We start from the raw sequence: 57,671 nt of genomic DNA, 5'->3' as shown, positions 1-57,671 counted from the left end.
GTATCTGGTTTTTCACCATGTAACCGCGCTGGCAATACACGTGTATTGTTCAAAACGAGTGCATCGCCTTCTTCCAATTCATCCATGATAGATGGAAAATGGCGGTCTTCAATTTCTCCGGACAAAGCATCTAAAATCAATAAACGCGACGCCGAACGATCTGCCAAAGGTACTTGGGCAATCAACTCTTCTGGTAATTCAAAATCAAAATCGCTTGTTTTCATATTACTTCCTCAATTCATTTATATGTCTCGCTTCAATTAATGGGTAATTCATATCCCAGATGTTGATAGGCAACCGGTGTCACGATGCGTCCTCGTTGGGTTCGTTTGAGAAAACCGATTTGCAATAAGTACGGTTCATACATATCTTCAATCGTATCGCGATCTTCGCCAATTGTCGCTGCAATCGATCCGATACCAACTGGTCCCCCATGGTAATAGTCAATCATGGTAGTCAAAATTTGCCGATCAATCGCATCCAAACCTTCTTTATCGACCCGGAGCAAGGTCAAGGCCTTATCAGCAAGTGGACTTGATATGATTCCATCCGAATAAACTTGTGTATAATCCCTGACTCGACGCAAGAGTCGGTTGGCAATACGTGGGGTTCCTCTGGAACGACGCGCAATTTCGATAGACCCTTCTTCTTCAATCTCACTATTTAAAACACCCGCTGTCCTGGAAACTATTTTTGTTAAATCCGAAACATCATAGAATTCCATTCGCAAGACGATTCCGAAACGGGCACGTAAAGGAGCAGATAGACTACCGGCTTTCGTTGTCGCCCCTATCAATGTGAAGGGAGGTAGTGAAAAATGAACTGGGCGCGCATTTGAATCTTGACCAATAATAATATCGACAAAATAATCTTCCATCGCCGAGTACAATACTTCTTCAACGATGCGAGGCAAACGGTGGATTTCATCAATAAATAATACATCCCCTGGTTCAAGCTCATTCAAAAGAACCATTAAATCACCCGGTTTTTCAATGGCAGGTCCACTTGTCGTATGGATATTAACATTCATCTCATTAGCAATAACCCGCGCCAGCGTTGTCTTGCCTAGCCCAGGAGGGCCATACAATAAAACATGGTCCAAGGCTTCATTACGCATTTTTGCTGCTTCGATATAAATCTGCAATTCACTCGTTACCTTGGTTTGCCCGATATACTCTTTTAGTGTTTGCGGACGCAAGGACTGCTCAATCGTTTCTTCATTATCTCCAACAACATCACTTGATAGTATGCGAAAGTCGTCCATTATACACCCCTCCTACCCTTTCAATAACAACTTGAATGCCATACGCAGAACTTCTTCTGTGCTTGTAAATGATTGTTCTTTTAGTTTTGGTATGACTTTATTTATTTCCCGAACGGAATAGCCAAGCCCTTGCAAGGCCTCTTCAGCTTCGGAAAGATGAATATTTCCATCTTCCTCTACAACAGTTGGCTGATCTATTTCTGCACCATCCAGTAATTCAGTTAGCTTCCCTTTCAAATCCAGCACAATTTGTGAAGCTGTTTTCTTGCCAACTCCCGGAAACTTCGTCAAATACGTGCTGTTTTCTGCCTCGATTGCATGAATCAAACCATCATGATCCCCATTCGCCAAAATGGATAAACCACTTTTTGGTCCTATTCCAGAAACACTAATAAGTTTAAGATAAAGCTGCTTTTCCCTAAAATCTTTGAAACCATATAATGTAATGCTGTCTTCACGGACTGCTTGATGGATATATATTTGGGTCTCTTCTTTCTGTAAAGAAGAATATCGAAAAGGGTTCGCTACGAGAATTTGGTACCCGATTCCATTCACATCCAGCACAATATAAGTGGGATGAACGCCTACTATGATTCCTCGTAAATATTCATACATGAGCCTTTCCCCTTTCAATTTTTCTAACGTCTATCATATCACAGGTACGGTTATGATGGGGAAAATATCTTGAAAAACAAAAAGAAAGGACCTCCGCATCAAATCACTCAGAGGTCCTTTCCGGAAGGTAATTTAATTGAATAGCGAACGATATTCGCCATATCCTTCTTTTTCTAAATCTTCGTAGGCAACAAATCGCATCGCAGCTGAATTGATACAGTAACGTAAGCCACCCATTTCTTCCGGACCGTCTTCAAAAACGTGTCCTAGGTGTGAATCCGCTTGACTGCTACGGACTTCAGTTCTTTCCCGAGCCAATTTGGTATCTACTTTTTCTGTCAATTGTGCAATTGGCTTGGAAAATGAAGGCCATCCACACCCAGCATCATATTTATCTGTAGAGCTAAATAAAGGTTCTCCGCTAACAACGTCAACAAAAATCCCCTTTTCATAGAAATCATCGTATTCTCCGGAGAATGGCCGCTCAGTCGCTTCATTCTGGGTTACTTCATATTGAAGTGGGGTAAGTTTTTGACGCAATTGTTCTTTATCAGTCATATCTTTCATTCCTTTGTCTCTCAATTTGTTATTACTTATTTTAACTCATAAAAATTCTTTTTCAAAACAATCAGGCTTAATGTGCATCCTGAATACGTTTGAACATTTTTTCCATATCGGTATTTGAAAAATGGATTAATACAGGGCGTCCATGCGGACAGTTATAGGGATTTTTAGTCTTGGCTAAGTCCGCCAATAACTGCCTTGCTTCATAATCAGGCAAATGATGATTGGCTTTGATCGATCGTTTACAACTCATCATAATTGCGGTAGCTTCGCGAAGTTTTTTGACGGATAAGCCTTCATCAGATAATACCATTTGGATGATGTCATTCACTATCCCTTCTTCTTGCCCCGGTTTGAACCAGGTTGGATGTTGTGATAGCAAAAAGGTATGTTTCCCAAATGGCTCGAGATAAATCCCGATTTCTTCTAATTTATCATGGTTATCGTTTATTTTTAAGAATTCATCCGAGGTTAAATCGATGGTTATCGGTACCAACAGGCTTTGTAATGTATTAGCCACTCTGGCGATTTCGTCACGGTAGAATTCGTATTTAATACGTTCTTGAGCTGCATGTTGATCGATCATATAAAGCCCTTTATCATTTTGTGCAAATAAATAAGTACCATGCATCTGACCAAAATAATATAACTCCGGAAAACTTTGGATGGTCTCTTCCTCATTTTCCACGTTCTTCACAGCGTCCAATACAGACGCGTCATGCGTAGTAGGTGGTGTGTAATCTTCTTCATCCACTACCACTTCACCAAACGCTTCCTGAATCTGTTCCCCGGGGATTTGTGTTTCCACTTTAGGTGATTCATAGTTAAACTTTGGAGATTCTAACTCAACTTGAATTTGTTCATGTTGTTCAACTTGAACCGGGTTTCTTTTGAATGATAAATTTTCTAACCCGCTTGGTATGGAGACAACTTCTTTCATTGCGGCTTGAACAGCTTTTATAATCAGAGCTGACAGTTCGGTTTCTTTACTGATCCTGATTTCTTTTTTAGAGGGATGAACATTCACATCCAGTAGCAACGGATCTGTATCGACTGTAATGACCGCAACTGGAAAACGACCAATCATTAAACGTGATCCGAAACCTTCAACTAAAGCTTTTTGGAGATTATAGTTACGGATATAGCGGCCATTTAATATGAAAGTCATATAATTTCGGCTTGCTCGCGTCAATTCAGGTTTGCTCACATACCCGCTTAACTTGAAATCCAGATCTTCAGCTTCAATATGCAGCATCTTACGAGCAACGGCCGTTCCATAGACCCCCGCAATCGCTTGTTTCAGATCACCATTACCACTTGTTCGTAACATTTGATTTCCTTCATTTACAAGACGGAAGGCTATTTTGGGGTGGCTTAGCGCTAGCCTATTGACAATATCAGAGATACTGGCCAATTCCGTTTGTAAGGTACGGATGTATTTCAAACGTGCAGGTGTATTGTAAAATAAACTCTCAACTGTCAAGGTTGTCCCTTTTCTTGCACCATGAATTTTCTCCTCGACAATGTTGCCGCCTTCGATACGAATATACTTCCCAGGTAAATCAATCGTTGCACTCTCGAGGGTTAACTTTGATACAGAAGCAATACTTGGTAGAGCTTCGCCACGAAAACCCAGTGAATGAATACGAAATAAATCTTGGGTTGTATAAATTTTACTGGTCGCATGGCGTTCAAACGCTAGAACGACCTCATCGGGATGAATACCGCCACCATTATCACTGACCATGATTTTCTTTAATCCAGCTTCTTCAATTAAAATATCAATCTGGCTACTACCAGCATCAATCGCATTTTCCACCAGCTCTTTCACAACCGAGGATGGTCTCTCGATCACTTCTCCGGCAGCAATTTGGTTGGATAGTTGTTCAGATAATGTCTTTATTGTTGCCAAGGCAAATCACCATCATTTCTTTTTCAGTAATTGCTTCCATTCGTTCAACTGATTCATGGCTTGTAGAGGTGAATGATTTTCCAAAGAGAACTCACTCATCTCGTTGACGACTTGTTTCTCGTTCATGTCTAATTGATTTTCAGTAAACAATGATAACTGTTGGGTTGAATCAACAGGAACGGATACTTTCTCGGTATTTTCCAATCGTTCAAGTATCTGTTTTGCTTCTACCAGTAGGTCTTCAGGCATTCCCGCCAATTTCGCTACGTGTAATCCATAACTTTTATCCGCTGGCCCAGTCATTATTTTATGAAGGAAAACCAACTCACCATTTTGCTCGATGGCACCAACATGGACATTTCTTAAAGCCGATAGTTCTTGGTCCAATACCGTCAACTCATGGTAATGAGTGGAAAACAGCATCTTACCTTTATTTGATCCATGCAAATAGCGAATAATCGCTTCGGCCAGAGCCATTCCATCAAAAGTAGCGGTCCCTCTTCCAATCTCATCGAATAAAATCAAGCTGCGTTCAGTCGCATATTGTAATGCTTGGTTTGTTTCCACCATTTCTACCATAAAAGTACTTTGGCCTGAATACAAATCATCTGCTGCACCAATTCGCGTAAAAATTTGATCAAATATAGGCAATTCGGCTACATCTGCCGGCACATAACACCCAATTTGGGCCATGATGACAATCAAAGCTAGTTGACGCATATAAGTACTCTTACCAGACATATTGGGTCCCGTAATGAGTAGAATCTCGTTCTTGTCTTCCATGATTAAGTTGTTGGCAATGTATTTTTCTTTGCCTAACACTTCTTCAACGACTGGATGACGCCCGTTAATAATATTAATGGTTTTCGATTGTGCTGAAATCATCGGTTGCGTGTAATGTTTTTCTTCAGCTATTTCTGCAAACCCTTGATATACATCCAGTTCCGAAATATATTTCGCTAAAACCTGTAATTTTTTGCTGTATTTTTTAACGTGTTCCCGAATTTCAAGGAATAGTTCATACTCAAGCGTCGCTGATTTTTCTTCTGCTTCAAGAATAATTCGTTCTTTTTCTTTTAATTCCGGTGTAATAAAACGTTCTGCATTTGCCAATGTTTGTTTTCGATCGTAAAGCCCTTCTGGCAAATTAGATACATTCGCCTTGGAAACCTCGATGTAATAACCAAAAACGCGATTAAAGCCTATTTTTAGCGTTTTAATGCCGGTTTTTTCCCTTTCGGACTGTTGCAAAGCGGCAATCCATTTTTTTCCATTTGTCATGGCATCCCGATACTTATCTAACGTTTCATTGAAACCATCTTTGATGATATTTCCATCCGTTATTAAAATTGGGGGGTCGTCGACAATCGCTTTTTCAATCAATGCAACGATTTCGGGCATGTCCTCTATTTTAGTGAGCGTATCAGACCAAATGGCATCTTGCGTCGCTTCCAGTATTTGCCTTAAAACAGGTAGCTGTTCCAAGGACCGCTTTAATTGAATCAAATCACGCCCGTTTACGCTACCGAACGAGATTTTTGCCACGAGTCTTTCTAAATCGTAAACAGAGGTCAACGCTTGGCTAATATCCATTCGCTCAAAATAATGGGCTAATAACGATTGCACCTTCAATTGGCGGTTGCGTATATCTTGTTCGTTAATAAGAGGTTTTTCTAGCCACTGTTTCAGCTTCCGCCCGCCCATAGCTGTTTTCGTGCGGTCAATGAGCCACAATAAACTCCCTGTCTTTTGTTGATCTCGGATCGAGGTTGTCAATTCCAGATTTCGACGGGCATACGTATCCATCTTTAAGTACTGATCGGATTGATAGCGAATCGCTTTTTGAATATGGGATAAGCTCCGTTTTTGGGTATGCGACAAGTAACTAATCAAAAGTGTCAATACATCCCGGCAAGGCTGTTCAGCGATGTCTTCCAAAACGGATTCAAGAATTGAATCTGCTACTTTCTCATCATGTCGGGAGATAATGACCCCGAATCGTTCCTGCAACGTTTCAATAAAAGGAAAAGTAGCAACCGCCTGTACAACGATTTCTTTCGCTTGTACCGATTGCACTTCGTTCATTACTGCATCTTCATTTTCTAATACGGTGACTCGTGTCTCTCCCGTACCAATGTCCGTATAGGCAAAAGCATAACCAGTCTCATGCTTTTCTATCGCGACAAGGTAATTATTTTTTTTACCATCACCATTTGTTTCGTCCATATACGTTCCTGGCGTCAGTACTTGGACAACTTCGCGTCTAACCATGCCCTTCGTTGCCTTTGGGTCCTCCATTTGCTCGCAGACGGCAACTTTATGGCCACCGTCAATTAATTTCCGTATATAATCTTTGGCAGCATGGTATGGTACCCCGCACATCGGAATTGGGTTATCGGCATTTTTGTTACGACTTGTCAGTGTTATCTCAAGAATTTTTGCTGCTTTTATAGCATCTTCATTGAACAACTCGTAAAAATCGCCTAAACGATAAAATAAAAATGAATCAGGGTATTGTTTTTTTATTGCCGTATATTGTTCCATCATTGGCGTTTGTTTCGTTTTTTGTGGCATGCTTTCACCTCAATCAGTTATTGAATCTACTTCGGTTTGTATTTGTTTAAAAAGGAATTGGACAACTTCATTTGCTTCTACCAATGACGCACGATATTGTTGTACCGTAATGTTTTCATCTATTGCTTTATTTAAAGCATTCAATTCATCCAGTGTTTTTTTATAGGCTTCTGGTTTCTCATAATATTCGAAATTGACTAAGTCACGTTGTTTATTTTTTATTTGTTCAATCGTATCTTGAACCCATTTACTCTCTTCCACTTTACTCTCAGCTTTTTGAAATGCAATGATTTCCTCTTTCTGTAACAATAAAGCAATTAATTTGTCTAATTCTTTATTTATGTCAGATTCAATATGGTACTCGTTTACGTTCATTAATAACCACTCCCAAAAGGTCGATCATCATTAATCATGATCGTTTCAATTTTCGTGGCCTTTCCCGAACGATCGTCAATTTCGACATAACAACCACTGAGTAGTTTTCTTCCTTCTTCAGGAATTTCGTGGCGAACTGGAAGTTGTTTTAAGAATTTGTCAAGGATGATATGCGTTTCTACTCCAAGAACACTATCATATGAACCGGTCATTCCAGCATCCGTTAAATAGGCAGTGCCCTTAGGTAGAATACGCGCATCATTCGTTTGGATATGGGTATGGGTACCAACAACAGCTGATACGCGACCATCCAAATACCAACCCATGGCTTGTTTTTCACTTGTTGCCTCAGCGTGGAAATCCACGAATATACACTGTGTTTCTTCACCAATCTCCGCCAGGATTTTATCCATCTTTCGAAAAGGGTCATCCAAATCATTTAAAAAGACACGCCCTTGCATATTGATAACGGCTATTTTAGTCTGATTAATCTGGATGATTTTATATCCTATGCCAGGCGTTCCTTCTGGAAAGTTAGCCGGTCTTATCATTTTTATTTTATCATTTCCGATAAATTCGAAAATATCTCGATTATCCCAAGTATGGTTTCCCATTGTAATTAAGTCGACACCCGCTTGTAAAAATTCTTTATAAATTTTTTCGGTAATCCCACGGCCTCCTGCTGCATTTTCTCCATTAACAATAGTAAATTGTGGGCGGTATTTAGCTTTTAATAAGGGTAAGGATTCAATCAACATTTTTCTTCCTATTGAACCCACTACATCTCCAACGAATAACACTTTCATTTATATATTTGCCTCTTCTCTATTCTTCATTCATTATATTAGTTTAACATAAAAGCGAATAAAATTGGTTCTTGGTTATTTGGTGTTGGTGAAGGAAATGCCCTTCGGCCTACGTGGTTGCTTGTGTGCTGCCGTGGGACCCGCCCGGAGCCTGGAGTCTCCGGGCTTGCAAGCCTCAAAGGGATCGTAGACGCTGAAGCGCCAACGATCCCTACTTTCGCATTGCATCCTTGACACGGCCACAAGCAACCACTCCATCCTGCGGGATTTCCAAGAGGAGTACCTACCAACACCATAAAATTTGAGTGAACAAACAGAAAAGACAGGGTTTGCACCCTGCCTCGTTATTTTGCATATTCAATTGCTCTTGTTTCGCGTATAACCGTAACTTTAATGTGTCCCGGATAGTCTAATTCTTCTTCGATTTTTGATTTGATGTCGCGTGCCATCAAAATTGCATGAGCATCATCTACAGATTCAGGTTTCACCATAATTCTGATTTCACGACCCGCTTGAATAGCGAAACTATAATCAACGCCTTCAAATTCGTTCGCAATACTTTCCAATCGTTCCAATCTCCGAATATAATTTTCCAAAGATTCACTTCGTGCCCCTGGACGCGCTGCTGATAGAGCATCAGACGCCGCAACCAAGACAGAAATAACATTGTTTGCTTCTACATCACCATGGTGGGATGCAATTGCATTGACAACAACACCATTTTCTTTGTATCTATGAGCAATTTCTGCACCGATTTCAACGTGAGAACCTTCAATCTCATGATCGAGAGCTTTTCCAATATCATGAAGCAATCCTGCGCGTTTCGCAAGTGTGATATCTTCACCTAACTCGCCTGCCATAATACCGGCCAATTTAGCAACTTCGATACTGTGGTTCAAAACATTTTGACCATAACTTGTTCTGAAATGCATACGACCAAGAATCTTAATTAAATCAGGGTGAATTGAGTGAATACCTACTTCAAAGGTAGCTTGTTCACCAATTTCGCGGATTCGTTCATCCATTTCTTTGCGAGCTTTATCAACAGCTTCCTCAATACGTGCCGGATGAATCCGACCATCTTGAATCAACTTCTCTAATGCCATTTTTGCAATTTCACGTCGGATTGGATCAAAACCACTCAAGACTACTGCTTCCGGGGTATCATCGATAATTAAATCGATTCCCGTTAGCGATTCAAGAGTTCTGATATTACGACCTTCACGTCCGATAATGCGACCTTTCATGTCATCGTTAGGTAAAATTACCACCGATACCGTTGTTTCTGAAACCATGTCAGCAGAGCTACGTTGAATCGCTTGAAGAATAATATTCTTCGCTTTTCTTTCTGCTTCATCCTTGGCTTGTTGTTCAGATTCTCTCACCATGATAGCGCGTTCGTTCGTTAATTGGTCTTCCGTTTCTTTCATGATAATTGCCTTAGCATCTTCTCTTGATAGCGTTGCTACTCGTTCCAGTTCCCTCTGTTGTGATTCGATAATTTCCTGGATTCGATCTTCTTCAGTCACCAATGCTTGCGTGCGTTTAACAAGATTTTCTTCTTTTTGCTCGATAGTTTTTTCACGCTTGGAGAAATTATTATCTTTTCTATCCAAATTCTCTTCTTTTTGGATAAGCCGATTTTCTTGTTTGGTTAGCTCGTTTCTTCTATCGCGCAATTCTGCTTCGATAGCGGAACGATATTTTTGGCCCTCTTCCTTCGCTTCTAACATAGCTTCCTTTTTCTTGTTTTCCGCTTCTCTTTCAGCATTCTCCAAGATTGCCGTAGCTGTGTTATTCGCGCCAGCGATTTCCTTTTCATGACTCGATTTCCGATATGTATACCCGATAACGACACCTAAAATTAAGGCTATGATAGCAGCGAAGGCAACGTACATCCATTCCATCGTTTCACCTCCGTATCTATTCAATTTGTCGTTAAAAATTAAAAATATTTTTTAATATATGCATCCTATTTAAAGAAACATATAATTCAATTCTAAACTTTGTAACCGCTACTGTCAATAAAATTATCCCTCTGCAGCTAGTTTATGAACGAAAAAGACCCCTACTATTAAAAGTAGGAGCCCATATCATACATGTCAGGAAGGAAATTTTTATTAATCTTCCAGGAGTTCTGTTACTTCTTTAGTTTCAGCATCTTCAGGAAGGGCATCTCCAATACCATAGATGGCACGAACCTTGCGATCGATTTCCTCTAACATTTGAGGGTTTTCAATCAAGAAATTCTTGGCATTTTCACGGCCTTGCCCAATTCGTTCATCTTTATAAGAGTACCAAGAACCACTCTTATTGATGATATCATGCTCAGAAGCAATATCGACTACTTCCCCAACACTGGAGATACCTTGTCCGTACATAATATCGACTTCTGCGACCTTAAATGGTGGCGCAACCTTATTCTTAACCACTTTTATTTTGGTACGGTTCCCAATGACATCCGTACCCGATTTAATTTGCTCAGCACGACGAACTTCTAAACGGATAGTGGAGTAGAATTTCAGGGCACGACCACCCGGTGTTGTTTCAGGGTTTCCAAACATAATACCGATTTTTTCACGGATTTGGTTGATAAAAATAGCAATTGTTTTTGTCTTGTTGATTGAACCCGATAATTTACGTAATGCTTGGGACATTAAACGCGCTTGTAGCCCCATATGGGAATCTCCCATCTCGCCTTCGATTTCAGCTCGTGGAACTAACGCAGCAACCGAGTCAATAACCACAATATCGATTGCTCCAGAAGAAATTAATGCATCGGCAATTTCCAAACCTTGTTCCCCTGTGTCAGGTTGTGACAAGAGCAACTCATCCACGTTAACGCCAATTGCACGAGCGTATTTTGGATCTAATGCGTGCTCAGCATCGATAAATGCAGCAACGCCACCTTTTTTTTGTGCTTCAGCAATGGCATGGAGGGCTACAGTTGTTTTACCTGAAGACTCTGGTCCGTAAATCTCAATGATTCGTCCACGAGGGTAACCGCCAACCCCTAATGCAATATCCAAAGCTACAGAACCACTTGGAACTGTGGAGATTTCTGTTTCTACTTTGTCACCCATTTTCATGATAGAGCCTTTACCATATGTACGTTCTATTTTTTTCATTGCTTCATCTAAAGCTTTTTGTCTATTTTCATTGTTATTTGCCATTATATAGCCTCCAAAAGGTTTATTTCGTTTAACTTCATTAGCATAGTAATTTTATAACACTTACCTTAAAAAAGCAAGATAAAAGTGAACAAACGTTCGCTTTTGTTATTCGAGTAGCGAACGTCTTATTAAATCCAGACCCTGCATGACGCTCCGTTCGCGGTTCCCGGTGCGGTTATGCATAAAGCGATATTTTAGCGCTTTTGTATTTTTACCTTTTTGGCTTAACCCGATCCAAACAGTACCAGCAGGTTCTCCTTCTAAAGCTTCCGGACCGGCCACTCCGGTAAAAGAAATAGCAATATCCGTTTGAAATATTTCGCGACAACGATCAGCCATCGCCATTGCACAAGCCTCACTGACAACACCATGTTCTTGAACGATTGCTGCTGGCACACCCAGGACTTCCCTTTTAACGGACTCGTGATATGTCACCATGCCACCCATAAAATAATCACTCGAATTGGGTATCGACACTAAAGTCGATTGGAATAATCCCCCAGTTAAGCTTTCAGCAGCACTAATCGTTTTGTGTTGCTCTTTCAGTAAATTCCCTACCGTTTTGACCAGACTGTTATTATGACCCTCACCATAATAGTAATCGCCTACTATCTCCAAAATTTCTTTTGTTTTTTCAGATAATAAAGCCACACATGAATTTTCATCTGTTCCACTAGCCGTTAAACGCAACGTTACCTCATAATCGCCAGCATAGGGAGCTACCGTTGGGTTGGTTTGACTTTTTATATGATAATCAAGTTTAGTCACCAATTCCGACTCACCAATGCCGTAAAATCTTAAGGTTTTGGATACAAGCGATTGTCTGCTTCCGCCTAAATACTTTTCAAGAAAAGGGAGTATTTCATTGTCAAACATCAAGGTTAATTCCTTCGGCGGTCCAGGCACCAGGAGATATAAATGCTTCCCCTTCTCTATGAACGTCCCTAGTGCGTGTCCATTGCGATTAGGGAAACCAATTCCATTTTCAAAATAAAGCGCCTGTTTTCGATTATTTTCTGTCATCTTACGACCTGAAAGTTCGAAATAGGATTTGATATTTGCGAGTGCCGTGTCATCCAAAATGAGATTTTCTTGCAGATGGTATGCTACCGTTTCTTTCGTCACATCATCCTGGGTCGGTCCTAAGCCACCCGTAAAAATAAGGAGTTCACTCCTTCCTTCCGCAATTGTGATTGCCTCTTTAAGGCGATTGACGTTATCCCCTACAACCGTTTGAAAATAAGCATTAATTCCTAAATCCGCTAAATTTTTCGCTAAATAAGCAGCATCGGTATTGACGATCTGTCCTAATAGTAATTCAGTTCCCACAGAAATGATTTCTGCAATCATAGTACCCCTCCTATACATATATAAGCAAAAAAATTGAATTTCAATTTAAAAAAAGAAAACAATTTTATAAATTGTTTTCTTTTGATAACTTGATTAATTTTTGAATGAGTCGGCAAATATTTCTTTGTTTTTGATGAAGTAATCGACACCAGAGTAAATCGTGAACAGGAGGCATAGGTATAACATAATTGAAGCAAAAGGAATACCTAACCCTTCAAATGGAAGATTATCCAGAAAAAGTAAAATTATCGCCAACATTTGTGTCGCGGTTTTAATTTTCCCTGGCCACGCTGCTGCCATAACTTCTCCTCCGGTTACCAACAACAAACGTAATCCTGTTACTGCTAGTTCTCTACAGATGATAATAGCCACAACCCAGGCTGGTGCCAATCCTTTTTCCACTAAAACAATAAATGCAGTGGCTACCAGCATTTTATCTGCTAATGGATCTGCAAATTTACCAAAGTTAGTGACAATGTTGTCTCTGCGTGCAATATAACCATCCAACCAGTCCGTGAAACTGGCAACTGCAAAAACGATGGTCCCAATTAATTCTGCAGTCGTGAAAGTTGATCCCCAGATTGAAATCATTCCCCAATCCAGGGGAGCTACCATCAATACGATAAATAATGGAATCATAAATATTCGTAAGACGGTTAGTTTGTTTGGTAAATTCAAAATAAAAATCTCCTTACTACTTAACTACTCAAGATTAAAAATGAGTGTTTGTGTTTGATTTGTTTGGTAATCATCCGGCAACGTAACAGAAGTATCTCCGAATTTAATCGTAGTAGAAGGTAAGTAACCTACTCGGATAATAATTTGATTTACTCCCTCTGCTAATTCTTCCGTTTGAGTCGTTCCACCAGGAATTGTTCCTTCGAAAATAGAATTATTTCCATCAGTAGTGACAGATACCCAAGAGCTTCCAGTGTTATTAACTTCGATTGCGAGCGTATTTGGTAAGTCCAATCCTGTTATTATATAGGTCGGTGAATCTGCTTCTTCGGTGGATGCTGTAATAACCGTTCCCGCTTGAGGAACTTCCACTTCTTCGCTACTCTCAACGCTTTCTGAACTTTCAGCAGAAGATTGAGCCACTTGCTGAGATTGGGATGAAGGCACATCATTAGAATCAGCCCCATTCCCTTTCATATAAAAGGTATAAAACCAAATAGAACCTAAAATAAATAAGAACATCAGTACTAATAAAAAGGTTGGCAAACTATTTTTGGCATCATTACTATAAATGAATTTTTTTTCGCGTGAAGAGCGTTTCAGTTCCGAACGCGTAGGAAGGGACCTTTCTTTTGGTTCCTGCAAATCCTGATAGGAATATCCCCTGCCTATTTCGTCATTCAAAGTTATACCTACAACATCAGCATATTGGCGAATAAAATTGCTGACAAAGAATTCACCTGGAAGATCTTCCAATCTGTTTTCTTCAATAGCAATTAAATAGCGTTTTTGGATCTTAGTCAGCTGTTGCATATCGTCTAAAGTATAACCCTTTTTTTTCCGTGCTTGCTTCAAGCGATTTCCGACATGAGTTGGTTCATCCATTCCCGACACCACCTATTCTCACTTTGAAGTAATTATATCATAATTACTTTCAGGGAAAAATATCTTGCTATTTTAGCCAGCCACCACTAACCGTAAGGGTTTGACCAGTCATATAAGCACTCTCTGGTTTGAGTAACTGTTGCACCCAAAAACTTATTTCCGATGCTTCTCCAAGCCGCCCCATAGGAATTTCACTCTTCAAGTCTAAAAGCTCATCCCCAGAATAGTGACTATTCATCTGGGTATTAATGGCACCGGCGCTTACTGCATTTACTGTAAGCCCCCAGCTCGCAACTTCTTTGCTGTACGCTTTAACAAAAGCAATTTGGGCGCCTTTCACTGTGCTATAAAAAACCTCATTGCTGCTACCCATTTCCCCATAGATGGAACTTATAAAGACAATCCGCCCGTTTTCAGTTCTATGAATTTTTTCTTGGACCGCTTGCGCAATTAAAATAGGAACCTTAACATGCATGTTCCACAAATAATCCATGCTTTCCGGCGTCAAGTCACGCAGTAAGCCAAATTCTGTTGTGCCATGTGCAAAAACAAGTGCATTCAAGGAAAACAATTGATTCTTTAATGCTGACACAGCAGTAGCGTCACTCAAATCTGCTTGAACAAGAAAAAACTCTTGCTTTGGAAAAGATTGCTCCAATTCTTTTAATAACTGGATAACTTTTTGTTTATTGGAGTGATAATGTAAGTACAAAGACCAACCATCTGCTGCCAATGACTGACATATACTGAAGCCAATATCGCCAGAGGCTCCAGTAACTAGTGCAATCTTCATGCTTATTTCCCTTTCTTCGGCTTAATGATAAAGGTACTCATAACTTGGTCTTTAATATAATGTTCAGCAAAATTGGATAAATCAGCTAAAGTTAGAGCTTCAAGACGTTCGATACGGTTGAACATCTCGATTCCATTGAAATATAAATAGCCATACTGGTTCGAAATATACTCCAATGAATTAAATGCCTGTAACTGTTCGCCTATGAAAGCACGTTTTAATAGTTCAAAATTTTCAACGTTAAAACCAGAATCTTTTTTCCAGTTCAACAAAATGTCTTTCCAGGCTTTTAAAACTTTTTCTGGTTCATTTGTGTCAACTTCCATAGCCATAAAATTGAAACTACGATCAATATTAAAATTATAGCCAAAACTATCATCCAGAATACCTTCATCATAAAGAAGATTAAAATTGTCAGATCCTCTACCAAAAAGTAATTCCATTAATAAGGAACCTTTCAAATAATAGTTATCTGCTTCATTCCCGCTGACTTGATTATTCAATCCCTTGACACCCAATATCACTTTTGGTCGTTTAACATCCATTTCCATTTCGCCATGCGGCTTAATATCAGCGACTGTCTCAGAGGGCATAAAGCGGATAATATGTTCTTCATCCGGAAACTTTTTCATGTCTTGATTGGATTTAATAACCGCCATCGTTTCCTCAACCGGGAAATTACCAATAATAACAAGATTCATATTTGACGGATGGTAGAAAGTATCATAACAAGATTGTAAAATCTCAGGTGTAATAGCCTGGATACTATCCGTTGTTCCAGCAATATCAATAGAAAGAGGATGTTTGGGATACATATTTTTTAATAGTCCATAAAACAAACGCCAGTCCGGATTGTCTTCGTACATCTGGATTTCTTGTGCAATAATCCCCTTTTCTTTTTCTGTTCCTTCTACAGTAAAATGGGGATCCTGAACAAAATCCAATAAAGTTTCCACATTTTCTTTTACCATGCTTGTGGCCGAAAATAAATAACTTGTCCGTGTGAATGATGTGAATGCATTGGCGGATGAACCTAATTTAGCGAAATCATCAAATGCATCATGATCATCGCCTTCAAAAAGCTTGTGTTCCAGAAAATGAGCAACGCCATCTGGCACTAACAATTCTGAATCGGATTGCAAGGGTACAAAGTGATTATCAATGGAACCAAAATTCGTCGTCATGATGCCGTAAGTTTTGGCAAATCCGGATTTTGGAATAAGGATGACTTGTAACCCATTCGCTAGTTTTTCTTGATAAACAGTTTCATCTAAAAGAGGATATTTAACTTTATACATTTTCCTGTTCCTCCCCTTTCAAAAAGAATATGGCTTGTAATTTCATTTGTTTTGCAATATTAACAATGTCTTCATGCGTTACCTCATTTACCGCTTGTAACCATTCATCATCAGAAATGTTTTTTCCAGTGAGAAGTTGGTTGGAGTATATTTTGCTTAATGCTGCCGCTTGACTGTCGTCGTTTTGTTTGTATTGATTGATAAGCATATTTTTAGTCTGGTTTATCAAATCATCAGAAAAATCACCAGCTTGCATATCTTCAAGCTGTGCCAATACAATTTTTTCTACCTGGTCTTTTTTCTCAAAAGCGATACCTGTTGAAACGACCATTGTACCTCGAATATAGTCCAAATAACTTGAAGCAGAATAAGCCAAACTTTCTTTTTCTCTCACATTTTGGAATAGCTTAGAATGTGGGAAACCACCGAAAAGGCCGTTAAATACCATGCCTGCGTAATATTCAGCATTACCATAGTGAGCGGGCGACTTGAAACCAAAAAGCAGTTTTCCTTGAGTGACATCAGAATAATGTTCTACTTTAGCAATTTCCGGACGCAGGTCTAAATCGAAGAATGGTCCAATCGGCAAGGGATCCCGGTCGGTTAGCGTTTGATTGTTAATTGCTTTGACAATTCTTTCGTTATCGACATCACCGGACACATAAATATCAACTGAATCATTTTTCAACATATTTTGGTAAGTTTGGTAAATGGACTCGCTTGTATTCATTTCCAAGAATTCTTCTGAACCCATCCCAAGGTAGGCTTGGTCAGTACCTTCAAATAACGTTTCATTTAGTTTGATATTAGCAAACTTGCCTTTGTCATCTTCCAGTGAGTTGAAATAATGTGCTAAATTAATTTTTTCTCGGTTAAAGGTCGGTTCATGAAAAGTAGCGTTTTCAACATTTGGGTTGAAAATAATTTCTTGTAAAAAAGCAACGCCTTCTTCCAGTAAAGTTTCATCTCCACCAATATAACGATCATTAACAATTTTAAGTCGGAATGAAAGAACATGCTGGGTGCCATAACGTTGCGAAGAAGAGCTTAATGAAGCCCCATATAACCACGACATCTGATTATCCAGCGCTTTTTGTGATGGGTATTTCTTTGAATTTGTAACCAGTACATTTTTTAAGAGCGTGCGGGCCGTTGCTGTTGCTGGGTTATAGTTAGCCCTGAATTTGTATTCAATTAATATTGTTTTAAATTTGTTTGTAGATTGGATATAGGCTCCTACACCTTTTGCTAATTGTAAGTCCATATGTTCACTTCACTTCCTCGATTTACACAATATAAGAAAACTATACTCTAATTTAAGTGCTTTTACAAACTTGAAAAATCCTGAATAACGAAAAAACGCCCCGTTTCCGGGACATTTTTTCGTTATTCAGACTTATTTTGTTTTGATATATGTTGTCCCGTTTGCTGCCGGGCCTTTTGATTTTCCAATAAAGCCAACTAACACAACAATCGTTAACACATAAGGCAATACGAACAAGAAAACGTTCGGAATGTCTTTGATGACTGGAATGTAGTTCCCGATAACACTCAAACTTTGAGAGAACCCAAAGAATAGAGCGGCACCCATAACACCAATTGGATTCCATTTACCAAAAATCATCGCTGCCATTGCTATAAATCCTTGTCCAGCAATCGTTGCATGTGAGAAGTTTAAAGAGATTGATTGTGCAACAACCGCACCACCGATACCACCCATCAGACCAGAAATCATGACACCCGCATAACGCATCATGTATACATTGATTCCCAATGTATCTGCAGCTTGTGGATGCTCACCAACAGAGCGTAAACGCAAACCAAACGATGTACGGAAAATAACGAAGTAGCTAATAAAAGCTACAAATATACCCAAATATGCAACACTCAACGTGTTAGTAAAGAAGATACGTCCGATGACTGGAATATCTTTCAAAATTGGGAAACTTGTTTTTCCAAAGTTACGTACGATAAAGTCAGTTTGGCCACGACCATCATAGAGAACTTTCGTCAAGAAAAGTGCCAAAGCAGGAGCAAGTAGATTAAGAACCGTACCTGAAATGATGTGGTCAGCGCGTAAATTAACGGTTGCCAAAGCATGGATCAAAGAAAACAGAACTCCTACGATCCCACCGACCAATAAGCCTATCCAAGGTGTAGCAGTACCAAAAGTACCCGCATATGAGAGGTTAAAGACAATGGATGAAAAAGCTCCCATTACCATAATCCCTTCAATACCAACGTTAACGATCCCACTACGTTCAGAGAAGGTTCCACCTAGACCGGCAAAAATAAGTGGTGCAGAATATACTAATGTGTTCGAAACGACAAGTGTTAAAATGCCAATGATATCCATCTACGCCACCTCTTTCTTTTCAGTCTTTTGAAGTTTGGAAAGCAATAAGCGGATTATGTAATTTGCCCCAACAAAGAAAATGATCAAGGCAATAACAATATCAACGATTTCGTTTGGTGTTCCCGCAGCCAATGGCATTGTTGTTCCACCAGTCTTCATGACACTAAATAGTAAAGCAGAGAAAAGAATACCAATTGGATTACTCGAACCCAATAACGCTACTCCCATTCCGTCGAAACCAATTTGGGGAATACCACCTTGAACAAAGATGTTTTGGAAATTTCCAAGACCTTCCATTGTTCCACCTAAACCAGCTAAAGCTCCACTCATCAACATCGCCATTACAATATTTTTCTTTGCATTCATACCTGAGTATTCCGCCGCATCTGCATTCAAACCGACCGAACGTAATTCAAATCCGAATGTCGTTCTATTAATGAATACCGATACGATAAACACCATAACGATTGCAATGAAAATACCCATATGAAGGGTCGAATTATTAGTAATACTTGTTAAAAACGGAATACGCATACTTGCATTTTCCACAATTCTTTCAGTTGAATCTCCGACTTCTACCATGTAAGTACGAATGATGTGATTCACAATGTGATAAGAAGTATGATTCAACATAATTGTTACAATGACTTCACTCGTGTCAAAGTAAGCACGCAAGAATCCAGCAATACCAGCCCAAATTGCTCCGGCAATCATTCCGGCAATAACTGCAAGTGGCAATAGAATTAGCTTGGGTAACCCGGGGAATGTTTGTGCAACCAAGATAGATGCAAACCACCCCATCAGTACCTGCCCTGAAAGCCCAATATTAAAGAATCCAGCCGTATTTGCGACAGCAAAACCCAAACCAATTACAATCAGAGGCGCTGCCATTCGAAGTGTTTGACCAATATAGAACGGGTTGGACACTGCTCCACGGAACATAGCGACATATCCAGCGACTGGATCATACCCAAATGCTAACATTAAAATAGCTCCCACGATGACTCCCAGTACAACAGAAAGCAATGGAATTGCTAAAGTCTGGAATCTTTTATTCGTGTATAAATTACTCATGTCCGATTCCCCCTTCCGGTTGTTTATGTCCCAATTCTTCCCGTGCTTTCTCAAGAGAACTACCCGTCATTAACAAACCTAGCTCTTGTTCACTTGTTTCGGATGGAGTAACTTCTGCTACGATATTCCCTTCGTACATTACCACAATACGGTCGGAAACATTTAATATTTCATCCAATTCAAAACTCATCAAAATTACAGCATTGCCTTCATCACGGTGGTTAACCAAACGCTTATGAATAAATTCAATGGCACCTACGTCCAATCCACGGGTCGGCTGTGCTGCAATCAACAAACTCGGATCACGATCAATTTCGCGAGCAATAATCGCTTTTTGTTGGTTACCACCAGATAAAGAACCAGCAGTAGATTTCTCGCTCTGAGTACGAACGTCAAACTCCTGGATTAAACGAATGGCATAAGCATCCATTTCGTTCTCATTCAAGAAATAATTATGGCTAAATGGTTCATGATAGTAACTTTGTAGTGCAATGTTTTCTGAGAGCGTCATCGGCAAGATTAAACCATGACGTTGGCGGTCTTCTGGTATGTGACCGACGCCGGTTTCTGTAATCTTCCTTGGCTGCAAATTCGTAATTTCTTTGCCGTTTAATTTAATTGTTCCACTTTCAACCTTACTTAGGCCTGTAATAGCTTGAATTAATTCTGATTGGCCATTTCCATCAATCCCTGCAATCCCAACAACCTCTCCTGCTCTAACAGTTAGGTTTAGGCCACGAACTGCTTCCAAACCGCGACTTTCTTTAACGGTTAGATTGGTTACTTCCAAGACTGTTTCTTGTGGATTTGGTGCAGTTTTGTCTGTTTTAAAGATAACAGAGCGTCCTACCATCATATCTGCCATTTCCTGTTTGGACGTATTTGCAACATCTACAGTGTCGATACTCTTACCTTTACGGATAACCGTAACGCGGTCAGCAACTTGTTTAATTTCATCTAACTTGTGAGTGATTAAGATGATTGATTTACCTTCGGCAGCTAAACCTCTCATGATAGACATTAATTCCTCAATTTCCTGTGGTGTTAACACCGCTGTTGGTTCATCAAAAATAAGAATGTCTGCCCCGCGGTAGAGTGTTTTTAAAATTTCTATCCGTTGCTCCATTCCCACAGAAATGTCTGCCACTTTGGCGGTTGGATCAACATATAAATGATATTTTTCAGATAATTCCTTTATCGTGTGTGCAGCTTCTTTTTTATTCAAAATACCAAATCGTGTTGTTTCCTTGCCAAGAATAATGTTCTCTGTGACTGTGAAGTCTTTGACTAACATAAAATGTTGATGGACCATTCCGATTCCGATTTTATCGGCCACAGATGGTGAAGAAATTTTTTCTTCTTTGCCATTCACTTTGATAATCCCACTTGTCGGTTGCAATAAGCCGGAGAGGATATTCATCAACGTGGATTTTCCTGCTCCATTTTCACCCAAGAGAGCATGGATTTCACCTTTTTTGACTTTGAGATTGATGTTGTCGTTGGCTTTGAAATTTCCAAAAGCTTTCGTAACATTGATCATTTCGATCACGTAGTTTTCCTCAACCATGCGTCTTCCTCCTTTTTAAGTAACTTAATTAATTACAGTTACTTTATTATACTGTAACTCTTTATCGCAAACCATACAGAACCTCCTAAGAAATTAATGATAATTTTTACCAGAACATTAGAAAAAGAGGGTTGAGACTTTGCCCAAACCCTCTAACGTTCGTATGTTTGCCTGAAAACAATTATTCAGGTTTTTCAGGTACTTCAATTTCTCCGTTGATAACTTTTTGTTCTGCTTCACGGACTGCTGTTAAAGCTTCTTCAGACAACACACCGTCAGTCAAGCTAACACCTGCTTCAGCTAGACCCAATACTTTTGTTTGGTTCGCTGGGAATTCACCGTTCATAGCCAATGTTGCGATTTCATGAGCAGCAACACCTACACCTTTAACAGTAGAAGTCAAAGTCAATTCACGTTCTTCACCATCAACTTGAACTTTACCTTCTTCTTGTTGGTCGCGGTCAACACCGATAACATAAATTTCACGGCTTGGATCTGCAGTTACGATATCACGTGCTTCAGCAAAAACCCCGTTACCTGCGTTTCCAGCTGCTTGGTAAATGATGTCTGCGCCATTTGAGTACATACCGTTTGCAATTGATTTAGCTTGAGCAGCATCTGCAAAGCTACCAACATATTGAACAGTTACTTCAATTTCTGGATTTACGTATTCAACCCCTGCAAGGAACCCAGCGTGGAAACGGTCGATAACAACGCCTTCCATACCGCCGACAAATCCTACATGGTTTGTCTTAGTTGATTTAGCAGCTGCGACACCCGCCAAGAATGCTGCTTCGTTGTCTGCAAATGTTACAGACGTTGTATTTTCTCCCTCGATTACATCGTCAATAATCGCGAAGTATGTATCTGGGTAATTATTTGCTGATTCTTGCACGGCATCTTTCAAAAGATAGCCTACACCGAAAATAACGTCAAAACCGTTGTTAACGCCAGTAGTGATGTTTGTGATAAAGTCTGATTCGTTTTCAGATTGAATATATTCATATCCGTCAACGCCTTTTTCTTTACCGTTTTCTTCACCCCAAGCAGTTAAACCTTCCCATGCACTTTGGTTGAAGGATTTGTCATCCACGCCACCCATGTCAGTTACCATCGCAACTGAAAAATCGTCGTTTGATGATGCACCATCTGTTGATTCAACCGAGCTAGCACCTTCATCTACTCCTGATGATGCTTCTTCGCCTTCACTGCCACATGCAGCCAATAGGACACTTGCACTTAAACCCAAAGTCAATAAGCTTACCAATTTTTTCTTATTCAATGTAAACCCTCCATTTTGAGTGAATTCACTCGATTTTTGCAAGTACATGTCTCGCTTAAGTCAACAATATCATAGTTTTGAAATTAAGGAAATATATGAGTAACAAATTTCATCTAAATTTCATTTATGGAGCGGTAACCTTCGGAATGTAAACTCTTACCTTTAAAAATCACTTTCAATTTCCGAACTTTCACCCAACATTTCCAAAGTAATGTTAACCTTCCTTGGTTTGCTACCGTCGGCTGGTCCTACATAACCACGCGCTTCCATATCATCGATAATGCGTGCAGCCCGGTTGTACCCAATTCGGAATTTACGTTGTAACTTAGAAATGCTGGCTGCATCTTCTTCAATAATGAATTCTAAAGCAGGTTGGAAAAACTCATCTTCCGGTTCATCAGATTGGACCGGGGCTGCATCTAATTTCATCATTTCTTCGGAATAGTTTGGTTCTTGTTGCTCTTTCACAAAAGTAACAATGTTTTCTACTTCCGAATCCGATAAATAAGCACCTTGGACGCGTTTGGGCTTATTTTCACCCATCGGACGGTAAAGCATATCACCACGGCCCAACAGTTTTTCGGCTCCAGCCCCGTCTAATATAGTACGGGAATCAATGGAGCTTGAAACAGCAAATGCTATCCGCGACGGAACGTTGGCTTTGATGATACCGGTAATGACATCCACACTCGGTCTTTGGGTTGCCAAAATCATATGAATGCCGGCTGCCCTTGCCATTTGTGCCAAACGTGTGATAGCGTCCTCGACCTCATTACTCGCTACCATCATCAAGTCAGCTAACTCATCTACGATAACCACAATATAAGGCAAGGTCGGATTGTTCTCCCCTTTTTCAACATTGTAATCAAGAATCAATTCATTGTAGCCATCTATATTTCTCATGCCTGTACCAGCAAACAATTCATACCGGCGCTCCATCTCAGCCACTACTTTGTGCAGCGCTTGGGCCGCTTTTCTAGGATTCGTAACAACCGGTGTCAGTAAATGAGGGATGCCATTGTAAACGTTCAGTTCAACTTTTTTGGGATCGATCATCATCATTTTGACTTCATTCGGTTTTGCTTTCATTAAAATGCTGACAATAATACCATTGATACTGACAGACTTCCCACTACCTGTAGCGCCAGCAATCAACAAGTGAGGCATTTTCGTTAAATCAGCATATTGAACGGCTCCCGAAATATCTCGTCCAAGCGGAACTTCCAAAAGTTTATCATTGTTATGGTTCCGTTCAATCACACTACGAAACGATACTGTACTGACCTCACTGTTTGGAACCTCAATTCCAATAAAGGATTTACCAGGAATAGGAGCTTCTATACGGATATCTTTCGCTGCCAAAGCCAGCGCTAAGTCATCTGCCAAATTTACAATTTTACTCACTTTAACCCCTACGGCTGGTTGAATCTCATACTTTGTGACTGCTGGGCCCAAATTAGCTTTGCGAACTTTGGCATCCACCCCGAAACTAGCAAATGTATCCTCTAACTTTTTGACATTTTTCTCGATAATTGAATATTCACTCGATTGGTCTACTGGAGGCAAATCCTTCAACAACGTTACCGGTGGCAAATGATAATCCCGATTTTCCGCCTCAGCCTCAATTTCAAAGTCCAGTATTCCTTCATTATCATCTTCTTCATTTTCTGATGGATTTTCGGCGATTGGTTCAGCCTTTCCTTGTTTAGGCTGCACTTTCTTACTCTCCATGTATTTAGCCAAATCATCATCACTTTGATAACTATCGATTGTCAATTGAACATTTTCCGCTTTATCCCCAATATCAGATGTTTGTGTTTGCCCTTCTTCTTCCATCGGTTTCTTAATTCTATTTTTAGCTTTGCTTAACCAATCATTTTTTACCGTTTCAATAGGAGCCTCATCTTCTGGATAACTTTGTTTCGCATGACTCTCGACAATCACCGCTTTTCCTTCTTCGCTTGTTTCCAAACTTTCTTTCAATGTGTTTACGCCAGATTTAAACATCGCTGTGATCGGTCGCGTGACTTGTTGTAAAAAGCCTCCAACTGTCGTGGCCACAAGCCTGACCCGATCCATTACATCCTTCATAGTAAATCCAAATAAGATACACAGCCCCAAGAATATTAATAAGGCCGCCACTGCATAAGTTCCCCATTGCGCGAATAAGAAATGACTTGCTGAATAGAATGTTGCACCAACCATTCCACCACCCATAATGCCGGAAATTGTACCGGCACGCATGTCAGCCAAAAACCGCATCAAGGTGACCTGAAAGATGGAACCTTCCGTATCCATGACATGCTGAAAGGTTCTGGCATGAAGGATAATCATAAAGGCCAGTAATAATATTATGCCTGAATAAACAAAATTCTTTTTCAAACGTGGTTCTCTCCCCATTATTAAGAGGTACAACCCATATATACCAAATAAAGAAAGTGGGATTTGATATATTTCCCCAAAAAAGAAGCGGAAGAAATTGGCAAATAATATCCCCATGAACCCCAGGTGACTTAATCCCAGGACCGCCGCAAAAACGAACAATAAACCAATTAATTCATGGGAGAGTCCATTCGTTTTTTTCTTACGTCTATTTGTTTTCGACTTTGTTGTTTTAGGTCTTGCCACACGATTCACTCTTTTCTGATAAAAATCTCTTATGCTGCTTCATATTATAACACTATTATAACCTAATATTTAGACTTACTTATAAGGAAACAGAAAACAGCAAGCGACTAAATAGTCGCCTTGCTGTTTTCTGTTTCAATCACATTCTCATTTTCCAACAATAATAACCCATAATATATTTGGATATCGTCTTCACAAGATTCACAATAAACGGAATCCTCTTCCGACCAAAAGGCTGTTAGATAATTATGTTTTGATTTTTTGAACGGGTAACGAGCAGACAATTCAGCACTTTTTTCTTCATATAATTTTAGTGCTTCTTCAAATGATAAAAAGGACGCTTCAAAAACGACCAAAGATTTCCAATCCTGGAAAAACCACCATGGTTCGTATTCACCTTTCATCATATATACCTGATACATAAGCAACCCTCTTTCGAATAGACAAAATTGACGACAACAGTAATAATGAGTACACTGAAAATATATCAAACTTGGTAGCACGAAGGAAATTTTTTGCTTTGAAAGGAGCTATGGTCATGAAAAAGGTGACAATTAATGTACGAGGCCGTGTTCAAGGTGTAGGATTCCGATATAATACTAAAGCACTAGCAGATAGACTCGATGTGTACGGAACCGTAAAAAATGAAATGGACGGTTCAGTATTTATTCAAGCAACCGGCTCGCAAGAAAATATTGATCATTTTATTAAGCTACTGGAAAAAGAAAAACCCCCTTTTTCAAGCATAGATTCGCTGATTGTTAACGAAAAATTAGATTTGCCGGATTTCACCTCATTTAAGGTTATTTATTAAGTAACTATTGAGATTTCCTCAATTTTCTTGGTGAGCATTGAAATTAACCCTTCTGTAAGTTATAGTTAAAAGCGATTGAAATTAAAAAAAAGGAATGTTGATATGAAAATAAGCAAAAAAATCTTGTTTTCAGCGCAAATGCTTGCATTGGTTACACTGTTAACCGGTTGTATGCAATACGATGAAAATAAAAATCCTACTGGGTTCATTTATGATTACTTAGTAGTGCCTACAGGAAATGCGATTGTATGGCTTGCAGAATTGTTGGGTGGAAATTATGGCCTAGCTATTATCGCCATAACAATCATCGTTCGTGTCTTGATTATGCCACTTAACTTCAGTCAAATGAAGAAGTCCATGATACAACAAGAAAAAATGAAGTACATCAAGCCGGAATTGGAAGACATCCAACGCCGTCAAAAAGAAGCAACGACACAAGAGGAAAAAGCAGAAGTCTCTCAAGAAATGATGATGCTCTACAAGGAAAATAACATCAGCATGACCGGTGGTGTAGGTTGTTTACCAATCTTAATCCAAATGCCTGTTTTTACTGCGATGTACCAAGCGGTTAATTTGACACCTCAAATTGCCGAGAGCACTTTCTTGGGTATTAATTTAGGAAATCCAAGTCCTATGCTAGCTATTCTTGCCGGTGTTTCCTATTATTTCCAAAGCCGTATTTCCATGCAAGGTATGCCGGAAGAGCAACAAGCACAAATGAAATCCATGATGTTCATGAGTCCATTGATGATTTTATTCTTCTCATGGTCATCTCCAGCAGGTCTTGCTCTCTACTGGTTAGCAGGTGGTATCTTTGCAGTTGCCCAAACCTACTTGCAAAATCAATTGATTAAACCTCGTATCAAAGCTGAAGTTGCCGCTGAAATGGAAAAAAATCCCATTAAACGTCCAATTAAAACAGCTAAACCGGTAGCAAAGCCAGCAGTAAAACCTGCTAAAACTTTGTCTGCTTCTCAACAGTATAGCAAAAAGAATACAGGTAGAAACGCCGGAAAACAGCAACGCAAATAGAAAATTATTGACAAAAAGCCATTTCTCATCAGAGAAATGGCTTTTTTTAATATTCCCGTTCAATTGTATTGCGTTCTCTTTTAGAAGTTTCGATAAAAGGAAGTTGAATGCGAAAAACAGTACCGTGGCCTAAAGCACTTTCCACTGAAATATCCCCTTTATATCCCTCTAAAAGTTCTTTCGCAATCGACAATCCTAAACCATGCCCGCCTTTTTCACGCGAACGCGCCTTATCGATACGATAAAACCGATTAAAAACTTTCTGTTGGTCTTCTTGCGACATTCCCTCACCGAAATCTTGAATAGCGATTTGAATTTTCATTAAGGTTTCTGAAATGGAAATATGTATTTCTTTTCGATTCGTTGAATACTTAACAGCATTATCCAACAGAATTACCAATATTTGCTCCAAATGATTTCGATAAATTTTTACAGTTCGTTCTTCGCTCAGGTCATCGTCAAGAAAGAAATTAAAATCCGGATAAAGGATTTCAAAATTATGGAAAATTTGGGTGACCACATCACGGACTTGTGTCGTTTCATTTTGGTAGTGATCTTGTACTTGTTCAGCCCTTGATAGATCAAGCATTTCCTGTACCAAAGTTTTCATCCGCGTAATTTCATTCAATGAAGCTTTCAGCGATTCATCCAATACTTGCGGATCATCCTTGCCCCATCGATTAAGCAACTTCAAATGCCCTTCCACTATCGCAGTCGGTGTCCGCAGTTCATGCGAAACATCTTCCACGAACTGTTTTTGCTGGGTGACATATTTCCCCATTTTGTCCAATAAGGTGTTTATTTGAATGGATAAATCGGTCAATTCGTCTTCTTGGCGAGATTTGTTTACACTCAGTCTTGTTTCGGATAAATTGTCTTCTGTGATTTCGTACATTGTATCCGCCATTTGTTTAATGGGACGGAAAAACAATTGTGCAAAACCGTATCCTAATATAATGGACACTACAATTCCGATTAAAATAATCAGAAAAACGAGTTTATTAACCGATGCCATCAATTCATGAAAATCATACAAACGGAAAAAAACCTGCACATATCCTCTTAAAACTGAATTTGTTGGACTGACAATAGTGTCCCCCCCAACAAACCCTTCACGGCCGTTGAATTTGGTTTCTTCAAAATAATAACCAGAATTTCTGTTAAAGACAGAATTATTCTGTCTTGATTGATACAGCAAATCCCCGTCGCCATTAAATATCCGGATGACAATACCCTTATCTGTCAACTCTTCTAAATAAGGGACATTCCCCACCTTCACTACACCACGTGAGTTTGTAGAGACAGAGATTTTTTCAATTAAACTTTCCACATTATCACGGGTTAAACGTGTTTCTATTTGCCCAAACGTATCGGACATTTCAGTAACAAAAGCTTGTGCATCACGCTTTTCTTGTTCATATAAGCGGCTTCTGAATCCACTCAAAAGAATGGAAGGGACCAATAAAAAAATTAAAGCAAAAGCAATTGTTAAGCGAAAACCCCATTTCCAGCGAATGGATTTGGGGCTAATTTTTCTTCTGTTCGGCATATAAGTCACCTATTTATTCTAGTTCGAAGAGCGCATTACGTAACCTGTACCACGAACTGTCTGGATGTAGCTATCTTTTCCTGCAACGTCTATTTTATTACGTAAATAACGGATATAGACATCGACAACGTTTGTTTCAACTTCAGATTTGTAACCCCAAACTTTGTTGAGGAGCACTTGACGGGATAAAACGACATTAATATTTTCCATCAAGATTAACAACAGCTCGTATTCACGCTTTGTAAGCTCAATCTGCTCTTCACCGCGCTTAACAATACGATTTTCTTTTTCGATAACTAAATCGCGGTAAGAGACTGTTGTCTGTTTTACCTTACGTTGTTCTTCTTCAATGTCGATACGACGCAACAAAGCCCGAATACGAGCCAATAACTCTTCGATTGCGAATGGTTTGACAATATAGTCATCTGCCCCATGATCAAGACCTGATACACGGTCAATAACTGAATCGCGCGCAGTCATAATAATAATTGGAACATTTTTAATCGGTCGTAGACGGCGGCATACTTCAATACCGTTTAATTCCGGTAACATTAAATCTAAAAGAATCAAATCCCAATCTGAATCTAAAGCAGCTTCCAAGCCTGTACGGCCATTGTAGCAAATTTCGGTTTCATAACCTTCGTGCTTTAATTCCAATTCAATAAAACGGGCCAGATTCTTTTCGTCTTCAATGATCAAAATACGTTGGTTCTCTTTTTTCTCCATAGAAGTCTCCCTTTTCATCTCAATAAATATTATACGTTTGTAATTAAATTCTGTTTTCATTCTAACACATTTCCAATGAAATTCGTATCAGAATCATAAACATTCAAAAAAACAGCGGACGGCTGATGCCATCCGCTGTTTTGAGGGCAATGATTAGTCTTGTGGAACTTCTATTTCTTGATCCCATTCGAAGTGATAAGCGCCTGATTTATCAGTACGTTCGTATGTGTGGGCACCGAAATAGTCACGTTGTGCTTGAATAATATTAGCAGGAAGTGTTTCTGCACGATAAGAATCAAAATAAGCAATTGCAGATGAGAGAGTCGGTACCGGAATACCTGCTGTAACTGCCGTTGCAACAACTTTACGAACAGATTTGTTGTACTCTTTCGTGATGTCAGTGAAATATTCATCTAGCAACAAGTTGTTTAATTCAGGGTTTTTATTATATGCATCTGTAATATTTTGAAGGAAACGGGCACGAATAATACAACCTGCACGCCAAATTTTAGCGATTTCGCCATATTGCAGATTCCAGTCATTTTCCTCACTTGCAAAACGCATTTGTGAAAAACCTTGTGCGTAGCTCATGATTTTGCTGAAATACAAAGCTTGACGAATGCTCTCCAGAAATTCTGCTTTATCAACTGCAGGTTGCTCTTCTACTGAAGGCAAAATCTGACTTGCAGCTACACGCTCAGATTTCAATGCGGAAATGAAACGGGCAAATACAGATTCTGTAATTAAAGGAAGTGGAACACCCAAGTCAAGCGCACTTTGTGAAGTCCATTTACCAGTTCCTTTATTACCAGCACGGTCAAGGATAACATCGACCATCGGTTTCCCTGTTTCTGGATCATACTTTGTCAAGATGTCAGCTGTAATATCAATTAGGTAGCTGTCTAGTTCACCTTCGCTCCACTCTTTAAATACTGCAGCAATTTCTTCTACACTCATTTTCAAGAAGTTGCGCATTAAGTCGTAAGATTCTGCAATTAATTGCATATCGCCATACTCAATGCCGTTATGAACCATTTTTACATAATGTCCAGCACCGTCATTACCGATATATGCTACACACGGCGTACCATCTTCAGCTTTAGCAGCTATTTTTTCTAAAATCGGGGCTACCAATTCGTAAGCTTCTTTTTGTCCGCCCGGCATAATGGAAGGTCCCTTCAATGCGCCTTCTTCTCCACCCGATACACCCGTTCCAATGAAGTTTACACCAGAGTTCTCCAATTCTTTATTACGACGAATTGTTTCTTGGTAGAAAGTGTTCCCACCATCAATCAATACGTCTCCTTTATCTAAATGAGGCAATAACGATTGAATCGTTTTGTCAGTAGCGGCTCCAGCTTTTACCATCAACAAAATACGTCTTGGTTTTTCTAATGAATCCACGAATTCTTCAATCGTATAAGTAGGTACCAGATTTTTATCCGGATTCTCTTTAATGACTGCTTCCGTTTTGGATCCTGTACGGTTAAAAACGGATACTGAGTACCCTCTACTCTCAATATTTAAGGCAAGATTTTTACCCATAACGGCCATACCTACGACACCTATTTGTTGTTTAGACATATTTAATACTCCCTTCACGATAAACACATTCTACTCTAAGGATAATCCTATCAAAAAAGCCTTAAAATGGGAAGTAAAGTTTAAAATCAAATGACAAAAATTGAGAAATGTTTACTTTTTTCATAGAATCCTGTAGACTTAATTATGAAATTAAATAAAGGTGGGAATTCGTTTGGCAAAAAAAACAAACACGACTACTTCCAAGACACGTAAATTTTCAAAGATTATCATTTGGCTAATGGTATTAGCAATGGTTGGTAGTATGTTCATTTCAGTTCTGTATTCACTTTTCTTCAATCTATAACTCCCGCTGTCATTCTAAATGTAAAAAAACCAATTACCTTGTTAGCTAAAGGTAATTGGTTTTTATTTTACTCAGCATCAATACTGAAAACGTAGCGGTGCCCTTGGGTTAAGCTGTGGTAAAAACCCTCTCCCTGATACAGTTGGAATACTTGCGCACCTTGGCGTTCAGATTCATCTGGATAGACATGTTTTACATAAGGATTGTCTTGCAATAGTTCCTTCAGCATACTTTTGTCTACCTTACGGACTTTCCCTTCAATCCGGATCACTTGCACTAAATAGCCTTCTTCAGACATTGCCGTTATAGCAATATTTGGATTTTGTGATAATTGTGCATAAAAATTCGTTTTGGGATGAGTCATGAAAAAGACACCTTGCTCATTGGCGACTCCAATATGGGCATGGCGGGCATGCGGCTTACCATCTTCATCAACCGTAGCAAAAACAGCGACTTTCATCTGTTCTTGCAATATCTTCATTACTTCTTCGAGTTTCATCAAAACACTCCTTTTTGCCTAACAGATAGTAGTATTATAGCATATTACATCTATTCACTTGCGTGTTTTTTCACAATTAAAAATAAAAGCCATTGTCCTTATTTAGAAGAAGGACAGTGGCTTTTTATTTATTATCTACCTTTTTTGATTTTACCATCCCAATTATCGTATCCACCCTTGAGTGCATAGATATTTGTGTAGCCTTTTTTCTTCAAAATTGCTGCAGCACGACCCGAGACAATATTACGTTGGTCATAAAGATAAATAGGTTGATCTTTACGAAGTTCAAGGTAACGTTCTTTGAATTGCGAAAAAGCAATATTACGTGCTCCTAAGATATGACCCGCTTCAAATTCTGGGGATTCCCTAACGTCAACAATTTGAACCTTGCGCATATCTTGACGGAATTCTTCAGGAGTCAAGACTTTAGCAGCTCTTCTACCTTCAATAAAGCGATAAAGCCAAAAGATTCCATAAATGATTAAACCAGACCATAAAATAATAGAAAAAATATCAAAACCATTCATAACGACTTATTCCCATCCTTCCATAAACAATACCTCTTAATTCTACACAAATTTAAGATATTAATCTATGATTTTCTAATTTTTCAGTTTATAACACCTGTTTTCACTAAATAACTCGCCCCGATGACACCTGCATCATTGCCTAATTCTGCAATTTTAATATGTGTTGTTTCTCGAACATTCGGGAATGAAAATTCGGAAAAGTTATTTCGTACCTTCTCGATCAGAAACTCTCCTGCGTTAGAGACGCCCCCACCGATAACGATGAATTTGGGATTGAGGATGTTCCCAAGGTGACTACAAGCCAAGCCTAGATAATAAGCAAATTCTTCAACAACCATTTCAGCTAAATCATCACCTTGTTTAGCTAAATCAAAAACTTCCTTGGAAGTTATCTCCGCACCATCATCCACCCTTTGTTTCAACTCAGATGCTCCTGCATATTCTTCGGAGAATTTACGGGTTAAATTTAAAACGCCTGATGCTGAAGCAATCGTTTCAAGACAGCCTTTTTTCCCACACGTGCAATCAAATCCATGCTTAGGGTCAACTGTAATGTGCCCGATTTCTCCCCCAGAATCTGCAACACCATGAACAAGCTGACCATTGGCTATAACACCACCACCCACACCCGTTCCAAGCGTTACGAAAACCACATTATCATCATCCGCACCTGCGCCTTGCCATTTTTCTCCCAACGCTGCCACGTTTGCATCATTGTCGATGAAAAAAGGAAGTCCAGTTGCTTCTTCTATCGGTTCTTTAACTTCAACTATTTGCTTCCAGTTTAAGTTATATGCACCATAAACGGTTCCATTTCCCCTGTGGACAGCTCCAGGTGATCCCATCCCGATACCCAAAAAATCATCAGGTGTCATTCCATATAATGCCATGCGATGTTGAATGGATTCGATTATATCGGGAACAATATGAGTACCATTATCTAAAATATTGGTTCCAATACTCCACTTTTGTTGAATTTCTCCATTTATGGTTAAGATTGCAAATTTTACAGAGGTACCACCTAAATCGATACCCAAGATTTTTTTAGTCATGATTCAAGCCTCCTAAAATTACCGTATCTTATATTATTAAAAACGCATAAAACCAATCACTATAAATATAACTAATAAAGCGATATACCCAAGTGCCGCTTTTAATCGCGTACTTTTAGCCACAGGCGCTAAATTTGGTACATCAATGAAGAAGGCTGCTAAGGCTCCTCCTATGGCGCCACCAAAATGACCCCAATTATCAATTCCGGAAGAAAGAAAACCAGTAAAGAAGTTTAATACAATAAGTATCAGGAATCCTTGTGCCATACTGCGTAGTGTGTAGTTATGGGGATAAATCCTGCCCAAGACTACTGCGGCAGCGAATAGACCAAACAATGAGGTACTCGCACCTGCTGACACGGACGCAGAAAACCCAAAACTCATCACGTTACCCATGATGCCACCTAATAAATAAAGTAAAAAGAAGCGCCAACTTCCATAAATCCACTCTAATTGGCTCCCTAAATAATAGAGAGTAATACTATTCATCAGAATATGAGTGAAACCAATATGGATGAATATCGGTGTAACGAAACGCCACCATTCGCCGCTTATAATGGCTGGACTGAAATTAGCACCATATTTAATTAAAGTGTAAATGTTGGTTGTCCCGCCATCGAAAGACATGACAATAAAGACCATTATTTGAATTGCAAAAAAAACATACGTTACAATTGGTTGGTTCTTTCGAAAATAATTGCGAAAATTTATATTTCTCATAAGTTTCCCTCCCAGTTAACCTATGGCCATTATAGTTCATCTCGAGGCTATGAACAATTTCTTTACAGGTATATCGAATGGTTCCACTAATGGATTAACCCGCTCATCTAATTGGAATGGGTATAAAAGCGAACAGGTTGCCCCTTCATAATCGGCCAAATAACGATCATAATAACCACCGCCAAAACCAACACGATAGCCAGCTTCATTGTAAGCCAGACCTGGAACAATCAACAAATCTATTCCCGCTTTTGGTTGCTCCGTGGTCCGGATTTTGGGTTCCATTAATCCAAAACGACTTAATTCCAATTCAGTCTCAAGGCTATAACGATAAAAAGATAATTGCCTTTTCCTCCCACTATAAGGAATAAAGACATCCTTCCCCGCAGACCAGGCTTTTTGAATAATTGCTTGCGTTTCAACTTCTGGGTGACGGGAAAGTGTTACCCCTATCGTTTGAGCATTATTCCATTCTTCACTCGATACAAGCTGTTCCAACAAATTTGAATCGTACTTATTTCTCTCACTATCAGTAAGGTGGGTTAACTTTTCTAATATGAATTGTCGCATATCTTTTTTCATCAAGAACAAGAAACCCCTTTCTTTTTGTAATAAAAAAACAACAGGAGGACCTGTTGTTATTTAACTTCACGGTGAAGAGTTACTTTTCTTTCACGTGGGCAGTATTTTTTGAATTCCAAACGATCTGGGTTGTTACGTTTGTTTTTCTTAGAAAGATAATTACGTTCTTTACATTCCGTACATTCTAAAGTAATGTTAAGTCTCATTTTTCTAACCTCCAAACATAAGAAAATTGAAGAATACTAGTTCTTCTTGCACGTTGCATTGTATCATTTCCCAAGCTAAATAGCCAGTCTTTAATCACAACTGTTATTATTATACACACTTTCCCCTGGAAAAAAAAGAGAAACTTGCAGTTGCACAAAGTAATTTAGCGTATTAGAATATTAGAAGTGATTTAAACATTTAGAATTGAGGTGAAAAAATGGAATTATGGCCAATTGTCATCGTCTTATTTGCTTTAGCAATTATCCTTTTAGTTGTTTCTTTCTTTGTAAAGGAAGATGATGATGGAGTAATTACCGAAGTAGCAGAATTTACACTCCAAATGACAGAAGAAATGCATATTTTAAAGACACGCGTCTCGCAATTAGAAAAAGCGTTGGGAAATACAGAAACGGAGGATCAATCGATCACCGTCAAAAAACTTAGTGACGTTACTAAACAACAAGTTCTGTCTCTATACGAAAAAGGTAAAACATTCGACGAGATTGCAGAACAACTTTCCTTGCCGGAAACAACAGTCGAATTAGTAATTGATAACCATCAAGACTCACTAAAAGAGGAAGAATAGAAAGGAACCATCATGAAAAAAGATAAATTACGTTTTCTGGCCTTGGGATTCTTTCTTTCTGCGCTCATCATGACGTTGTTCCAGCTAGTTGGTAACGTTGGAACAACTAAGGGTACTGAATCTGCTATAGCGGTCGAATCCTCTATCGAATCAAGTATTTCCTCAATGAAAGAAGCTAGACCAGGAACGGTTAATAATAGTGAAATAGAATCGAGTCAATCATCATCTCAAGCTGAATCTTCAGAATCTGGAAATTCTCAGGAAGAATCTGATGAAAGAGATTCTTTTGAATTTATTGTGAACGAAGGTGAGCCTTCATCGGTCGTAATCGAGAACCTCTATACAATTGGTTTGATTGAAGACCCTGAAGAAGCACAAACATACCTTGAAGAACATAGCTTATTGAATAGTATTCAGTATGGTACTTATGAACTTTCAAAAGAAATGTCCGACACAGAAATCCTGGACACTTTAACCCTACAATAATAAAACGCCACTCCTAACTATGAGGAGTGGCGTTTTAGTTATCTAAAATCCAAAATAAGCATCCAAGGTTGCTTTTACGATATCTCCAGCTGGAAGTACCGATTCATCACGAATGTACGGTACAATCACCGCTACGGCAATTTCCGGGTCTTCATAAGGCGCAAATGCCACATATGTAGAGTTAGTGGTTGGTTCGTTTATAATTTTCTCATTTTCCCCTTGGTAGAAGGATTCTCCCGAACCTGTTTTCCCAGCAACTCCGACTGGATAATTTCCGAAGTTATTGTAAGAACGACTTCCAAAATCGTGTGTTACCGCCCAAAACCCCTTGTGAACACGCTCAAACGCCTCAGGATCAACGTTTACTTGGTTCATGACCAATGGTTCTTTTACCATTTCTACTTTCCCTAAACTGCCATCACTTTCCGTTCCCCGAATTTCTTTCACTAAACGCGGCGCATAACGGGTTCCTTTATTGGCAATCGTAGCAGCATATTGCGCTAACTGCATAGCAGTATAGTTATCAAATTGGCCAAACGATTCATCGAGAACCGCACCGGAATTTGGCGGAACACCTAAATAACCCGTAGATTCAAAGGGCAAATCGATACCGGTTTTAACACCAAGTCCAAATTGTGCATAATAGGCACGCAAAGTCTCAAGCGTATAATCACGATCGATCGATAAGGGAATTTCATAGCTATAATTATTTTGCCCACCAATCATCATAGCAATTTTCATCATATAAACGTTAGAGGATTTCTCCAAAGCTCCAATGTCATTGAGTTCAACACGTCCGGTACGATTAAAAAGAGAAGATTTTGTATCAGAACCTTGGAACGTCATTGGTTCATCCAACAGAACATTGTCATCAAAGTCAATTACTCCCGACATATAACCCGTCAGGACAGTGGCCCCTTTCATACTGGAACCAACGATAAAGTTTTCATTAAGAACACCATGAACACTGTCTGATATTTCTCCAGTAGTTGCATCAATTTTCTTTCCGGTCATCCCGATGATATCACCGTTTCGGGGATCCAGTGCTACAATATAGACACGATCGTTCCAAGTATCTTGACGGCTTTTTAAAAAGTCAGTTGCAACTCTTTCGATTTCTTTTTGAAAGTCAATATCAATGGTCAAGACCAGGTTGTCTCCCGGTTTACCCTCGTAAGTTTGGGTCGTCGCAACAATATCCCCGTCTTGATTCGTAACCGTATCGTAGCGCGATTTTGTGCCACGCAGCACTGTTTCATACTGTTGCTCTAGGTACGCATTCCCGACCCGGTCATTGCGTGAATAGCCCATCGCTAAATAAGTTTCCACCAGATTGGTTGGAATTCCTGTTTTTTCGGATGTTACACCACCAAAAATGGTTGCCAACAACTCACCGTTTGGATAGACGCGTGTCCAGTCTTTGGAAACTTCTACCCCGTTGAGACTGCTTAAATTCTCACTGACAACAGCTAACTCTTGATCCGTCACATCCACATTTTTAAGGTTTACCGTTGTTAATGAAGTAGCACTGTTCATACTTTTAAATATTGCCGCTGCTGTCATTTCTTTTTCAGAAAAGGCGATGTCATCTGCGGTTATTTTAGATAGTTCCACTTCGTAAACTTCGGCACCGGAAAGTAATTTTTCTTCTTCCGTTAACCTATCCAAAAGTACTTCGCGATTATTGGCGGCCCAAAAATCTTTTCTGTCCCGCTCGGTTACTCCTTCTGTATCAACAGAGATCATGTCCGCAAGCATCGTAGCCGTTTCTGCCATTGACGAGGCACTATCATTGGTTCCACGTGTATAGGTGATTGAATGTTGTGCTTCATTTCCAACAAGGACATTGCCGTTACGATCATATATAAGACCACGAGGGACCGTTTGCGTTATAGTAGTTGTTTCTGTTCTCCTTACAATTGCTTCAAATTCTTCTCCACGGATAATTTGTAAATAGCCCAAACGGACGATTATTGCCGAAAAAAGGATAAAAACAATGAAGAACAGCAAGTTCAATCGAAAAGGTATATGCGACTTTAATTTGTTACTTTCGCGGTTCCATTTATCCAATATACACACTCCTGGTTCTTTCATTTTCAATACCCTATTATATCAAAAAGATGATTCAATTCAACGGTAACTCGAAAATGCAAAACTTTCTTTACTATGTTATTTTATAATGTAAGTGCAACTGTCTGAGGAGGAACTATGTCATGTCGCTAAATCTGAAATCTAAATATAGCCCAAAGATGTTATTGTTATTATCCTTTGGTTTACCTTTTATTATTATGACTATCATTTATATGGCCATGGGTGTCTATCCCGCGGGAAAGGAAACCTTGCTAACCATTGATTTGGCCCAGCAGTATGTCGACTTTTTTAGTTATTATCGTCATACACTTTTAAACGAACCCCAAGCGCTCTTTTATTCATTTGCAAAAGGAATCGGAGGTGAGATGACTGGCTTGTGGTCCTATTATTTAAATAGCCCGTTTAATATTTTAATGCTCTTATTCCCGCAACGCTTGCTTCCGGTGGGTATCACCCTTTTAATATTAATAAAAATTGCCAGTTCTGGACTCTCGTTTGGCTATTTATTATTGAAAAAGTTTCAAGGAAAAGATTTATTGGTACCCTTATTCTCCTTATCTTACGCTTTAATGGGATATGTCATCGTTAATCAATTACATGTTATGTGGCTGGATAGTCTTGTATTCCTGCCTCTCATTGTTCTGGGTCTGGAAAAAATAGTTGATGGAGAACGTGGTTATTTTTATAGTTTGACACTGGGGCTTGCCTTATTTTCCCAATACTATCTTACTTATATGATTTGTTTATTCCTGATCCTTTATTTCCCCTTTGCTTTAATGAAACAGAAATATACTGCAGAACTTCATTCTCAAGAAAGAGCCAAATTCTACTGGAATCGTTTCTGGAAATTTTCCATTTATTCCTTATTAGGAGCTGGAACTGCAGCTTTCTCATTAATTCCTAACTTTGTTTCCTTATTGGGTGGAAAAGCTTCACATACGAGTGAAATTTTAGATTGGCGTTTCAAGTATCCTTTTCCTGAGATACTTTCGAAATTTTATATTGGTGCTTTCGATTTTGACCAACTTCCATCGGGGCTACCAAACATCTTTATTGGAACCGTTGCTTTGGTGAGTTTTTTGTACTATTTAATTAATCCAAAATTTGCATGGAAAGAACGTCTCGCAGCTCTAGCCATGACGCTGTTTTTTATATTTTCGATGAATGTCGATATTTTGAATAAAGCTTGGCATGCTTTTCAAAATCCAGCTTGGTATCCGTACCGTTTTTCATTCGTAGTTTGTTTCTTTTTTATCCTAAACGGCTTTCGGAGTATGAACCAAACAAAAAAATTTCCTCTTTGGTTCGCAATCACGCTCTTAGTTGGTCAAACAGCAAGTGCCTTTTATGTCTTAGAAAAAAACTTCTCTTTTCTGGAACCTCTACAAGTACTGGTGACCGCCTTGTTTTTAGTTCTTTTCCTTGTTCTCTTTCTGCTCCGTGAAACAGACTATAATTGGTTGCCACTTGTCATGTTGGTTATGACCGTTATCGAGATGAGCGCAAATGCTACCATTGATTTAGTTCGTTTGGGATATGTAGATATGGCGCCCTTGAATGACTACCAATCTGTTCTCAATAATATGTTAGATGACATCAAACCAGGTGAAGATGAGTTTTATCGCATAGAGAAGACTTTTCAGCGGTCTAAAAACGATAGTTTCCAAGCTAATTATCCCAGTGTTTCTCATTTCAGTTCAACATTTGAAGCAGAAGTCCCTGCTCTGTTTGGACGTTTAGGTTTTCCAGAAAGTAGCTTTGTCATTTCTTATTCTACCGGGACACTAATTACTGATGCTTTTTTTGGCGTTCGCTACTATGCAGAAAATAAACCTATATCTGATGATTTAATTGATAATGACAGTTATTATCATATCCGCCCGAATGCCAACCGACCGGATTTTGCACACTATCACCCCTATTCTGAATCATTGCGAACTAAAACTTACGAAAACCCCAATGCTTTTTCATTAGGGTTTACAGTCCCAACAAAAATGAAAACAGTAGAATTGCTGGATGGCCAGCCCATGGCTAATCAAGAAAAAATTATGCGGGCACTCTATTCCGAAAATGTTAATGAACCTTTCTTTACAAAAGAAAATATTGATAGTATCATCACTCAAAACATCGCCACCGGGGGTAATGAAGAAATCAATAAAACCTATACTAAGGAAAATCTGGATAAACCTGCTTTCATCGAATTACAGTTCACAACCCAGTCTGAAGAACCTTATTATCTCGTTCTGGATTCCCGTATTGACGAAGACAATGCCGATTTTAGGTTAAACGGCGAATCTTTCCCTTATTACAAATCCTATCGGACGGATCAAATTTTTAACCTGGCAAGCGGGTCTGAGAACGAATCAGTCCAGTTTTCGATTGAATTGAAAGAAGATCTTTTAACCTTAAGGGATTTAAATCTCTTCCGTTTAAATTTATCCCAATTCAATAAAGTTATGGCAGATATAGAAGATAATCAAATGACTATTGATTCGTTTAGTCAAACAAATATTGAAGGAAATGTAACGGCAGATAGCACTTCAAGTGTTTTAATGTTTACTATCCCTTATTCCAAAGGATGGTCTGTTTCAATTGATGGTGTACCGAGTGAAACATACGCAGTACTCGATAGCTTGCTTGCAGTTGACATCCCGCCTGGTAACCATTCTGTTCGATTAACATATAGAACACCTTACCTATGGGTTGGAATCGCCACCTCAGTTGCCTCACTCATTATCCTCTTAATTTTAGACAAGAAAAAATACCGTTCCCCTTTTTAACAGGGAACGGTATTTTTATTTAATTTATTTTGCAGCAGCGTAACGTTTGTTAACTTCATCCCAGTTAACCAAGTTCCAGAATGCAGCAATGTAGTCAGCACGAACGTTTTTGTAGTTTAGGTAATAAGCATGCTCCCAAACATCCAAGCCAAGAACTGGTGTCTTGCCTTCTGAAAGTGGGCTGTCTTGGTTTGGTGTAGAAGTAATTTCTACCTTACCATTATTTACTACTAACCATGCCCAACCTGATCCAAAACGACCAGTTGCTGCAGTTGCAAATTGGGATTTAAATTCATCAAAACTACCAAAAGCTTCTTCGATAGCATCTTTAATCTCACCTGTAGGTTCGCCACCACCGTTTGGTGATAGAATTTCCCAGAACAATGTGTGGTTAGCATGACCGCCACCATTATTACGGATAGCCGTACGGATATCTTCTGGAACAGCATTCAAGTCGCTCAATAATTCTTCAATGGATTTGTCAGCTAATTCTGGATGTTTTTCCAATGCAGCGTTTGCGTTGCTTACATATGTAGCGTGATGTTTTCCGTGATGTAGATGCATTGTTTCCTCATCGATATGTGGAACAAGTGCATTGTGTGCATATGGTAATTCTGGTAATGTGAAAGCCATTAAAAATTCCTCCCAAAAAGTTGTATTTTAATTACATTACGTTCATGATACCATTCGAATTCGAAGAATTCAAAAAAATTGCTCACTATTTTGTTGCGTTGCGTTTTTATTATTTTTTCGCTAAGCTATACTTATATTTTTATAGAGAAGAGTGTGATTATTATTTCTATTTTTCAAATAATCCTGAATGTATTTATGTTTCCGGAAAATCTGTGGAAGATTACGAGCCTAACACGAAAAAAAGCGACTGCAATTTTCCTGCTTTTTGGACTCATTACAGGAATCCCCTATGCCACAGCAAGTATCCAGAGTATGGAAATCATCGGCAAGGATATGCAAATTATTTCAGAAAGATTACCCGCCTTCATGGTTGAAGGGGGCGAGTTAAAACTTCAGGAAAACCTCAACCAAGCGCTTGTAGTGAAATCTGATAGTGCAAATTTCATCATAAACAGAGAAAAAGCACCTAGCCAAGCGCTTGTTCAAAGAGAAATTGAACGGGCACCTATTTCGTTTTTGATGGAAAGAACGTACTTAAGAATTGCTACACCTGAAACACACTTCGATTTATCATACTCCCTTCTAGAAGGAATGACTGAAGAAACCCTTAAAGCGATGTTAACCGATTTCGGTTCTTTGAATGCATACACCTTGATTCCTGTTATGATTGTTAGTTTTTTGGTCGGAATTATTGATGGTGCTTTTCAAATTGTTTTAATTGCTTTGATGGCTAATATTCTCTCGTTACTATTCCAGATGAGATTGCCGTTCAGTCAAAATTTTAAATTAGTTCTGGTTGCTTCATTCATCCCAACACTTATCCTAACGATAATGAATGTGGTAGGGATATTCCCGGCAGCTCAAACCGCGATTATTAGCATGATCACTTTATATATCTACTATAAAGGAATTGTCCAGCACATCAGAAAATTATAATGACAAAAGAGAGGGTGAGATCTATTATCTCACCCTCTCTTGTGCTACTAACGTTTCTTTTTACGGTTCCCATCGGAGCCTTTGTTTTTTCTAACCTGTTGTTTAATTTGTTCATTTAAACGGCGTTTATAACCTGGCTTGACATTCTTCTTGGCTTTTTTTACCATGCCCTTGATTCGTGGATCCACTTCTTCAGGGTTTTTGGATACGCGTTTATCGCGATTTCTGCGATCATCCGTTTCCACAAAACCACCATCTTTGATAGTAACAGTCTGGAATTTAATGCCCACTTTTTCTAATGCTTCAACATTTTCCAGTTCGTCCGGCCCATAAAGTGTTATTGCCGTTCCAGGCAAATTTTTACGGCCTGTACGCCCAATCCTATGCACGAAAAATTCTGTGTCTTTAGGAATCTCATAGTTTACTACATGTGATACACCTTCGATATCAATTCCACGAGCTGCCAGGTCCGTTGCAACCATATATTGGAATTCCATATTATGTACACGACGCATAATACGTTTCCGCTCACGGGCAGGAATATCACCGTGAAGAACTGCCACTTCATATCCGCGCCCTCTTAGCTCATGGGCAATTTCGTTTACTTTTTGCTTCGTATTTGCAAAAATAAGCGTGAAGTATGGTTGACCAATCGATAACGCTTGGTCTAAAACGTCTATCTTGTTGCCGCTCTTAGTTGCTAGCAAGTAGTTAGCTATTGTGGGAGCGATGACTTGTTTGGGTTCCAGATTGATTACTTGTGGATTTTCCATATATTTTTTTAGGAAAGGCTGTAATTTTTGTGGAATTGTCGCTGAAAAAACAAGCATTTGTAATTTTTTAGGCATGCGACTAGCGATTTGGTCAACATCATGTAAAAAGCCCATATCTAAAGTCATATCCGCTTCATCTACTACGAAAGCTTGTGCAGTATGGATTTTTAAAACCTGCTCATTAATCAAATCTAAAATTCGACCAGGTGTTCCAATTACAATATGCGCTTGTTGTTGTTTTAATTTTGCGATTTGACGTTGTTTGTCTGTTCCACCCACGAAATTCGAAATTCTAATTTCTTCAGGAGCGTGGGATATCAATTGACTTGTCACTTGATAAAGTTGTTCCGCTAATTCACGGCTTGGCGTTGTGATGACGACCTGTGTTTCAGCGCTGGCTGCATCCACATCATTGACTAGTGGAATTAAGAAACTGTGGCTCTTTCCTGAACCAGTCTGTGACTTACCTACAACACTCTTTTTGGCTTGGATAATAGGAATAATTTGTTTTTGAATCTCAGTTGGTTCCGAAAAACCTAGCTCCTCGATTGCTTTCAATATAAAGGGCTTTAGATTATATGATTCGAATTTCATTGCACACCTCTTGTCTCTCTTGTTGTTACGTGTCATTATAGCACAAAACTTGTTGCAGATAAAAAATGATAATAGTATAATGTATAAATGAACATTTCTAACTAAATTGAGGAGGTTTCTCATGAATACCGAGATCAGCGCATTATTCACCATATTTGGTGCAACTGGGGATTTAGCCCATCGCAAATTGTATCCATCTTTATACCATCTTTATAAAAAAGGCTTCATTAAAAATAACTTTGCTGTCATCGGTACGGCACGTCGCGAATGGTCAAATGATTATTTCCATGAAGTAATTGCTGATTCTTTGAAAGATGTAGTAGAAAATGAAGAAGAATTAAAAGCATTCACTTCCCACTTCTATTATATTTCCCATAACGTAAAAGATGCCGACCATTATGTCGAGTTGAAGAAACTTTCCGATCAATTAGATGAAAAATATCAAACCAATGGTAATCGTATATTTTACTTAGCGATGGCACCGCAGTTCTTTGGAACAATCGGAGATATGCTTAAAGCTAATCATTTAATCACAGAGAATGGTTTCAACCGCCTTATTATCGAAAAACCTTTTGGTCATGACTTAAAATCAGCAACTGAATTGAATGAGCAATTAACCCGCTCGTTCTCAGAAGACCAAATTTACCGTATCGACCACTATTTGGGCAAGGAAATGATACAAAATATTTCCGCTGTCCGTTTCTCTAATATGATTTTTGAAGCGTTATGGAATAACAAGTATATCGACAATGTACAAATTACCTTATCTGAAACCGTTGGCGTCGAAGACCGGGGAGATTACTACGACCATACAGGTGCTTTACGAGATATGGTTCAAAATCATATTCTACAAATTGTTGCACTTTTAGTCATGGAACCGCCATTGTCCCTCAATGGTAATGATATCCGTAATGAAAAAATAAAAGCATTGCGCTCTTTACGCCTTTACGAAAACGAAAAAGATGTAATCAATAATTTTGTACGCGGTCAATACACTGCTGGGAATGATCAAGCAGGTTATACGGATGAACCTAAAGTGAATCCAGAATCAAGTACTGAAACATTCGTCGCAGGCAAAATTATGGTTGATAATTTCCGTTGGGCAGGCGTGCCTTTTTATGTAAGAACTGGAAAACGGATGTCCCAAAAAGATACTTATATTCACATTCAGTTCAAACACGTTTCCATGAACCTTTTCCCTACTGAAGGGGTTGAGGAAGTCGCTCAGCCAAACATTTTGACCATTCACATTTCTCCTCTTGAAGGATTCTCATTGCGGTTGAATACGAAACGCGTTGGACAAGGTACAGAAATGAAGAATATTCGGATGCATCAAATCCTTGACGAACAAACCGTTTCAAATAGCCCAGAGGCATATGAACGCCTTCTACTGGATTGTTTAAATGGTGATCCAACCAACTTTACGCATTGGAAAGAAGTTGAACAATCCTGGAGATTTATCGACTTCATTCGTAACGCTTGGGATCAAGATGAGGAGCACATCTACGAGTATGCAAGTGGTACAATGGGACCCAAAGAAAGCTATGACCTATTGCATCAGGATGGATTTGACTGGATCGAATTTAACTGGTCAACGAAATACAAAAAAAAATAATTTAAATGACAAAAGCGGCTGGTTTAACCAAGCCGCTTTTGTTATTTACTTTATTTTTGCCAAGCAACTACTAATTCATCAAATTCACGAATTATTTCTTCAATTTCTGCTATATCTGCAGCATTCGCTCCACTAGCCAAAGGATGGCCTCCCCCACCATGGCGCTTCGCCACTTCATTAATGACGGGTCCCTTGGAACGCAATCTGCAACGGAAGCCTCCGGTTGCTTGCTCAACAAATATCCCCCAACAAACGATGCCTTCAATTGTACCCGGTAGAGGCACAACGGGTGCAGTATCACTATCGTCAGCTCCAAATTGCTCCAGAGCTTCTTGTGTCAGAATAACATGGGCAACCCCCAAGTCGTTCACTTCGATGTTTTGTAACACATAGCCCGATAAATTAGCAATCTTCTTGGAATTGGTATTCATCATCTGACCCATTTCCGAAGCAGAAAAATCATATTCCATTAATTCAGAAACGATACGCATTGTCTTGGAAGTTGTGGCCGGATAGAGGAATCGTCCTGTATCACCGATAATCCCTCCATAAAATAAACGAGCAGCTTCCGCATTCATGGGTAATCTGGCATCTAGAGAGATGGCTAGGTCAGCGATTATTTCACTACAGCTACTTGCCTGGGTATTTACTAAACTAATATCCCCATAAATATCTTCGTCAGGATGATGATCTATCTTAATGAGGAATTTACCTTTAGTATATCTTTTATCGTCTATGCGGGGACGATTGGCCGTATCGGTAATGATAACCAAGGCATTCTCATAAGCTTCATTTTCCACTTGATCCATTGTCCCCATAAAAGACAAATTTTCCACATCTGTCCCCACTGCATAAACTTTCTTTTCAGGGAATTTTTTAGTAATTAAAGCTTTGAGACCTAATTGCGATCCAAGTGCATCTGGGTCTGGTCGCACATGACGATGAATAATAATTGTGTCATATTCCAAAATTTTAGCGTAAATTTCTTCAAATAAATCGGTTATCAAATAACTTCCCCCTATGTTCGTTCCATCATTTGGCAAACAACTATAGCCTTAGCCACAATCGAATTCTCTAAATAAACTTCCACATCCAACTTAGACGAGCGTCTGCCCACTTCAAAAACAGTTGTGTGAATGTCAATAATACCGTCAATTTGAATCATTTTAAAGTGATGGACATCCATTTGTTCAATTACAGCATTTCTTTTTTGGAACTGAAATAAAACTTTTTTACTTACACTAGAAATAACTTCACATAACACCCCGAAGGAAACAGTTCCCAAGTTATTGGTCATCTGGGGAGTGATTTGGAATTGGTAAACCGGCACACCTTTTTCCTCAATCATTGTATGGCTGACTTCCAGCCCTTCCAGAATTTGATCCTCTATTGTATTCCCGACTTGTGGTTGTCTTTGGGCTAACTGCATGGCTTTCATGACATCCTGACGGGAAATAATACCCAACAACTGCAAATTGTCTTTAACAACCGGCATCACTTCATAGCCATCCCAAATCATACGGTGAGCGATACTTGCTACACTCATGTGTTCTTTTGCTATGATGGGATCTTTTGTCATAACACGTTCCATCGTAATGGAATCTGCTTTCCCGAGTATATCTTTTGCCGTAATAACGCCTACTAGGCGCATATTGTGGTTGACAACCGGGAAACGAGAATGTTTACTTTCATGGTTTAAATTACGATAATCCAGAATCGTATCGTCTATTTTTAGATATCTCGTTTCTGCTAATCGTGTATAAATATCACCAACAAGCATGATTTCCTTTTTGATTAATTGATCAGTCATTGCCCGGTTAATCATGGTCGCTACCGTAAAGGTATCATAAGTCGTTCTTAAAATGGGCATTTCTAATTTGTCAGCCAAGGCAACAATTTCCGGTTCTGTTTCGAAGCCACCGGTAATCAGCACTGCTGCACCATTTTCAAGCGCATAACGCTGAATGTCATTCCGGTTACCGACTATCATCAAAGAGCCAGGACTTATATAGCGATCTATCGCGTCTTTTTGCATAGCCCCAATAATGAATTTACTTAACGTTTTATCCAGCCCTTTTCGGCCGCCCAAGATGTCACCTTCAATGATATTTGCGATTTGGCCAAAGGATAGCGTTTCGATATTTTCTTTATTTTTTCTTTCTATCCTTATCGTTCCTACCCTTTCAATAGTGGAAACGAGACCATTATTTTCAGCTTCTTTAATTGCTCGGTAAGCTGTCCCTTCCGACATTCCCATATTCTTGGCAATAGTACGGACTGACAGTTTTTCTCCAACCGGCATGGATTCGATATATTGGATAATTTGTTCATGTTTAGTTGCCATTAAGATCCCTCACACATAAATTATAATACTAAATTTTTATTGATTCTCCTGGTTGTAAAATGATACCTTGATTTTTTGATAATAAGGACGTGAAATCGCTAGGGTTTTGTTCAATTAACGGAAAAGTATTGTAATGGATGGGAACAGCTTTTTTTGCATTCAAAAAAGTAACTGCCTTGGCTGCATCTACTGGCCCCATTGTGTAATTGTCGCCAATAGGTACAAAGGCCACATCGATGGGGTACGTTTCACCAATCAATTTCATATCCGAAAATAACGCTGTATCCCCTGCATGATAAATTGTTTTTCCCTCAATATGAAGGAGTACACCCGATGCAATTCCTAATGTGAAGGGTTTGTCCCCTATTGGATATGCGGATCCATGAATGGCAGGTGTCAATTTTACATATCCAAAATCAAATTCATAGCCCCCACCTGGTTGCATCCCATGGGTGTTTAGCCCACGGTCAGAAAAATAATCGGCAATTTCTACAGTAGAAATAACTAATGCGTTTGTACGCTTTGCTATCATTTCCGTATCCCCAACATGATCTGAGTGCCCATGAGTAACAATGATGATATCGCTTTCGATAGTATCCGCATTTAAATCACTCATCTTATTACCAGTAATAAATGGATCAATAATTATTTTCTTGCCACTTGGTGTCTCAAATCGGACACAAGACTGTCCATGCCATGATATTTCCATATTTATCTTCCTTTCTGTATCATCTGTATCTTTAAACTGTTATATTCTGTTTCTATCGTACCACGAAAGTAAAGAAACTCAAACAATAATATGGTAGACATTACTTTACCTGTCGTAGTAAACATGCTATAGTATAGTTACTACGACAGGTGAAGTAAAATGAGGTGATAAGATGGTTACAAGTGATGTTATGAGAGGTTTTAACGATTTAATTATTCTTTCTCTCCTGTCCAACAAGGATTCGTATGGTTATCAAATTTCAAGTACCATTAAAGAACTGACAAATGGCAAATATTCCATGAAAGAAACAACCCTCTATTCTGCATTTGCCCGCTTGGAAAAAAAAGAGTTCATTCGGGCCTACTCTTCAAATGAAACTTTTGGGAAACCTAGAACCTACTACACAATCACGCCATTGGGAAAAGCGATATTAGCTGAAAAAAAAATTGAATGGAAAGAAGTTACGGCAATTGTTAACCATTTCATAGATTTATCATATGAGGAGGAACTTACATGAATATGATTCACAGTTACGTCGATTCTGTTTTCGAAAAATTACCCAAAAATCAAGAAATGAATCGCTTGAAGGCAGAAATGCTGGCAAGTATGGAAGAAAAGTACCGCGATTTGATTGAGCAAGGAACAACTGAGAATGAAGCAATCGGCACCGTCTTGGCTGAATTTGGGAATATCGACGAAATAATTGAAGCATATAACCTGGAAATAGATGAACAGGAATATGATCCAGATGTGATTGTCATGTCCAGAAGTGAAGTCGATAATTATCTTTTCCATAGACAGAAGTTTTCACTGGCAATGGCAACAGGTGTTTTTCTTTGTATTATTTCTGTGGCCTTTCTTTTTCTATCTATGGTCATCGGTTCTTTATTAAATAGAGGTGCATCCAATGATGTGTTTGCTTTGGTGGGTACCGTCCTCATGCTCTTGACAATAGCAATGGGGATAGGATTATTCATCATTTTTGGAATGCAGGAATCCAGCTATCCGTTCGATAAAAAAATATTACGATTGGATCCTGCAACATATGCTGAAGTAAAAGCACAATATGAAATATTTAAACAAAAACTCAGCTATGCTATAGCAGCTGGTGTTATCTCCTGTATATTAGGACCGGTATTTTTGTTATTATCCATTGTATTCTTGGGTGAAGATAATATGATCAGCATCGTATTCCTGATGAGCTTCATAGCAGTGGGGGTATTCTTGTTCGTCTATTATGGTATTCAGAATGATACATTCGAAAAATTGTTAACCATGGGTTCGCATACCCGTGCTCAAGTTATTTCAAATAAATATAGCGAGCGAATTTCCGCAGTGATATTTCCATTAGCCACTCTATTCTATCTTTATCAAGGCTTTGTCAACGGAGCTTGGGGTACAGCCTGGATTGTTTTTCCAATTGTGGGTATTGGTTTTGGAATATTAACAACTGTAATCACTGGCATCGCTAATTTGACTGACAAAAAGAAGTAAAAAATAGAGGGTAGCCATTTGGGCTTCCCTCTATTTTTCATATACGAGACAATTTTTAAGAACTTCGGAACAAGACACTTAGCACCACTCGTTATCCTAACGCTACGTCTAAAATCATCATGATTGTAAAACCTACCATTAATCCCATGGTCGCAATATCACTGTTACCGTTTGTTTGAGACTCTGGAATTAATTCTTCAACTACAACGAATATCATGGCTCCTGCCGCAAATGCCAATGCATATGGCAGAATAGCTTGCATAGAAATAACTGCTGCTGCACCAACAACCGCTGCTACTGGTTCTACAATTGCTGACAATTGCCCAATATTAAATGATTTCCAACGGCTACTTCCGTCCGCACGAATGGGCATTGACAATGCCGAACCTTCCGGAATGTTTTGTAAGCCAATACCCAGTGCAAGTCCAATTGCACCCATTAAAGTATTACCAGAAGATAAACCATGTGCTGCAGCCCCAAAAGCAACACCAACCGCTAAACCTTCAGGAATATTGTGAATGGTAATTGCTAAAAATAATAGCAAATTTCGTGATGCGCCAGTTGATGGACCTTCTCTATTTTCAATAGGCTCTCCCAAATGTAGATGAGGAATAATCGCATCAGTGAGTCGCAAAAATACGCCCCCCAATAGAAAACCAACAGCTGCTGGAATAAAAGACCAGGTTCCATATCCGTTTTCTTCTGCATACGAAATGGAAGGTGCTAGCAAGGACCAGAATGAAGCAGCAATCATAACCCCTCCTGCAAAACCACTCATAACGTCCAGTACTTTTCTATTAACTGTTTTAAAAAAGAAAACAAAGGATGATCCGATAATTGTGCATCCCCAAGTAAAGAGGCCTGCAATGAACGATTGCAAAACAGGATTAAATCCACTAAATGTCTCTAACATAATAAACCTTCTTTCTTCAAGTTATAATTTATAATCATCCCATAATGGCAACTGAATATTACTGTAATATTGCGGTGCCAAATGCGATACAGTGATGCCCAACAACCTTATTTCTTTTTCGATTTCGCCATGCTCTTGCCACAAATCATATGCTTTCCAAAAAATATCTTGCTCGCCTTCCGTGTAAGTCGAAAAGTTTTTTTGCCGCGTAATCGTTTCAAAATCCGCGTATCTAATCTTGACCGTCACTACGCGACCGTGAACTTTGTGCTTTTCTAAACTATTGTTAACCCTTCCGGCTAATTCTCGTAAAGCTCCTATGACCTGTTCATCAGAAACCAAGAATGGTCCATAAGTATTTTCTTTCCCGACTGATTTTCTTTCCCGATTTACAGCAACTGGATTGTTGTCGATACCCCGAACTCGTCGATAAAGGCTATAACCCATTTTTCCAAATTCATCAATTAAAAATTTAGCTGGCAAATCATAGAGATTTTTTCCAGTCTTGATTTCAAGTTGCTCCAGTCTTTCTGCGGTCTTTTGTCCTACACCATAGAATTTCCCAATGGGGAGTTCCCACAAGAACGCTTGCGCTTCTTCAGGGGTTATAACTGTTAGCCCAGCTGGTTTTTTAAAATCCGAGGCAATTTTGGCCAAGAACTTATTGTATGAAACACCCGCTGAACATGTGAGGCCTATTTCTTTCCAGACATCGCGCTGAATATTCCTGGCAATAATGGTCGCACTTCTCATATTTAATTTGTTATGGGTAACATCCAAGTAAGCCTCATCAAGAGCGAGCGGTTCAATTATATCCGTGTAACGCTCATATATACTTCTAATTTTTTGAGAGACCTCCGCATAGTAATTCATGCGCGGAGAAATAAAGATAGCATGGGGGCATTTCTCTAAAGCAAGCCGCGCGCTCATAGCTGAATGAATGCCATACTTTCTTGCTTCATAATTCGCTGTCGTAACCACACCTCTTCCACCTCTAGTACGGGGATCGTGTGCAATGACAACTGGTTTATTCTTCAAAGAAGGATTATCACGAATTTCAACCGAAGCGTAGAATGCATCCATATCCACATGGATTATTTTCCTATCCGTTTGATTGGTAGGTTCTTTAAATGTGAGAATTCCATAGTCCATTTATAAACACCTTCAGTCCCGTTTCTCCTGCACCATCACTTTATGGCTCGCCTTGAATGAAACTTGAAATACTTCCCCAACTTCATCTGAGAAATGAATCGAACCTTCAAAGGGTTCTTTTTCTATTAATTGATAAGAAGTGCCCAGTTTAATCCTTTTATCAGATAGATATTTCAAGAAGTGTGTGTCATCATCTACTTCCATAATCATGAAGCGACAACCTGCTTCCATTTCATGTAGATAACACGTTTCAAGGTTTGGTACCTTCCCCTCGCGATCTGGAATCAGCCCACCATGTGGATCAACGCTTGGATATTCCAAAAACTCTTCCAAACGATCAATCAAAATATCAGAAGAGACATGTTCCAGAGCTTCTGCCATATCATGAACTTCTTCCCATCCAAAACCAAGTTTTTTGGCTAAAAATACTTCCCAAAGCCGATGTTTTCGAATCATTTGATTAGCATAGATAATTCCTTTATCGCTTAATTTGACGCCTTGGTAAGGAACATGAATGATATAGCCTTCTTTTAATAATTTAAATGACATTTCGGTAACCGATGCCGCCGAAACTGAAAGAGCTGCTCCGATTAATTTATTATTGACGAGATTTTCATCTCCCCCTAACTCCACAATCACTTTTAAGTAATCTTCTTTTTGCGGTGTCATAACCGCCCTCCTTTTTAGGCGCGCCTAAATTATATTTACATTATACCACCAAATGATTTTTATACAACTTAAAAACAACTTCAGGAATAACTCACAAGGTTGTCTTTTTTTGGTTCTTGGTTATCTGGTGTTGGTGAAGGAAATGCTCTTCGGCCCGCGTGTTTGCTTGTGTACCGCCGTGGGACCGCCCTGAGCCTGTAGTCTCCGGGCTTGCAAGCCTCAAAGGGACCGTAGACGCTGAAGCATCAACGGTCCCTCCTTTCGCATTGCATCCTGGACACGGCCACAAGCAACCCCACCGTCCTTCGGGATTTCCGAGAAGAATACTTTGCCAGCACCATAAATAATAGAACCTTGTCTTTAAAAACAATAATGGTGCTGGCGAATCATTACGATTCACCAACACCATTTATTATAGAGCCCTTTTTTTATTATTTTTTTAGTTCAGCACCATAGTATGCTGCTGTTAGAACGTCGTGCAATTCAGAAATAAGTGGTTGTTTTGGATTAGCTGTCGTACATTGGTCTTCGAACGCTAATTCTGCGATTTTATCTGCATCTCGTAGCAACCATTCTTCAGGTACTCCCTGTTCTTTGAAACTCATCTTAATTCCGACATCTTCACCTAGTTGATGAATTGCTGTCGCTAACGCTTCAACTAATTCTTCAGTCGTTTCACCTTTCAAACCGATATAGCGTGCGATTGTTGCATAATCCTCATCAGCTTGGAAGTGTTCATACTTAGCCCACATACTTAATTTGCTTGGCTCTTTAGCATTATAACGAACAACATGTGGTAGCAAGATGGCATTTGTACGACCATGGATTTGATCCCAAAGTCCGCCTATTTTATGTGCGAGCGAGTGTGAAACTCCCAAGAATGCATTTGCAAAAGCCATACCAGCTATCGTAGATGCGTTATGAATTTTTTCACGCGATTCTTGATCACCGTACTCATAAGAATGACGTAAATGTTCAAAAACAAGTTTGATTGCTTGCAGACTCAATCCTTTCGTATAGTCACTTGCCAATACTGAGACATAAGATTCAATTGCATGTGTTAATACATCCATTCCTGTATCTGCTGTAACTGATTTAGGAACACTGTAAACGAATTGTGCATCAACAATTGCCACATCAGGTGTTAAAGCATAATCAGCTAATGGGTATTTGATGTGTGTTTTGCTATCTGTAATAACCGCAAATGGCGTTACTTCTGAACCAGTACCGGAAGTTGTTGGAATACATACTAATTTAGCTTTAGTCATTGGTTCAATTTTATATGTACGTTTACGAACATCAAGATATTTTTGTTTTGCTCCAAAGAAACTACTTTCTGGATGTTCATAGAATAACCACATTGCTTTAGCAGCATCCATTGGGGAACCACCACCGATTGCAATAATCGTATCTGGCTCAAAGTCTGCCATTTTTTCCGTTCCGCGTTGTACAGTATCAGTCGATGGGTTTGGTTCCACATCAGAGAAAATAGTATACACAACTTTGTTGTTACGTTGTTTCAATTGTTCCAACACCGTGTCAACATATCCAAGTTTCATCATACCGTCATCACAAACAATGAATACACGTTCAATGTCACGCATATCACGTAAGTAACGGATAGAATTTTCTTCAAAGTAGATACGATCTGGAACTTTAATCCATTGCATATTATTTCTCCTTTTAGCAATTGTTTTAATGTTTAGCAAGTCGAAAGATGACACATTTCCAGAAACTGAGTTGTGTCCGTATGATCCACATCCAAGCGTTAACGAAGGGATGTTATGGTTATACAGACCGCCAATGCCCCCTTGAGCAGATGGTGAATTAACCAAAATACGACAAGCTTTCATTTCTTTTCCATAATTTTCTACCAAATCATTACGTCTGGTATGAATAGCTGCTGAATGGCCTAAGCCATCAAGGTCCAGCATTTGCTTAGCTAACTGGAAGCCATGTTCTGTTGTGTCCGATTTAAGCATTGCTAAAACAGGAGAAAGTTTTTCGCGAGATAATGGATAATCTGCTCCAACACCATCTATTTCGGCTATCAACATTTTAGTATCGGCTGGAACAGTAATTCCCGCTAATTCTGCTATTTTTGTAGCTGCCATCCCAACAACATGACCGTTTACACCGCTCATATCTTCGCGCATCATTGCGTTTTCAAGCTTAGAAAGCTCTTGTTTCTTTACAAAATAGACATGTCGTTTTTTGAATTCGGCTTTTACTTCTTCATATATTTCTTTATCAACAATCACTGCTTGTTCAGAAGCGCAAATCATACCGTTATCAAATGTTTTTGAGACAACTAAATCATTAACTGCTTTCTTGATGTTAGCAGTTTTTTCCAAGTAAGCTGGAACATTTCCTGGTCCAACACCAAGTGCGGGTTTACCAGTTGAATAGGCTGCTTTTACCATTGCAGATCCCCCGGTTGCCAATACGCACGCTATGTCAGGGTGATGTAACAAAGCAGCTGTTTTATCCATTGAAACTCCTTCTACCCATTGGATACACCCTTCTGGAGCACCAGCTTTCAATGCAGCTTCATATAAAATTTCTGCAGTACGTGTCGAGCATTTTTCTGCACTTGGATGGAAAGAAAAAATAATCGGATTTCTTGTTTTCATACTGATCAATGATTTGAAAATTGTCGTTGAAGTAGGATTTGTCGTTGGTACAATTCCTGCAATAACGCCTAAAGGTGCAGCAATTCTGATTAATTGATCCACATCATTATTTTCGATAATTCCTACTGTTTTATTTTTTTTAATTGCATGCCAAATATTTTCAGATGCATATATATTTTTCATGCATTTATCTTCATAAACTCCACGGCCTGTTTCTTCAACAGCCATTTTTGCTAATTCCATATGATGGTCCAATGCTGCGATTGCCATTTGATGGACAATATGATCCACTTGTTCTTGATCGAAATTTTCCATTATTGCTAAAGCTTCTTTACCTTTTGCTGCCAGGATAGCAATTGCTTCTTCTGCAGTTTGAATTCTTTCTTCAACTTCTGTAGCCATAATAATCTCCCCTAATCGCTTGATAATCATTTCACAAGTAAATTGTACAACACCCACCATAGCAAGTAAATGCTTTATTGTGATTTTAATCACATGTTTAATTGAAAAGCATTTGAACGCGTTTTCATTTGAATGACAACAACATTCCTAAGTGGTTTTATATTGTGAATTACTATACAAATTGTGCACATATAGTTCAAGTCTTATTTTTTACCTCTTATTTCACTTAAAAATGCCGGTAATTCAAAAAGAAGCGATTAAGGCATTAACCCTAACCGCTTCTTATTTATTTTTTATAAAAACTCATCAAAATTAATATCATCCAAAGATGAGACCTTATAAACCTGTGCTTCTAGTGACTTAAAGTCAAAATATTGATTCACGGTGAATTTCATGATATCGAATACACGTTGGTAGTAGTGTTGTGGCACGTAGTGCTTCCACACAAAATTCTTGAAACAAAGATAAACATCTCTGGCTTCAATATTTGGATAACCTTCTACAGAAAATTCAGATACCTTACGTTCAAACCATGGAAGCAACTCCTCATAAAAATCTTTCGATTCTTCAGCCATCCACTTTCACTCCATCACGTTGCCTAAAAACTATTTATTCCGAGATATCCTCAGTGTTTTCATCTAGAACAACAGTCGGTTCTGCAGCTGTTGGTGCAGATTTTTTGATACGGGCAATTGCTCTTTTCTCAAAAGTTAAGAAAATACCTTCGCAATCAAGTGTTACCGTGTTTTCCGCAGTATTTACTTCCTCAATCGTACCATGCAAGCCACCAATAGTGACAACTTGGTCGCCATGTTTCATTTGGCTCAACATATCTTGTGTTTTCTTAGCTTGTTTCTTTTGAGGGCGAATCATCAAGAAATACATAACACCAAATAATAAAGCATAAAAAGCTATCATTACAATTGTATCCATTATTAAAATTCCTCCACTAGTTAGTCATTTTTATCATCGTATTTAAATGATACCATAACATTTTAAAACAGTTTAGCATTTTCTTTGTTGAAGCCATACTCTTCGACGAATGCTTCACGAAACTCCAACAAATTATCATCCATGATTGCTTGTCTGACATTATTCATCAAATTATGCAGGAAATGCAGGTTGTGATACGTTGTCAAACGCAATCCAAAAATTTCGTCAGCTTTGAATAAATGTCGAATATAGGCACGTGTATAATTTTTACATGTATAGCAGTCACATTTTTCATCTAGCGGACGGAAGTCCCGTTCATATTTAGCATTTTTTACAACCAGACGACCTTGACTTGTCATGCATGTACCATTGCGGGCAATTCTTGTCGGTAGAACACAGTCAAACATATCGATACCACGAATGACGCCGTCAATCAATGAATCCGGTGCGCCGACCCCCATCAAATAACGCGGCTTGTTAGAAGGGATAACTGGCGTTAGATAATCAAGAACTGCATTCATTTCTTGCTTCGTTTCCCCAACAGACAATCCCCCGATTGAATAGCCTGGGAAGTCCATTGAAACCAAGTCGCTTGCACTCTGTAAACGTAGATCCTTAAATCCAGCACCTTGAATAATGCCGAATAGACCTTGTTTATCAGCTTTATTATGTGCTTTTAAACCACGCTCTGCCCAACGACTCGTTCTAGCCACAGAGTCCTTGATATAATCGTAGCTTTCACTAAAGGGTGGACATTCATCAAAACTCATGATGATATCTGCACCTAATTTATTTTGGATATCTATCGCTTTTTCTGGAGAAAGGAACATTTTTGATCCATTTAAATGGTTACGGAAATGAACACCTTCTTCTGTAATTTTACGATTTTCAGCTAATGAGAATACTTGGAAGCCTCCGGAATCCGTTAAAATACCCCGATCCCAATTCATAAATTTATGTAAGCCGCCTGCTTCCTCAACAAGTTCAGCCCCTGGGCGTAACCACAAATGATAAGTATTACTCAAAATAATTTGCGAGCCCATTTCTTTTAATTCTTCTGGTGCCATGGTTTTAACGGTAGCTAATGTACCGACTGGCATAAACATAGGTGTCTGAAATGTTCCATGAGGTGTTG

At 39.0% G+C, this 57,671-nt stretch carries 54 protein-coding genes (2 of these 54 running past the window's edge); 10 read left to right on the top strand and 44 right to left on the bottom strand.

The genetic code is table 11. From position 1 onward, the window contains the following. The 22 genes from queA to ACTU7M_RS03375 all read right to left on the bottom strand — a co-directional run. Window positions 1-224: the 5' portion of a tRNA preQ1(34) S-adenosylmethionine ribosyltransferase-isomerase QueA gene (gene queA / locus ACTU7M_RS03480; protein WP_443472984.1), read on the bottom strand. 808 nt of this gene lie to the left of the window's left edge; 224 of the gene's 1,032 nt are visible here — the first part of the coding sequence; it begins with the start codon at window positions 222-224; the stop codon falls past the left edge of the window. A gap of 32 nt (window positions 225-256) precedes the next feature. Beyond that, entirely contained in the window at window positions 257-1,264 is a 1,008-nt protein-coding gene (gene ruvB / locus ACTU7M_RS03475) for a Holliday junction branch migration DNA helicase RuvB (protein WP_443472983.1), read from the bottom strand. A gap of 12 nt (window positions 1,265-1,276) precedes the next feature. Further along, window positions 1,277-1,879 (bottom strand): Holliday junction branch migration protein RuvA, encoded by a 603-nt coding sequence (gene ruvA, locus ACTU7M_RS03470; protein ID WP_443472982.1) that lies wholly within the window; start codon window positions 1,877-1,879, stop codon window positions 1,277-1,279. A 132-nt stretch (window positions 1,880-2,011) separates the two neighbouring features. Further along, on the bottom strand, window positions 2,012-2,437 hold the full coding sequence (gene msrB / locus ACTU7M_RS03465) for a peptide-methionine (R)-S-oxide reductase MsrB (RefSeq protein ID WP_443472981.1): 426 nt from the start codon (window positions 2,435-2,437) through the stop codon (window positions 2,012-2,014). Between the two features lie 76 nt (window positions 2,438-2,513). After that, window positions 2,514-4,355, bottom strand: a complete 1,842-nt coding sequence (gene mutL / locus ACTU7M_RS03460) for a DNA mismatch repair endonuclease MutL (RefSeq protein ID WP_443472980.1) — start codon at window positions 4,353-4,355, stop codon at window positions 2,514-2,516. A gap of 12 nt (window positions 4,356-4,367) precedes the next feature. Next, window positions 4,368-6,929, bottom strand: a complete 2,562-nt coding sequence (gene mutS, locus ACTU7M_RS03455) for a DNA mismatch repair protein MutS (RefSeq protein ID WP_443472979.1) — start codon at window positions 6,927-6,929, stop codon at window positions 4,368-4,370. Window positions 6,930-6,938: 9 nt separating this feature from the next. After that, window positions 6,939-7,304, bottom strand: coding sequence for a YlbF family regulator (locus ACTU7M_RS03450; RefSeq protein ID WP_443472978.1), 366 nt, complete (start codon window positions 7,302-7,304; stop codon window positions 6,939-6,941). Further along, window positions 7,304-8,110: a TIGR00282 family metallophosphoesterase gene (locus ACTU7M_RS03445; protein ID WP_443472977.1), complete on the bottom strand. Its 807-nt coding sequence runs from the start codon at window positions 8,108-8,110 to the stop codon at window positions 7,304-7,306. Before ACTU7M_RS03445 ends, ACTU7M_RS03450 begins: the two co-directional genes overlap by 1 nt. 344 nt (window positions 8,111-8,454) lie before the next feature. Beyond that, window positions 8,455-10,017 (bottom strand): ribonuclease Y, encoded by a 1,563-nt coding sequence (rny, locus tag ACTU7M_RS03440; RefSeq protein ID WP_443472976.1) that lies wholly within the window; start codon window positions 10,015-10,017, stop codon window positions 8,455-8,457. Between the two features lie 213 nt (window positions 10,018-10,230). Beyond that, a complete protein-coding gene (recA, locus tag ACTU7M_RS03435) occupies window positions 10,231-11,283 on the bottom strand; it encodes a recombinase RecA (protein WP_443472975.1) in 1,053 nt (350 codons plus the stop codon). A gap of 105 nt (window positions 11,284-11,388) precedes the next feature. Further along, window positions 11,389-12,633 (bottom strand): competence/damage-inducible protein A, encoded by a 1,245-nt coding sequence (locus tag ACTU7M_RS03430; RefSeq protein ID WP_443472974.1) that lies wholly within the window; start codon window positions 12,631-12,633, stop codon window positions 11,389-11,391. A 93-nt stretch (window positions 12,634-12,726) separates the two neighbouring features. Then, the gene (gene pgsA / locus ACTU7M_RS03425; RefSeq protein ID WP_443472973.1) at window positions 12,727-13,311 is read right to left on the bottom strand and encodes a CDP-diacylglycerol--glycerol-3-phosphate 3-phosphatidyltransferase; all 585 of its coding nucleotides are present in this window, start codon (window positions 13,309-13,311) and stop codon (window positions 12,727-12,729) included. Window positions 13,312-13,335: 24 nt separating this feature from the next. After that, window positions 13,336-14,196, bottom strand: coding sequence for a RodZ domain-containing protein (locus ACTU7M_RS03420; RefSeq protein WP_443472972.1), 861 nt, complete (start codon window positions 14,194-14,196; stop codon window positions 13,336-13,338). 67 nt (window positions 14,197-14,263) lie between these two features. Beyond that, a complete protein-coding gene (gene ymfI / locus ACTU7M_RS03415; RefSeq protein WP_443472971.1) occupies window positions 14,264-14,989 on the bottom strand; it encodes an elongation factor P 5-aminopentanone reductase in 726 nt (241 codons plus the stop codon). Between the two features lie 2 nt (window positions 14,990-14,991). Beyond that, window positions 14,992-16,287, bottom strand: a complete 1,296-nt coding sequence (gene yfmH / locus ACTU7M_RS03410) for an EF-P 5-aminopentanol modification-associated protein YfmH (protein ID WP_443472970.1) — start codon at window positions 16,285-16,287, stop codon at window positions 14,992-14,994. Continuing rightward, window positions 16,280-17,551: an EF-P 5-aminopentanol modification-associated protein YfmF gene (gene yfmF, locus ACTU7M_RS03405; protein ID WP_443472969.1), complete on the bottom strand. Its 1,272-nt coding sequence runs from the start codon at window positions 17,549-17,551 to the stop codon at window positions 16,280-16,282. Before yfmF ends, yfmH begins: the two co-directional genes overlap by 8 nt. A gap of 132 nt (window positions 17,552-17,683) precedes the next feature. Then, a complete protein-coding gene (locus tag ACTU7M_RS03400; RefSeq protein ID WP_443472968.1) occupies window positions 17,684-18,643 on the bottom strand; it encodes an ABC transporter permease in 960 nt (319 codons plus the stop codon). Continuing rightward, on the bottom strand, window positions 18,644-19,717 hold the full coding sequence (locus tag ACTU7M_RS03395; protein WP_443472967.1) for an ABC transporter permease: 1,074 nt from the start codon (window positions 19,715-19,717) through the stop codon (window positions 18,644-18,646). It abuts the gene before it with no gap. Continuing rightward, complete coding sequence (locus tag ACTU7M_RS03390) at window positions 19,710-21,284, bottom strand: ABC transporter ATP-binding protein (RefSeq protein WP_443472966.1); 1,575 nt, start codon at window positions 21,282-21,284, stop codon at window positions 19,710-19,712. Before ACTU7M_RS03390 ends, ACTU7M_RS03395 begins: the two co-directional genes overlap by 8 nt. Before the next feature lie 181 nt (window positions 21,285-21,465). After that, on the bottom strand, window positions 21,466-22,566 hold the full coding sequence (locus tag ACTU7M_RS03385; RefSeq protein WP_443472965.1) for a BMP family lipoprotein: 1,101 nt from the start codon (window positions 22,564-22,566) through the stop codon (window positions 21,466-21,468). 162 nt (window positions 22,567-22,728) lie between these two features. Further along, window positions 22,729-25,194, bottom strand: coding sequence for a DNA translocase FtsK (locus tag ACTU7M_RS03380; protein ID WP_443472964.1), 2,466 nt, complete (start codon window positions 25,192-25,194; stop codon window positions 22,729-22,731). A 107-nt stretch (window positions 25,195-25,301) separates the two neighbouring features. Next, window positions 25,302-25,616 carry a DUF1033 family protein gene (locus tag ACTU7M_RS03375; RefSeq protein ID WP_443472963.1) on the bottom strand — a complete coding sequence of 105 codons (315 nt, stop codon included), beginning with the start codon at window positions 25,614-25,616 and terminating at the stop codon, window positions 25,302-25,304. Window positions 25,617-25,732: 116 nt separating this feature from the next. Between ACTU7M_RS03375 and ACTU7M_RS03370 the strand changes: the two genes are divergently transcribed. Further along, entirely contained in the window at window positions 25,733-26,008 is a 276-nt protein-coding gene (locus tag ACTU7M_RS03370; protein ID WP_443472962.1) for an acylphosphatase, read from the top strand. Between the two features lie 102 nt (window positions 26,009-26,110). Then, window positions 26,111-27,040, top strand: coding sequence for a membrane protein insertase YidC (gene yidC / locus ACTU7M_RS03365; RefSeq protein ID WP_443472961.1), 930 nt, complete (start codon window positions 26,111-26,113; stop codon window positions 27,038-27,040). A gap of 46 nt (window positions 27,041-27,086) precedes the next feature. Here the strand turns inward: yidC and ACTU7M_RS03360 are convergent, their stop codons facing one another. From ACTU7M_RS03360 to gndA, 3 genes are all read right to left on the bottom strand, one after another. After that, on the bottom strand, window positions 27,087-28,589 hold the full coding sequence (locus tag ACTU7M_RS03360; RefSeq protein ID WP_443472960.1) for a HAMP domain-containing sensor histidine kinase: 1,503 nt from the start codon (window positions 28,587-28,589) through the stop codon (window positions 27,087-27,089). A gap of 18 nt (window positions 28,590-28,607) precedes the next feature. After that, window positions 28,608-29,315 carry a response regulator transcription factor gene (locus ACTU7M_RS03355; RefSeq protein WP_443472959.1) on the bottom strand — a complete coding sequence of 236 codons (708 nt, stop codon included), beginning with the start codon at window positions 29,313-29,315 and terminating at the stop codon, window positions 28,608-28,610. A 153-nt stretch (window positions 29,316-29,468) separates the two neighbouring features. Further along, window positions 29,469-30,899 carry an NADP-dependent phosphogluconate dehydrogenase gene (gene gndA / locus ACTU7M_RS03350; RefSeq protein ID WP_443472958.1) on the bottom strand — a complete coding sequence of 477 codons (1,431 nt, stop codon included), beginning with the start codon at window positions 30,897-30,899 and terminating at the stop codon, window positions 29,469-29,471. Window positions 30,900-31,071: 172 nt separating this feature from the next. On the opposite strand from gndA, the gene ACTU7M_RS03345 reads away from it, so the two are divergent. Further along, entirely contained in the window at window positions 31,072-31,203 is a 132-nt protein-coding gene (locus tag ACTU7M_RS03345; protein WP_443472957.1) for a DUF4044 domain-containing protein, read from the top strand. 67 nt (window positions 31,204-31,270) lie between these two features. Here ACTU7M_RS03345 and ACTU7M_RS03340 read toward each other — a convergent pair whose 3' ends face one another. From ACTU7M_RS03340 to rpmG, 6 genes are all read right to left on the bottom strand, one after another. Further along, window positions 31,271-31,702, bottom strand: coding sequence for a pyridoxamine 5'-phosphate oxidase family protein (locus tag ACTU7M_RS03340; RefSeq protein ID WP_443472956.1), 432 nt, complete (start codon window positions 31,700-31,702; stop codon window positions 31,271-31,273). Window positions 31,703-31,833: 131 nt separating this feature from the next. After that, window positions 31,834-32,229: a rhodanese-like domain-containing protein gene (locus ACTU7M_RS03335; RefSeq protein ID WP_443472955.1), complete on the bottom strand. Its 396-nt coding sequence runs from the start codon at window positions 32,227-32,229 to the stop codon at window positions 31,834-31,836. A gap of 83 nt (window positions 32,230-32,312) precedes the next feature. Continuing rightward, window positions 32,313-33,284 (bottom strand): ROK family glucokinase, encoded by a 972-nt coding sequence (locus ACTU7M_RS03330; RefSeq protein ID WP_443472954.1) that lies wholly within the window; start codon window positions 33,282-33,284, stop codon window positions 32,313-32,315. Window positions 33,285-33,320: 36 nt separating this feature from the next. Further along, entirely contained in the window at window positions 33,321-34,004 is a 684-nt protein-coding gene (locus ACTU7M_RS03325; protein WP_443472953.1) for a rhomboid family intramembrane serine protease, read from the bottom strand. 36 nt (window positions 34,005-34,040) lie between these two features. Then, a complete protein-coding gene (locus ACTU7M_RS03320; protein WP_443473133.1) occupies window positions 34,041-34,586 on the bottom strand; it encodes a 5-formyltetrahydrofolate cyclo-ligase in 546 nt (181 codons plus the stop codon). Between the two features lie 56 nt (window positions 34,587-34,642). Next, window positions 34,643-34,792: a 50S ribosomal protein L33 gene (gene rpmG, locus ACTU7M_RS03315; protein WP_443472952.1), complete on the bottom strand. Its 150-nt coding sequence runs from the start codon at window positions 34,790-34,792 to the stop codon at window positions 34,643-34,645. A 218-nt stretch (window positions 34,793-35,010) separates the two neighbouring features. Between rpmG and ACTU7M_RS03310 the strand changes: the two genes are divergently transcribed. Both ACTU7M_RS03310 and ACTU7M_RS03305 read left to right on the top strand, forming a co-directional pair. Beyond that, window positions 35,011-35,379 carry a hypothetical protein gene (locus ACTU7M_RS03310; RefSeq protein WP_443472951.1) on the top strand — a complete coding sequence of 123 codons (369 nt, stop codon included), beginning with the start codon at window positions 35,011-35,013 and terminating at the stop codon, window positions 35,377-35,379. 12 nt (window positions 35,380-35,391) lie between these two features. Next, window positions 35,392-35,865: a hypothetical protein gene (locus tag ACTU7M_RS03305; protein ID WP_443472950.1), complete on the top strand. Its 474-nt coding sequence runs from the start codon at window positions 35,392-35,394 to the stop codon at window positions 35,863-35,865. Between the two features lie 42 nt (window positions 35,866-35,907). Here the strand turns inward: ACTU7M_RS03305 and ACTU7M_RS03300 are convergent, their stop codons facing one another. Then, window positions 35,908-37,944 (bottom strand): penicillin-binding transpeptidase domain-containing protein, encoded by a 2,037-nt coding sequence (locus ACTU7M_RS03300; RefSeq protein WP_443473132.1) that lies wholly within the window; start codon window positions 37,942-37,944, stop codon window positions 35,908-35,910. A 134-nt stretch (window positions 37,945-38,078) separates the two neighbouring features. On the opposite strand from ACTU7M_RS03300, the gene ACTU7M_RS03295 reads away from it, so the two are divergent. Continuing rightward, window positions 38,079-40,736 carry a YfhO family protein gene (locus ACTU7M_RS03295; RefSeq protein ID WP_443472949.1) on the top strand — a complete coding sequence of 886 codons (2,658 nt, stop codon included), beginning with the start codon at window positions 38,079-38,081 and terminating at the stop codon, window positions 40,734-40,736. A 24-nt stretch (window positions 40,737-40,760) separates the two neighbouring features. Here ACTU7M_RS03295 and ACTU7M_RS03290 read toward each other — a convergent pair whose 3' ends face one another. Next, window positions 40,761-41,369 (bottom strand): superoxide dismutase, encoded by a 609-nt coding sequence (locus ACTU7M_RS03290; RefSeq protein WP_443472948.1) that lies wholly within the window; start codon window positions 41,367-41,369, stop codon window positions 40,761-40,763. A 153-nt stretch (window positions 41,370-41,522) separates the two neighbouring features. Here ACTU7M_RS03290 and ACTU7M_RS03285 point away from each other — a divergent pair, with 153 nt between their 5' ends. Then, complete coding sequence (locus tag ACTU7M_RS03285; RefSeq protein ID WP_443472947.1) at window positions 41,523-42,305, top strand: DUF1189 family protein; 783 nt, start codon at window positions 41,523-41,525, stop codon at window positions 42,303-42,305. Window positions 42,306-42,352: 47 nt separating this feature from the next. Here ACTU7M_RS03285 and ACTU7M_RS03280 read toward each other — a convergent pair whose 3' ends face one another. After that, complete coding sequence (locus ACTU7M_RS03280) at window positions 42,353-43,672, bottom strand: DEAD/DEAH box helicase (protein ID WP_443472946.1); 1,320 nt, start codon at window positions 43,670-43,672, stop codon at window positions 42,353-42,355. Between the two features lie 121 nt (window positions 43,673-43,793). Here ACTU7M_RS03280 and zwf point away from each other — a divergent pair, with 121 nt between their 5' ends. Further along, window positions 43,794-45,287 carry a glucose-6-phosphate dehydrogenase gene (gene zwf, locus ACTU7M_RS03275; RefSeq protein WP_443472945.1) on the top strand — a complete coding sequence of 498 codons (1,494 nt, stop codon included), beginning with the start codon at window positions 43,794-43,796 and terminating at the stop codon, window positions 45,285-45,287. 50 nt (window positions 45,288-45,337) lie between these two features. Here zwf and ACTU7M_RS03270 read toward each other — a convergent pair whose 3' ends face one another. Genes ACTU7M_RS03270 through ACTU7M_RS03260 form a run of 3 tightly spaced genes read right to left on the bottom strand, consistent with a single transcriptional unit; the run spans window position 45,338 to window position 48,340 of the window. Then, complete coding sequence (locus ACTU7M_RS03270) at window positions 45,338-46,294, bottom strand: DHH family phosphoesterase (RefSeq protein WP_443472944.1); 957 nt, start codon at window positions 46,292-46,294, stop codon at window positions 45,338-45,340. Window positions 46,295-46,305: 11 nt separating this feature from the next. Continuing rightward, complete coding sequence (locus tag ACTU7M_RS03265) at window positions 46,306-47,631, bottom strand: DRTGG domain-containing protein (protein ID WP_443472943.1); 1,326 nt, start codon at window positions 47,629-47,631, stop codon at window positions 46,306-46,308. Window positions 47,632-47,659: 28 nt separating this feature from the next. Next, window positions 47,660-48,340, bottom strand: coding sequence for a metal-dependent hydrolase (locus ACTU7M_RS03260; RefSeq protein WP_443472942.1), 681 nt, complete (start codon window positions 48,338-48,340; stop codon window positions 47,660-47,662). A gap of 172 nt (window positions 48,341-48,512) precedes the next feature. On the opposite strand from ACTU7M_RS03260, the gene ACTU7M_RS03255 reads away from it, so the two are divergent. Further along, on the top strand, window positions 48,513-48,857 hold the full coding sequence (locus ACTU7M_RS03255; protein WP_443472941.1) for a PadR family transcriptional regulator: 345 nt from the start codon (window positions 48,513-48,515) through the stop codon (window positions 48,855-48,857). Continuing rightward, complete coding sequence (locus tag ACTU7M_RS03250; RefSeq protein WP_443472940.1) at window positions 48,854-49,834, top strand: permease prefix domain 1-containing protein; 981 nt, start codon at window positions 48,854-48,856, stop codon at window positions 49,832-49,834. Before ACTU7M_RS03255 ends, ACTU7M_RS03250 begins: the two co-directional genes overlap by 4 nt. Window positions 49,835-49,925: 91 nt before the next feature. Here ACTU7M_RS03250 and ACTU7M_RS03245 read toward each other — a convergent pair whose 3' ends face one another. The 7 genes from ACTU7M_RS03245 to tgt form a co-directional block, all read right to left on the bottom strand. Continuing rightward, entirely contained in the window at window positions 49,926-50,747 is an 822-nt protein-coding gene (locus ACTU7M_RS03245) for a ZIP family metal transporter (RefSeq protein ID WP_443472939.1), read from the bottom strand. Window positions 50,748-50,768: 21 nt separating this feature from the next. Continuing rightward, a complete protein-coding gene (gene dinB / locus ACTU7M_RS03240; RefSeq protein WP_443472938.1) occupies window positions 50,769-51,899 on the bottom strand; it encodes a DNA polymerase IV in 1,131 nt (376 codons plus the stop codon). 12 nt (window positions 51,900-51,911) lie between these two features. After that, window positions 51,912-52,568, bottom strand: a complete 657-nt coding sequence (locus ACTU7M_RS03235) for a metal-dependent transcriptional regulator (protein ID WP_443472937.1) — start codon at window positions 52,566-52,568, stop codon at window positions 51,912-51,914. A 431-nt stretch (window positions 52,569-52,999) separates the two neighbouring features. After that, window positions 53,000-55,603 carry a bifunctional acetaldehyde-CoA/alcohol dehydrogenase gene (adhE, locus tag ACTU7M_RS03230; protein ID WP_443472936.1) on the bottom strand — a complete coding sequence of 868 codons (2,604 nt, stop codon included), beginning with the start codon at window positions 55,601-55,603 and terminating at the stop codon, window positions 53,000-53,002. A gap of 293 nt (window positions 55,604-55,896) precedes the next feature. Further along, window positions 55,897-56,178: a post-transcriptional regulator gene (locus tag ACTU7M_RS03225; protein ID WP_443472935.1), complete on the bottom strand. Its 282-nt coding sequence runs from the start codon at window positions 56,176-56,178 to the stop codon at window positions 55,897-55,899. 34 nt (window positions 56,179-56,212) lie between these two features. Then, window positions 56,213-56,536 (bottom strand): preprotein translocase subunit YajC, encoded by a 324-nt coding sequence (gene yajC / locus ACTU7M_RS03220; protein ID WP_443472934.1) that lies wholly within the window; start codon window positions 56,534-56,536, stop codon window positions 56,213-56,215. Window positions 56,537-56,598: 62 nt separating this feature from the next. Continuing rightward, window positions 56,599-57,671, bottom strand: the 3' portion of a protein-coding gene (tgt, locus tag ACTU7M_RS03215) for a tRNA guanosine(34) transglycosylase Tgt (protein ID WP_443472933.1). Its footprint extends 73 nt past the window's final position; the window shows 1,073 of its 1,146 coding nt (coding positions 74-1,146); the start codon falls outside the window, past its right edge; its stop codon occupies window positions 56,599-56,601.

The sequence above is a fragment of the Jeotgalibaca sp. A122 genome, from assembly GCF_052266715.1.
In the GTDB taxonomy this organism is placed as follows: domain Bacteria; phylum Bacillota; class Bacilli; order Lactobacillales; family Aerococcaceae; genus Jeotgalibaca.
Note: the sequence above shows the minus strand (reverse complement) of the source record. Positions and strands in the feature narration are given on the sequence as shown.

Bases quoted from the DNA above. Each gene is read 5' to 3' on its own strand.
- yajC (WP_443472934.1), bottom strand. From the start codon at position 56,536: ATGGATACAATTGTAATGATAGCTTTTTATGCTTTATTATTTGGTGTT.
- msrB (WP_443472981.1), bottom strand. From the start codon at position 2,437: ATGACTGATAAAGAACAATTGCGTCAAAAACTTACCCCACTTCAATAT.
- ACTU7M_RS03445 (WP_443472977.1), bottom strand. From the start codon at position 8,110: ATGAAAGTGTTATTCGTTGGAGATGTAGTGGGTTCAATAGGAAGAAAA.
- ACTU7M_RS03325 (WP_443472953.1), bottom strand. From the start codon at position 34,004: ATGAGAAATATAAATTTTCGCAATTATTTTCGAAAGAACCAACCAATT.
- ruvB (WP_443472983.1), bottom strand. From the start codon at position 1,264: ATGGACGACTTTCGCATACTATCAAGTGATGTTGTTGGAGATAATGAA.
- ACTU7M_RS03245 (WP_443472939.1), bottom strand. From the start codon at position 50,747: ATGTTAGAGACATTTAGTGGATTTAATCCTGTTTTGCAATCGTTCATT.
- ACTU7M_RS03395 (WP_443472967.1), bottom strand. From the start codon at position 19,717: ATGAGTAATTTATACACGAATAAAAGATTCCAGACTTTAGCAATTCCA.
- ACTU7M_RS03340 (WP_443472956.1), bottom strand. From the start codon at position 31,702: ATGAAACTCGAAGAAGTAATGAAGATATTGCAAGAACAGATGAAAGTC.
- ACTU7M_RS03280 (WP_443472946.1), bottom strand. From the start codon at position 43,672: ATGAAATTCGAATCATATAATCTAAAGCCCTTTATATTGAAAGCAATC.
- ACTU7M_RS03320 (WP_443473133.1), bottom strand. From the start codon at position 34,586: ATGAAAAAAGATATGCGACAATTCATATTAGAAAAGTTAACCCACCTT.
- ACTU7M_RS03250 (WP_443472940.1), top strand. From the start codon at position 48,854: ATGAATATGATTCACAGTTACGTCGATTCTGTTTTCGAAAAATTACCC.
- ACTU7M_RS03260 (WP_443472942.1), bottom strand. From the start codon at position 48,340: ATGGAAATATCATGGCATGGACAGTCTTGTGTCCGATTTGAGACACCA.
- mutS (WP_443472979.1), bottom strand. From the start codon at position 6,929: ATGCCACAAAAAACGAAACAAACGCCAATGATGGAACAATATACGGCA.
- ACTU7M_RS03225 (WP_443472935.1), bottom strand. From the start codon at position 56,178: ATGGCTGAAGAATCGAAAGATTTTTATGAGGAGTTGCTTCCATGGTTT.
- yidC (WP_443472961.1), top strand. From the start codon at position 26,111: ATGAAAATAAGCAAAAAAATCTTGTTTTCAGCGCAAATGCTTGCATTG.
- ACTU7M_RS03360 (WP_443472960.1), bottom strand. From the start codon at position 28,589: ATGCCGAACAGAAGAAAAATTAGCCCCAAATCCATTCGCTGGAAATGG.
- ACTU7M_RS03290 (WP_443472948.1), bottom strand. From the start codon at position 41,369: ATGGCTTTCACATTACCAGAATTACCATATGCACACAATGCACTTGTT.
- yfmF (WP_443472969.1), bottom strand. From the start codon at position 17,551: ATGGACTTACAATTAGCAAAAGGTGTAGGAGCCTATATCCAATCTACA.
- ACTU7M_RS03370 (WP_443472962.1), top strand. From the start codon at position 25,733: ATGAAAAAGGTGACAATTAATGTACGAGGCCGTGTTCAAGGTGTAGGA.
- adhE (WP_443472936.1), bottom strand. From the start codon at position 55,603: ATGGCTACAGAAGTTGAAGAAAGAATTCAAACTGCAGAAGAAGCAATT.
- ACTU7M_RS03310 (WP_443472951.1), top strand. From the start codon at position 35,011: ATGGAATTATGGCCAATTGTCATCGTCTTATTTGCTTTAGCAATTATC.
- ACTU7M_RS03235 (WP_443472937.1), bottom strand. From the start codon at position 52,568: ATGACACCGCAAAAAGAAGATTACTTAAAAGTGATTGTGGAGTTAGGG.
- ACTU7M_RS03450 (WP_443472978.1), bottom strand. From the start codon at position 7,304: ATGAACGTAAACGAGTACCATATTGAATCTGACATAAATAAAGAATTA.
- ACTU7M_RS03430 (WP_443472974.1), bottom strand. From the start codon at position 12,633: ATGATTGCAGAAATCATTTCTGTGGGAACTGAATTACTATTAGGACAG.
- recA (WP_443472975.1), bottom strand. From the start codon at position 11,283: ATGGCAAATAACAATGAAAATAGACAAAAAGCTTTAGATGAAGCAATG.
- ACTU7M_RS03400 (WP_443472968.1), bottom strand. From the start codon at position 18,643: ATGGATATCATTGGCATTTTAACACTTGTCGTTTCGAACACATTAGTA.
- ACTU7M_RS03390 (WP_443472966.1), bottom strand. From the start codon at position 21,284: ATGGTTGAGGAAAACTACGTGATCGAAATGATCAATGTTACGAAAGCT.
- ACTU7M_RS03255 (WP_443472941.1), top strand. From the start codon at position 48,513: ATGGTTACAAGTGATGTTATGAGAGGTTTTAACGATTTAATTATTCTT.
- ACTU7M_RS03420 (WP_443472972.1), bottom strand. From the start codon at position 14,196: ATGGATGAACCAACTCATGTCGGAAATCGCTTGAAGCAAGCACGGAAA.
- ACTU7M_RS03265 (WP_443472943.1), bottom strand. From the start codon at position 47,631: ATGGCAACTAAACATGAACAAATTATCCAATATATCGAATCCATGCCG.
- ACTU7M_RS03335 (WP_443472955.1), bottom strand. From the start codon at position 32,229: ATGAATGGTTTTGATATTTTTTCTATTATTTTATGGTCTGGTTTAATC.
- rny (WP_443472976.1), bottom strand. From the start codon at position 10,017: ATGGAATGGATGTACGTTGCCTTCGCTGCTATCATAGCCTTAATTTTA.
- gndA (WP_443472958.1), bottom strand. From the start codon at position 30,899: ATGTCTAAACAACAAATAGGTGTCGTAGGTATGGCCGTTATGGGTAAA.
- ruvA (WP_443472982.1), bottom strand. From the start codon at position 1,879: ATGTATGAATATTTACGAGGAATCATAGTAGGCGTTCATCCCACTTAT.
- ymfI (WP_443472971.1), bottom strand. From the start codon at position 14,989: ATGAAGATTGCACTAGTTACTGGAGCCTCTGGCGATATTGGCTTCAGT.
- ACTU7M_RS03295 (WP_443472949.1), top strand. From the start codon at position 38,079: ATGTCGCTAAATCTGAAATCTAAATATAGCCCAAAGATGTTATTGTTA.
- yfmH (WP_443472970.1), bottom strand. From the start codon at position 16,287: ATGTATAAAGTTAAATATCCTCTTTTAGATGAAACTGTTTATCAAGAA.
- ACTU7M_RS03375 (WP_443472963.1), bottom strand. From the start codon at position 25,616: ATGTATCAGGTATATATGATGAAAGGTGAATACGAACCATGGTGGTTT.
- zwf (WP_443472945.1), top strand. From the start codon at position 43,794: ATGAATACCGAGATCAGCGCATTATTCACCATATTTGGTGCAACTGGG.
- ACTU7M_RS03305 (WP_443472950.1), top strand. From the start codon at position 35,392: ATGAAAAAAGATAAATTACGTTTTCTGGCCTTGGGATTCTTTCTTTCT.
- dinB (WP_443472938.1), bottom strand. From the start codon at position 51,899: ATGGACTATGGAATTCTCACATTTAAAGAACCTACCAATCAAACGGAT.
- ACTU7M_RS03330 (WP_443472954.1), bottom strand. From the start codon at position 33,284: ATGACTAAAAAAATCTTGGGTATCGATTTAGGTGGTACCTCTGTAAAA.
- rpmG (WP_443472952.1), bottom strand. From the start codon at position 34,792: ATGAGACTTAACATTACTTTAGAATGTACGGAATGTAAAGAACGTAAT.
- ACTU7M_RS03355 (WP_443472959.1), bottom strand. From the start codon at position 29,315: ATGGAGAAAAAAGAGAACCAACGTATTTTGATCATTGAAGACGAAAAG.